The sequence below is a fragment of the Bacillus sp. V5-8f genome, from assembly GCF_002863565.1.
Taxonomy (GTDB): domain Bacteria; phylum Bacillota; class Bacilli; order Bacillales; family DSM-1321; genus Peribacillus.
The window spans coordinates 172,193-229,863 of record NZ_PGUW01000024.1; the positions used below are offsets into that span (position 1 = coordinate 172,193).

Here is a 57,671-nt window from a genome sequence, read left to right on the forward strand (position 1 = left end):
GGCTTCGTCGTAGCTTTCATTGCTGCTTATCTATATTATGATGATCTAGCCCCGAAGCTTAAGCTATGGATTCCTTTCCCATCGCTTGGAGAGGCGGGAGCCTTCAAATCATTTTTCGATGGAACCGGATTGGATATGGCTTATTACAATGCCATTGCTTTCGCAATCATATTCTTTTCTGCAAAAATAATCTGGCAAATGATTGGATCAATGCTTGACTTCATTGCCCATCTGCCGATCCTTAAAAGCTTGAATCGATGGGGCGGTGGCATACTGGGTTTCCTGGAAGTCTATCTAATCATCTTTATTGTATTATACATTGCAGCCCTCCTGCCAGTTGAATCGGTTCAAGGGCCGATGAATGATTCATTTCTAGCAGAAGGTATGGTGAAAAATACACCGTTTTTATCGGGGAAGGTAAAAGAACTGTGGTTCCAATATACAGCTTCTTGAGTTTGGGAAACAGGGTCTCTCTCTTTATCCAAGGATTTCGCACATTGACAAAGCTCAAGTGCCGTTCCAGGATCGGGGAGCGGCCCTGTTTTAATGCACGATAACTGAAAACCCCAATGGGTTTTTGGGCTCTAAACACAGTGGAATACTCATAATTGAAGTCTCATATACAAAACGATAATAATTGGCAGGTGAACGAAAATGGCTGTTAATAAGAAAGATATAATCAAGCTGCTCGAACTTATTGCAATATATATGGAATTGAAAGGGGAAAATCCGTTTAAGGTTTCCGCGTTTCGGAAGGCTGCTGCTGCGCTGGAGACAGATGACAGAAGTTTGGCCGAAATTGATGACTTTACAGCTTTAAATGGAATCGGCAAAGGAACCGCTGCGGTGATTGTGGAGTACATTCATGAAGGAAAATCAACTGTCCTGGAGGAATTGCAGGATGAGGTGCCAAAAGGCTTAATCCCGCTGCTGCAGCTTCAAGGTTTGGGTGGGAAAAAGATTGCGAAGCTTCATAAAGAACTTCATATAAATGATATAAATGATTTAAAGCTAGCATGTGAAGATGGAAGAGTGAGGGATCTTGCAGGCTTTGGGAAAAAAACCGAAGAAAAAATTCTCGCTGCGATTAAAGAAGCTGGTTCGAGGCCGGACAGGCTTCCGCTTGCATTCATGCTGCCGATTGCGGACGATATAGAGGCCCGGCTTGGAAATATGGAGCATATTATCCGTTATTCACGTGCAGGAAGCATTCGCCGTATGAAAGAAACCATTAAAGACCTGGACTTCATCATTTCTGCAAGCAACCCGGAATTAGTAAAGGATCAGTTGCTTTCATTGCCGGGAATTAGGCAGGTAATTGCGGCTGGGGATACAAAAGTTTCTGTCACACTTGGTTATGACTATGATGTATCCGTGGACTTCCGTATTGTCCAGGACAAAGAATTCATTACGACTTTGCATCATTTTACGGGCTCTAAGGACCATAATGTAAGGATGCGGCAGCTTGCCAAGGATAAAGGGGAAAAAATCAGTGAATATGGGGTCGAGGTTATCGAATCAGGCGAAATTCTCAACTTTGACAGTGAGGAAGCCTTTTTTGCCCATTTCGGGCTACCGTTCATACCTCCTGAGGTGCGCGAGGATGGAACAGAGGTGGATGATTTTAAGCAGCCCGAGGAACTGATTTCTTTAACCAGGATTCATGGTGATTTGCATATGCATACAACCTGGAGTGACGGTGCCCATACAATTGAAGAAATGATTGACGCGTGCAGAGCAAAAGGGTATAAATACATGGCAATTACGGACCATTCCCAGTATTTGAAAGTGGCAAATGGGCTTACTGCTGAGAGATTGCGCGAACAAAAAGAAATCATTCATAGGTTAAATGAAAGGTATGATGACATTACGATTCTATCGGGAATTGAGATGGATATCCTGCCAGACGGCTCCCTTGATTTTGATGATGAACTTCTTGCAGAATTAGACATTGTAATTGCATCGATCCATTCTAGCTTTTCACAGCCCAAAGAAACTATAATGGAACGCCTTAAGAACGCCCTGGAAAATCCGAATGTCGACATTATTGCCCATCCTACGGGAAGAGTAATAGGAAGGCGCCCTGGATATCAGGTGGATATGGATGATTTGATTAAACTCGCCAGAGAAACGGATACGGCGCTTGAGCTTAATGCCAATCCAAACCGCTTGGACCTAGCCGCCCCTTACTTGCGACAGGCACAGGAAGCAGGCGTGAAAATTGTTATCAATACAGATGCCCATAGCATAGACATGCTAGATGATATGCCAATTGGTGTATCTGCAGCAAAAAAAGGCTGGATCAGGCAAGACTCCGTGCTGAACGCTAGGGATACGAAAGGCCTGCTAAGCTACCTAAAAAGAAATGAATGACAACAAAAGACAAAAGCTAAGTAAGGAGGATAAAAACACTCCATGAATGATAAAGTGTTACGAACTTTAGAGTTTGACAAAATAAAAGAAAAACTTCAATTTTTTGCATCATCGGCAATTGGGAAGGAGAAAGCTTCCCAATTACTCCCTTCCCCAAATTTTGAAGAAGTAGTGCGATGGCAGGAGGAAACGGATGAAGCTGCAAAAGTCATCCGGTTGAAAGGAAATGTGCCCCTAGGCGGCATTTTTGACATTCGCCCGCATGCGAAGAGGGCACAAATCGGTGGAATGCTAAGCCCGCAGGAATTGATGGAGATTGCAAGCACGATTCGCGCGGGGCGGATTTTAACCCGCTTTTTTGATGAACTGAATGAAGAATGGCATAAGCTGGATATGCTCAATGAATATATTAATGGGCTTGTACCGCTTAAGGAATTGCAGCAAACCATTACCTTTGCGGTTGGGGATCATGGGGAAGTACTTGATTCGGCAAGCGAGAAGCTGAGGGCTCTCAGAAACCAGTTGAGGACAAATGAAAGCAGGGTTCGCGAGAAATTGGAAACCATGATCCGCTCTTCCAATGCCCAAAAAATGCTGTCTGATGCCATCATAACCATTCGTAATGACCGATTTGTTATTCCTGTAAAACAGGAGTATCGAAGTGTGTACGGCGGAATTATACACGACCAATCATCTTCTGGACAAACGTTGTTCATAGAACCACAGGCAGTTGTCCAGTTAAATAATGTTTTGCAGGAAACAAGAGTGAAAGAACAGCAAGAAATTGAAAGAATTTTAATTGAATTGTCTGGGGCAGTCGGCGAACATACCCATGAGCTTCTTGAAAATGTAAAAATACTTGCCCAGCTTGATTTCATTTTTGCAAAGGCTGTATATGCGAAAGAGATTAAGGCGTCCAAACCCCAACTAAACAACGAGGGAAGGGTGAAGCTGTTTAAAGCAAAACATCCTTTGATTCCCCAGGATAAAGTTGTGCCTAACGATATCTATCTTGGGGAGGAATTCACAACTATAGTCATCACGGGACCTAACACAGGCGGTAAAACGGTTACGTTAAAAACGATCGGGCTATGTACCTTGATGGCTCAATCCGGTTTACAAATTCCGGCATTGGATGGTTCAGAAACAGCTGTCTTCAAATCCATATTTGCAGATATCGGCGATGAGCAGTCAATTGAGCAAAGCTTAAGTACGTTTTCATCTCATATGGTAAACATTGTGGATATACTGAAACATGTTGACGGCGGCAGTCTGGTGCTGTTTGACGAGCTAGGTGCCGGAACGGATCCCCAGGAAGGAGCGGCACTTGCCATTTCCATTCTCGATGAAGTTTACGGCAGAGGAGCAAGGGTTATTGCCACTACTCATTACCCGGAACTGAAGGCTTACGGCTATGACCGAAGCGGAGTCATTAACGCTAGTGTCGAATTTGATGTTGAATCACTTAGACCAACTTACAAGCTATTGATCGGCGTTCCGGGCCGCAGCAACGCGTTTGAAATATCGAAACGCTTAGGGCTAAGGGAAACAGTTATCGAACGCGCACGGAGCCATGTTGGAGCTGATACGAATCAAGTGGAAAAAATGATTGCCTCACTGGAAGAAAGCAGGCGACAGGCAGAAAAGGACAGGCTGGAGGCAGCCGATTACTTGAAACAAGCCGAAAAGCTGCATAAGGATCTTCAAAAGCAGGTCATGGAATATTACGAAGAGAAAGATGCTATGATCGAGAAGGCTGAAGGCAAAGCCGCTGAAATAGTAGAGAAAGCGAAAGAACAAGCGGAAACGGTCATCTCTGAGTTGAGAAAAATGCGCATAGAGAAGAGTGCCGAAGTAAAAGAACATGAATTAATTGAGGCAAGAAAACGCTTGGAAGAAGCAGCTCCTGCCCAGAGAAAAACAAAGAAGCCAAATGCAGCGAGTAACGACCACATATTAAAGCCTGGTGATGAGGTTAAGGTTGTATCCTTTAACCAAAAGGGACACCTTATTGCGAAAGTATCAGATAAAGAATGGCAGGTTCAAATCGGAATCATGAAGATGAAAGTGAAGGAATCCGATTTAGAATTTGTCGCTGCTCCAAAGCAAAAAGAAGTGAAACACCTTGCAACTGTCAGGGGTAAGGATTACCATGTAAGCTTAGAACTCGACCTCCGCGGGGAGCGCTATGAAAATGCCCTATCACGCGTAGAAAAATATATAGATGATGCATTGCTTGCTGCTTATCCTCGCGTTTCGATCATACATGGTAAAGGAACCGGCGCCCTTAGACAGGGGGTTCAAGAATATTTAAAAAACCATCGATCTGTCAAACGCATAAGGTTCGGGGAAGCAAGCGAAGGTGGAACAGGTGTAACGGTTGTGGAATTTAAGTAAGCCTGTTAATAAAGGGGAGAACTTTTTTGGAGAAACTCGCAAAGGTCTTACTGGTATTGTGCGGCGTTTTTATGCTTGTCGGATTAATTTATTTGTTTTTTCAATAGATCTTTTTACAGCCGGTTTATTTGCCGGCTGTTTTTTTTAGAGCAGAACATTTCTCCACGTAATGCAACGCTTGCGTTACCCGCATCCTTACAAAACTGTCACTTTGTTTCGTGCGATGTCACGCTGCCAAGCTGTGGGTCTTTTAGGACATTTTGTCACATACAGCCCGATATAATATAATAATAAAGAAGTTTGAATTATTAATTAATTTACTAAGGAGGGTCAAGATGAGCAATAGACCATGGCTGGACCTGTATCCGCCCCAAATTCCAGCTTCGTTATCTTACGAAGAAAAACCGTTGCATTCCTATTTAAAGGAATCGGCCCGTGAGTTTCCCAACAATGTGTCCATTCATTTTATGGGTAAGGACGTGACATTTAAGGAAGTATACGAATCTTCACTTAAGCTGGCAGTCTATTTAAAAAATTTGGGTATACAAAAAGGCGATCGGGTTGCAATCATGCTTCCGAATATACCTCCTGCAGTCATCGGTTATTTTGGAATTTTAATGGCTGGCGGTACCGTAGTCCAAACGAATCCGACATACACGGAACGCGAGCTCGAATACCAATTAAAGGATTCTGGCGCAAGAGCAATTTTAACGATGGATTTATTATTTCCTAGGGTATCTAATGTTGCGCCGGCTACAGAAATTGAACATATTATTGTAACCGCTATCAAAGACTATCTTCCATTTCCAAAAAACCTCATCTATCCGTTCATCCAGAAAAAGGAGTATGGTCTCGTCGTAAACGTTGAGCACTCCGGTAACCATCATCTATTGAAAGAGATATTAAAACGCAGCGTTCCAGAAGAACTGAACATCCCTATGGATTTTGAAAATGACCTTGCTCTTCTTCAGTACACTGGGGGAACCACTGGATTTCCGAAGGGTGTTATGCTAACCCACAGGAATTTATTGGCCAATGCGAAAATGAGTGAGGCGTGGTTATACAAGAGCAAAAGAGGGCAAGAAAGTGTCCTTGGTATCCTTCCTTTTTTTCATGTATATGGTATGACAACGGTTATGATCTCTTCCATATTGCAGGGGCATAAAATGATTTTATTGCCAAAATTCGACCCGGCTACCACCTTGAAAACGATTCAAAAAATGCGTCCGACGATGTTCCCGGGTGCGCCGACTATTTATATCGGCTTATTGAACCATCCGGACCTCGCAAAATATGATTTATCTTCGATTGAAGCTTGTGTTAGTGGCTCTGCTCCATTGCCGGTAGAAATACAGGAAAGATTTGAGCAGGTTACGGGAGGGAAATTAGTTGAAGGTTATGGACTTTCGGAAACATCTCCTGTCACACATTCAAATTTTGTCTGGGACCACCCGCGAATGAAGGGAAGCATTGGTGTTCCGTGGCCAGATACAGATGCGGTGATATTATCCCTTGAGACTGGCGAACCGATTTCTCCGGGCGAAATTGGGGAAATTGCGATCAAAGGCCCTCAAGTCATGAAAGGTTATTGGAACCGTCCGGGTGAAACGGAGCAAACGTTGAAAAATGGCTGGCTTCTGACTGGTGATCTCGGGTATATGGATGAAAAAGGCTTCTTCTATGTAGTAGACCGCAAGAAAGATACCATTATCGCAGGTGGGTTCAATATTTACCCTAGGGAAGTGGAAGAAGTGCTTTATGAACATGAAGCAATACAGGAAGTGGTCGTTGCGGGTGTGCCCGATCCATACCGGGGAGAGACTGTAAAAGCATACATCGTTCTAAAAGAAGGAGCGAAGGTAACTGATGAAGATCTGGATAAATTTTCAAGAAAACATCTGGCTTCCTACAAAGTACCAAGATTATATGAATTCAGGAATGAACTGCCGAAAACAACAGTAGGAAAGATCCTAAGAAGGGTGCTTGTTGAAGAGGAAGCGAAAAAATTATCAGATGATATTAAGGAAGCATAGCCTGGCTTTTATAAATAATGCATATTTTTTTCAGCAGAAACTGGACAACCTGCATAGGAAGAAAATACAATAACAATGAGAGACAAAATATTCACCGGATATGCACAGTTTTTTCTTGACAGTACAGGAACGGCAATCTATGATGAGGATATGAATGATGGTTCATTCATTTTCTCTGAAAGGGGAAGTCCGGTGAAAAGAAACAGACCTAAATATAAGCAAATCATTGATGCAGCGGTCATCGCCATCGCTGAAAATGGGTACCACCAAGCCCAGGTTTCCAAAATTGCCAAGCAAGCCGGTGTGGCAGACGGGACGATTTACCTTTATTTTAAAAACAAAGAAGATATTCTTATATCTTTGTTTCACGAGAAAATGGGTTCTCTTGTGGAACAAATTGAGGAAGAAATTAAAGGAAAACCGAATGCTGCGGAGAAATTATTAGTATTGATCAAAAAACATTTTCAGATACTTTCGGAAGACCGGCACCTCGCAATTGTAACCCAGCTTGAACTGCGGCAGTCCAATAAAGAGCTCCGTCTTCGTATTAACGAGGTATTGCGTGGATATTTACAGTTGGTTGATCAGATCATTGACGAGGGTAAGGCGAGCGGTGAGTTTAATCCTGAACTCAACAACAGGCTAGCCCGGCAAATGATTTTTGGTACAATCGACGAGACTGCTACAACATGGGTAATGAATGACCAAAAGTATTCATTGACGAGTCTGGCTGAGGAAGTACATGGTTTGCTGATTGGAGGCTGCGGACGCGGCCGCAAATTGTAACGTTGGTCAGGGATGCCCAAAGCGGGCACCCCTCCAAATAAATATTTGTCTACATATAAGTAACTTTTTATCAGCATCTCAAAAGGAGGGTGACAAATGGAATACTTAAGCTATTCGATCGAGAATGGGGTTGCGGTAGTAGCGATGAACAGGCCGCCTGCCAATGCTTTATCTTCGACAATTTTGGAAGAGCTTTCATCCCTGTTTGATGAAATGGAAACGAACGGAGAAATCAGAGCGGTTTTGCTGCACGGTGAAGGAAAGTTTTTTTCGGCGGGAGCGGACATAAAGGAATTTACCACTGTGAAGAGTGGTGAAGGATTTTCAAATCTCGCAGTGAATGGGCAGGAGATTTTCGAGAGAATCGAGACATATCCAAAACCGGTAATTGCGGCAATCCATGGTGCTGCTTTAGGCGGCGGGCTGGAACTTGCAATGTCTTGCCATATCCGTCTTGTTACAGAAACAGCCAAGCTGGGCCTTCCGGAATTGCAGCTGGGACTTGTACCAGGCTTTGCAGGAACGCAAAGGCTGCCTCGTTATGTAGGTACAGCAAAAGCTGCAGAGATGATGTTCACGAGTGAACCGATCACTGGAAATCAGGCTGCAGCATATGGCTTGGCCAACCATGCGTATGCTGAAGAGGAGTTACTGCAAAAGGCTAAGGAGCTTGCATTCAAAATTGCGAAGAAAAGCCCGATTGCCCTAAAGGCGGCTATTGAGCTATTAAACTATTCAAAGCATGAGAATTATTATAAAGGTGTACAAAAGGAAGCCGAATCCTTTGGGAAAGTCTTTGTATCCGAAGATGCGAAAGAAGGCATCAGCGCTTTCATCGAAAAAAGGGAACCGGTTTTTAAGGGAAAATAATTACCTGCCAGGATATGTATAAATAGATTGCTTTTTGGCTGAATTTTCGGAATTGCTAAACGCATTCTTTTATTGATAAAAATCACAATTTTTAGAACCTACTAATTTCAGGAGGGATTATCGTGAATATTTATGTATTGCTGAAAAGAACCTTTGATACAGAAGAAAAAATTACGCTTGCTGGCGGCCAGATCAATGAAGAGGGAGCAGAATTCATCATCAATCCGTATGATGAGTACGCGGTGGAAGAAGCAATTCAAGTGCGCGACGCACATGGCGGAGAGGTAACGGTTGTTTCTGTCGGAAATGAAGAAACAGAAAAGCAGCTGCGCACAGCTCTAGCAATGGGAGCGGACAAAGCGGTTTTAATTAATACCGAAGATGATATTGAAAATGGCGACCAGTATACTACTTCCAAAATAGTTGCTGAGTATCTGAAAGATAAAGATGCAGACTTAATTTTGGCGGGTAATGTTGCAATTGATGGTGGTTCCGGACAAGTTGGCCCTCGTGTTGCTGAAATTTTGGGAATCCCCTATATCACTACGATTACAAAGCTTGAAATCAATGGCCAAAATGTAAGCGTTACACGCGACGTTGAAGGGGACTCTGAAGTGATTGAGACTTCCCTTCCATTGCTGGTGACTGCACAGCAAGGTTTAAATGAGCCGCGCTATCCGTCTTTACCAGGAATCATGAAGGCAAAGAAGAAGCCTCTTGAAGAATTAGAGCTTGATGATTTGGATCTTGAAGAAGATGATGTGGAAGCGAAAACAAAAACAGTTGAAATCTTCCTTCCTCCTAAGAAAGAAGCAGGGAAGGTACTTAGCGGAGAAATTCCTGCTCAAGTATCCGAGTTGGTGCAGTTGCTTCGCTCGGAAGCCAAAGTCATTTAACCTGTAGGGAAAGCAAAGGCGCTTGGTAAAGGAGCGCCATTCATTATAAAACGATAACAAAATAAAGCGCAGGAGGTTTTATCATGGCTAGAAAAGTTCTCGTATTAGGAGAGGTACGCGACGGATCTTTAAGAAATGTTTCATTTGAAGCGATAGGTGCAGCAAAGCTTGCCGCAGAAGGCGGGGAAGTAGTTGGTGTCTTAATCGGAGAGAACGTCAATGCTTTAGGGACAGAATTAATTCAGTACGGTGCCGACCGTGTAGTTACAGTGGAAGATGAAAAATTAAAGCAATACACATCTGATGGATTTTCTCAAGCTTTGCTTGCTGTAGTGGAATCAGAAAATCCGGAAGGTATCTTCCTGGGACACACTGCACTTGGAAAAGACCTTGCTCCAAGAATTGCAAGCAAGTTGAACTCTGGACTTGTATCTGATGTTACTTCAATTGAAGAAGCTGGTGGGAATCTTGTATTTACCCGCCCGATCTATTCCGGAAAAGCATTTGAAAAGAAAATCGTGACAGATGGCCTTGTTTTTGCAACAATCCGGCCGAACAACATTGAGCCGCTAGCAAAAGATGAATCACGTTCTGGTGATGTTTCCTCTGTATCAGTGGAGATCAAGGACCTAAGAGCAATCATTAAAGACGTGGTACGTAAAGCCAGTGAAGGGGTAGACCTTTCAGAAGCTAAAGTTATCATTGCAGGCGGTCGTGGAGTGAAGAGCGCTGAAGGCTTTGAACCTCTTCAAGAACTTGCAAAAGTACTTGGCGGAGCGGTCGGCGCTTCCCGTGGTGCATGTGATGCTGATTACTGTGACTATTCTTTGCAAATCGGCCAGACAGGTAAGGTCGTCACTCCAGACCTATACATTGCTTGCGGTATCTCGGGAGCAATCCAGCACTTAGCCGGAATGTCAAACTCAAAAGTTATCGTTGCCATCAATAAAGATCCCGAAGCAAATATTTTCAAAGTGGCTGACTACGGAATCGTAGGCGACCTGTTTGAAGTAGTACCAATGCTTACGGAAGAATTCAAAAAATTAAAGGTGAACGCATAAGATTATTGTTACGAAGGCATTTGCTTTTTAAGCAAATGCCTTGCGTTTTAACTGGAGTGCTCCGGTACGTCACTAGACGAATATTTTGTTTCTGCCAAGGGTATGTTAGGAATTGCAGGCAAAATAATGGCATCATTTGAAATTTCAATGATATACTTTGGATAGTTTCACTATAGTACTTTTTAGGAGGCTAAATATTATGGCTATTGTACATGCAACTGATCAAAGCTTCAATAATGAAACAGGAGAGGGCCTTGTTCTTGCAGATTTCTGGGCTCCGTGGTGCGGACCTTGTAAGATGATTGCTCCTGTTCTTGAAGAACTTGATTCAGAAATGAGCGATAAATTAAAGATTGTAAAAATCGATGTTGATGAAAACCAAGAAACAGCTGGAAAATTTGGTGTCATGAGCATTCCAACACTTCTGCTTTTCAAAAATGGCGAAGTAGTCGATAAAGTGGTTGGATTCCAGCCTAAAGAAGCTCTTGCTGAATTAGTATCAAGACACTCTTAATCCCAAAAAACTCCAAGCCTCAGGCTTGGAGTTTTTTTATTTTATAGTGAAACAGTAAAAATGAAAGTGAAATACGTACATTTGTACGTTTTTTATAGTATATTTATAAGAGCGGTTTGCATCTGCGAATAATAAAGATACTCCTTTATAATAGATTATTTATGTGAATAGCGATGGGGGGGAGATTACATGAACCAGCACATCAAAGATAAACTGGCATTGCTGCCGGACCAGCCCGGCTGCTATCTAATGAAAGACCGCCAGGGTACGATTATTTATGTTGGAAAAGCAAAGATTTTAAAAAACCGGGTAAGGTCTTATTTTACTGGTTCGCATGACGGTAAGACGCTTCGGCTTGTAAATGAAATTGAGGATTTTGAATATATCGTTACTTCTTCGGACATGGAGGCCTTGATCCTGGAGCTTAACCTGATCAAGAAGCATGACCCAAAATATAACGTCATGCTGAAGGACGATAAAACATATCCATTCATAAAATTAACCGCCGAGCGCCATCCTCGCCTGATCACAACAAGAAAAGTAAAGAAAGACCGTGGAAAGTATTTCGGACCATATCCGAATGTCATGGCTGCTAATGAAACCAAAAAACTTCTCGACCGCATTTACCCGCTAAGAAAATGCAATACACTTCCCGACAGGGTTTGTCTTTATTATCACTTAGGCCAATGTCTTGCTCCCTGTGTCTATGAAGTAGATGAACAAGAATACAAGAAAATAACAGATGATATTACCCGCTTTCTGAATGGCGGCTATAAGGATGTAAAGAAAGAACTAACGGAAAAGATGCAGGCTGCAGCCGAAGAGCTTGATTTTGAAAGGGCCAAGGAATATAGGGATAAAATTGCCCATATAGAAGCTACGATGGAAAAACAAAAAATGTCGACGACCGATTTTACTGACCGGGATGTGTTCGGTTATGCATTCGATAAAGGCTGGATGTGCGTACAGGTGTTTTTTATCAGGCAGGGGAAGCTAATCGAACGTGATGTGTCGATGTTTCCGATTTACGGTGAGCCGGAAGATGAGTTCCTAACCTATCTTGGGCAATTTTACTTAATGCCTAGCCATTTCAAGCCGAAGGAAATCCTCCTGCCGGAATCTATCGACGCAGGGCTTGCGGAAGGCTTGCTTGATGTAAAAATACAGCAGCCAAAACGTGGGCAAAAAAAGGATCTTTTAAAGCTTGCAAATAAAAATGCAAAAATTGCCCTCAAAGAAAAGTTTGCACTTATAGACCGTGATGAAGAAAGAACCATCAAAGCTGTGGAAAATCTCGGTGACAAATTAGGCATTTATACGCCACACCGAATTGAAGCATTTGATAATTCCAATATACAGGGCACGGATCCGGTGTCGGCGATGGTCGTTTTTATTGATGGTAAGCCGGAAAAGAAAGAATACCGGAAGTATAAAATAAAGTCGGTAGAGGGTCCTGATGATTATGAGTCCATGCGCGAAGTTGTCAGAAGAAGGTACTCCCGTGCATTAAAAGAAGGGCTGCCGTTGCCGGATCTGATTATCATTGATGGCGGCAAAGGCCATGTGGAGGGAGTCAGGGATATACTTGAAAATGAGCTTGGCCTTGATATTCCACTTTCAGGGCTAGTCAAGGATGAAAAGCACCGTACCTCGCAGTTAATGATTGGCAACCCACTTGAAATCGTGCCGCTGGATAGAACAAGCCAGGAATTTTATCTTCTCCAAAGAATTCAAGATGAAGTCCACCGGTTTGCGATTACCTTTCACCGCCAGGTCCGAGGAAAAACAGCCTTCCAATCGCTTCTGGATGATATTCCTGGTATAGGGGAAAAGCGCAGGAAGCAATTATTGAAGTATTTTGGGTCTGTCAAAAAAATGAAAGAGGCGAGCGTCGAAGAGGTAATCGCCGCGGGAATGCCTAAAGGCGTCGCTGAAGAAATCGTGAGAAAATTACAAGAATAGTATTGCTGTGTTTATGTGTGTGTGCTATAATCAAAATTAATTTTATAGGCTTGAAACGGTAACGTTTTAAAAGTGCTGATAGAGGTGCGAGATTCATCAGTAAGGGCTTGGAGAAGTATGAGCTTCCATGAAAAGTCCTGAAAGGGGAAATCGCCGAAGCCAAACAGGGCTCATATCCTGTTTTTGGGCTGGTCTGCCATTGAATAAATGGCCGATTGTCAAGATGGTATTCTTGGAGAGCTATCTCACTGTGTTCAGGCGTAATGATTTTCTTTACGTTTATCACAGCAATGAGATATTTCTCATTGCTTTTTTTATTGTCCAAAATTGAAACTAAAGAGGTGCATCAATGTGAGTTTGATTGTTCAAAAGTTTGGCGGAACATCCGTAGGTGACATTCAGAGAATTAATAATGTTGCCGGCAGGGTGATAGAGGAAGTTGAAAATGGAAATCAAGTGGTTGTAGTTGTGTCGGCAATGGGGAAAACAACTGACAAGTTGGTGGAGATGGCTAAAGAAATTTCCCCTAACCCGAGCAAGAGGGAAATGGATATGCTGCTGACTACTGGTGAACAGGTAACAATCGGGCTTTTAACAATAGCGTTGCAGCAAAAAGGGCATGAAGCCGTATCTTATACAGGCTGGCAGGCCGGCATCCAAACAGAGGCGGTCCATGGCAATGCAAGAATTATGGATATCGAGACTTCAAGAATTCAACAACAGCTGAAAAACGGTAAAATCGTCGTGGTAGCCGGTTTTCAAGGAATGACAGAAGAAAAGGAAATTACAACACTGGGCAGGGGAGGATCGGACACGACTGCGGTTGCTCTTGCTGCTGCTCTTAAGGCAGACCGTTGTGACATATATACAGATGTGACAGGAGTTTTCACTACTGATCCCCGATACATAAAAGGGGCTAGGAAGCTTCAGTCCGTATCCTATGATGAAATGCTAGAATTGGCTAATTTAGGGGCAGGTGTCCTTCATCCACGCGCGGTGGAGTTTGCAAAAAATTATCAAATTCCGCTTGAGGTCCGTTCAAGCCTTGAAAAAGAACCAGGAACGCTAATAGAGGAGGAAGCAACAATGGAACAAAACTTAATTGTTAGAGGAATCGCATTCGAAGACGGGATTACAAGGGTCACGGTATTCGGTCTGCCAGGCACACGAGGTACATTATCAAGCATTTTCACCGAATTGGCTAAACATCATATTAACGTGGACATCATCATTCAAAGCATTACGGATGAAAACACGACAAATCTTTCGTTTTCCATCAAAACCGAGGCGGTTGAAGAAACTCTTAACGTTCTTGAAAATAGCAAGGGAATAGCTGCTTTTGACCGGGTGGAAACGGAAAGCAATCTGGCAAAGGTGTCAATCGTTGGATCAGGTATGGTTTCCAACCCAGGCGTGGCAGCGGAAATGTTTGAAGTGCTAGCAGATAACGAAGTGCAAATTAAAATGGTAAGCACTTCTGAAATCAAGGTTTCAACAGTAATCGATGCAAAGCGTATGGTGGGAGCAGTAGAATCACTTCATGTTGCATTTAAGCTCGACGAAAGAAGCGCGGTAAAAGCATAGGATAATTGTACGTAAGAGTAGAGGATTTTAAAAAGGGTTCCGTTGAAGGAGATAGAGCTGGATAGGCGGCGCAAATGGATGGTGGATTTGGATTTCCAGGTTTAATCAAAAAGTGGGCAAATACATGATCTGGGGGGAGTGACGGTGGGGCTCCCCCCAGATTGTATTACAACAAGGTATCTTTTTTGTCCCATTTTACGGTGAAAGTTACTTTCTTTGCACGCCGCTTTGTCTCTTCGGTAGCCTCTGTAAGAAGTTTCGTTTGGAGGCAGAATTGCTCCGCGAGAAATCCTGCCTCAAGTTGGAAATGGCATTGATTATTTATATCAAGCCGGCGGGAAACCACCTCACCGCTAAGGATAAATTCAATCTCATCTTTTGATTCCTTTAGCACCTGCAGGTTGCCCCAGCCAGCACTGCGAAAAAAGGAAATGATGTCATCCCGGCCTGAAAGGGGAAAACGTCTTGCCATTCTTTTCCCGGCCCAATACAGGACTTGTGGTGAATCCTTGCCGAGAATGTCATCCAGCAAAACTTCCCTCACGAGCTCATAGCCGAATGCGGGGATTTGCAATTCTTGATTATCCTTGTTTTCTATTAATTCAGTATTGCTTGTGTTCATTGTTATCCCCTCTTTCTGTAATTATATTATATACGTTTTCTAGGGTTATCAATATAGTTTGTTAAGTAAAAACCTTGTTCGACATTCTTGATAATTATAGTAAAATATCAATTTTTTTGAAATGGAAATAGATAACTAAAGGAAGCATTTTTTTACTTTAAAATTGTGGTTCCACGAAAATGAAAAAGCGAAACCCATTTTTGTTTTTTATTACATGGTTTTATGCTTCATGAGGATCGTAAGGTGATTTGGCTCTCTCTGTTCCATGCTCCGGCAAATTGGGTGAAGCCAAAGTTGGTAACATCGATTTGGAAGGTTACAAAATTTTTTTAATATTTCTATTTTGCAAAAAAGATTTCTGTATACGTTTTCTTGACGCCTTAAATAGTCAGGAGTAAAATGTATATGTCACATTATTGTTAGAAAATGTAGAATCATAGATAATTATCAGATAATTTGATAGTAGTATGTGATTTTACAAACTAGATTTAAATATTTTAAGGGGGGGGCACTTCGTGGCAGGAAATCGTGAGTTCGCCAATCGCAGGTTGCATTCATTACTTGGTGTGATTCCGGTCGGCGTGTTTTTGATCCAGCATTTAGTGGTCAACAGCTATGGTTTAAGAGGGGAAGAAGCATTTAACAACGCAGCAAATTTTATGGGTAGCTTGCCATTCAGGCTTTTACTCGAGACCGTGGTCATTTATCTGCCGTTACTTTTTCATGCTGTATATGGAATCTATATAGCGTTTACAGCGAAAAATAACGTTGGGAGATATGGGTATTTCCGTAACTGGATGTTCATGCTTCAGCGGTTGACAGGCATCATAACATTAGTTTTTGTAGTATGGCACTTATGGGAAACAAGAATCCAGGCTGCGCTTGGTACACATGTGGACTTTCAGATGATGGAAAATATCCTTTCCAATCCGTTTATGTTATGGTTCTACATAATTGGTATCGTTTCTACTACATTCCACTTTGCGAATGGATTATGGTCATTTGCGGTAAGCTGGGGTCTTACAGTTTCGCCTAAGTCACAAAGAATTTCTACATATGTAACACTAGTAATCTTTGTTGCGCTTTCTGCATTGGGTGTAAGTACCATTCTGGCATTTGCATAATTAACAGGTTAATAGATAAATTCAAGGCAGAGACGAGCCTTGATCTTGGAATTTAAGGGAGTGAGCAAGGTTGAGTAAAGGTAAAATTATTGTCGTCGGCGGCGGATTGGCCGGTTTAATGGCTACCATCAAAGCGGCTGAGGCAGGGCAACAGGTAGAATTGTTCTCATTAGTTCCGGTAAAACGTTCTCACTCAGTTTGTGCCCAGGGCGGAATAAACGGAGCTGTTAATACAAAAGGGGAAGGAGATTCTCCTTACATCCATTTTGACGATACAATTTATGGTGGCGACTTCCTGGCTAACCAGCCTCCTGTTCAGGCGATGTGTGAAGCTGCACCCTCAATCATCCATATGTTCGACCGTATGGGAGTTATGTTTAACCGTACTCCGGAAGGTCTTCTTGACTTTCGCCGTTTCGGAGGAACCCAGCATCACCGGACTGCTTTTGCCGGAGCCACAACGGGCCAGCAACTGTTATATGCATTAGATGAGCAAGTCCGCCGCTATGAGGTAGCAGGGCTTGTCACTAAATATGAGGGTTGGGAATTCCTAGGTGCCATCATTGATGATGAAGAGACTTGCCGAGGCATTACAGCACAAAACCTTACTTCAATGGAGATTAAATCTTTCCCTGCCGATGCAGTCATCATGGCAAGCGGCGGACCTGGAATCATTTTTGGGAAATCCACAAATTCCATCATTAATACAGGTTCAGCTGCATCAATCGTTTACCAGCAGGGCGCTTACTATTCAAACGGGGAGTTCATTCAAATCCACCCAACAGCCTTGCCTGGCGATGATAAATTGCGCTTGATGAGTGAATCAGCTCGAGGTGAAGGTGGCCGCGTCTGGACATATAAAGATGGAAAGCCGTGGTATTTCTTAGAGGAAAAATATCCGGCATACGGTAACCTTGTACCACGGGATATTGCAACACGTGAAATTTTTGATGTATGCGTTAATCAAAAGCTTGGCATCAACGGGGAGAACATGGTTTATCTCGATCTTTCCCATAAGGATCCAAAAGAACTTGATATCAAACTGGGCGGAATTATTGAAATCTATGAAAAGTTCATGGGTGAAGATCCGCGCAAGGTCCCTATGAAGATTTTCCCTGCCGTCCACTATTCAATGGGCGGATTATGGGTGGATTATGACCAAATGACAAACATTAAAGGTCTTTTTGCTGCCGGCGAATGTGATTACTCCCAGCACGGAGCAAACCGCCTTGGAGCTAACTCTCTTCTGTCTGCCATATATGGCGGTATGGTTGCTGGCCCTAGCGCTGTTAAATATATTAATGGGCTAGCAAAGAGTGCAGATGCCATCTCTTCCAATGTTTTTGACCGTCATGTTAAAGAACAGGAAGAAAAATGGAACGGCATTATGAACTTGAACGGTACAGAAAATGCGTATGTTCTCCATAAGGAATTAGGGGAATGGATGACTGATAATGTAACTGTTGTCCGCTATAACGAAAAGCTGCTCAAAACCGATGAAAAGATCCAGGAGCTTCTGCAACGCTATCAAAATATCAATATCAACGATACTGCTAAGTGGAGCAATCAAGGGGCTGCCTTCACGAGACAGCTACAAAACATGCTTCAACTGGCACGTGTTATCACAATTGGTGCATACAACCGTAACGAAAGCCGTGGAGCTCATTATAAGCCTGAATTCCCTGATCGTAATGATGACGAGTTCATGAAGACAACTATGGCTAAGTTTACTGGTTCCAATACTGCACCGGCATTCCACTATGAAGATATAGATGTATCACTAATAGCGCCGCGTAAACGTGATTATTCGAAGAAAAAGGGGGAATAAGGAATGGCTGAGGCAAAAACAGTGCGTTTTGTAATTACGCGACAAGATCAACCTGATTCAGCCCCTTATACAGAGGAATTCGATTTACCGTATCGTCCTAACATGAATGTGATTTCTGCGTTAATGGAAATTCGGCGTAACCCTGTAACCACCAAGGGTGAAAAGACAACACCAATTGCTTGGGATATGAACTGCCTTGAAGAGGTGTGTGGAGCCTGCTCTATGGTGATCAACGGAAAGCCAAGACAGTCTTGTACCGCTCTTGTGGACCAGCTGGAACAGCCAATCCGTCTCGAGCCAATGCGCACGTTCCCAGTTGTCCGAGACCTGCAGGTTGACCGCAGTCGTATGTTCGATTCCTTGAAAAAGGTAAAGGCTTGGATTCCTATTGATGGAACTTATAATCTTGGACCGGGTCCGCGTATGCCGGAAAGAAAGCGCCAATGGGCTTATGAATTGTCCAAGTGCATGACTTGCGGCGTATGCCTTGAAGCGTGCCCTAACGTGAACAGCAATTCTGATTTCGTAGGACCTGCGCCGCTTTCACAGGTACGTCTATTCAATGCACACCCAACAGGGGCAATGAATAAGGCTGAACGCCTGAATGCAATTATGGGCGATGGTGGGCTTGCAAACTGCGGAAACTCACAAAACTGTGTGCAGTCGTGCCCGAAAGGCATTCCATTGACTACATCAATTGCAGCCCTTAACCGGGACACAACACTGCAATCCTTCCGCAATTTCTTCGGAAGCGACCAGGTATAATATGTAACATCAAAATGCCTACCAGAAGTAATCATCTGGCAGGCATTTTTTACTTCATAATGAAACAGCCAGAACTGATAGAATGACAAAGAAAACCTCCTTTATAGAAGGACTTATTACTCGTTCAATTCCGAAATATCCACATCTGAATGTTTAGAATCAGAATCGTCCCTTAAGTGGACAGTTGCCGTCTTGCCATCTTCATTTAATGCATCGATCCAAACTGCAACCCCATTATAATTTACATCGATATCCGCTGGTGATGATAAGATTTGTTTAACACGCTGTGCGTCCATTTGCAATCACTCCATTCCAATTATTCGCCTTAGTTTTTATTATGGCTTTGTATTTTATACCATACCTGTCATGTAAATCACTTTCCTAATTTTCAAAAGTTTTATAAAATGACACAGGTCTATTTTAATGACAAGCTTTTTATTCATGTAAAAGCTGAAAGAATCGGAAATTCTTCAGTCGACCTGTATTATATGGGGAAAAACGGTGACGGCGAGATTTGATTAACCGGAAGGGGGGACGGTCGTTCAGATTTCCAAAGACACCTGAATGCCCGTACCATGGACTCTAGCTGCAAGGGATACAATAGTACAACATCAAAAAAGTGTAATCAAACTGTAAACCGGGCCAATAACATAATAATCCATCTCTTTCAAGGAAAACAGTCACTCCCTTGGCCTCCCTGACATAGTATATGATGACTAAATAGACACCCATTCCGGGTTTATGCTGGTGAAGGCAAGGAGGGTTACAATACTTGAAGGAGAACGAATTCACTCATAAGCCATTACTCACCAAAAGAGAAAGAGAAGTATTTGAGTTATTAGTACAGGACAAAACAACGAAAGAAATCGCAGGTGAATTGTTCATCAGCGAGAAAACGGTTCGAAACCATATCTCGAATGCGATGCAAAAGCTTGGAGTTAAAGGGCGTTCACAAGCAGTAGTAGAACTCCTTCGAATGGGAGAACTAGAGCTATGATGTATTAACCGCTTTTAATCATTCATTTTTAATATAGATTATGGCGAAGGATGCAACGGAATACATCAAGGTATGAAAAGCGATAACCCAAATAATTGGAATAGGGCATGGTTTTACCGTACTTTTTCCATAATTCGGGTTATTGCTTTATTTTTAGTTTGAAATTCTTAGACAAATTGTCGCATCCCCGAGTTCCAATGATTGTTCCTTGAAATTTACTCGACTTTCATAGATACTAACAATAAATCTATTTGATCATGATGTTCATTTTGGGGAGCTGTATTACAATGGATCAAGTTAAGAATATGCAGCATGTTGCAGAAATAGAAAAAGAGCTTCGATATATTTCTTCCCTAATTAAACAAAAAGGGCGGGAAATCTTAAGTAATTATAAAATCACACCTCCGCAATTTATAGCGCTTCAATGGCTATTTGAGGACGGTGACATGACGATTGGCGAGCTTTCCACAAAAATGTTCCTTGCGTTCAGTACGACTACGGACTTAATTGACCGCATGGAGAAGAACGAACTAGTGATACGGGTTAAGGATGAAAAAGACCGCAGGGTGGTTCGGATCCATCTTTTGGAGGAAGGCGAACGTATCATTGATGAAGTGATTAAAAAGCGACAGCAGTATTTAGCGGATATTCTGAACAATTTTACGGTTGATGAAACAGCTTCCCTCAAAGAAAGCTTAATGAAATTACATCAAGAAATGAAAGAAGAATGAGGCGAGAGTTTTGAAGCAACCAATTGGCATTATTGATTCCGGAGTCGGTGGGCTGACAGTGGCGAAGGAGGTTATCCGCCAGCTTCCTAATGAAAATATAGTATATGTTGGCGATACCGCCCGATGTCCATATGGGCCTCGTCCGGTGGAAGAGGTTAAAAAGTTTACATGGCAGATGACAAACTACTTATTAAAACATAATATCAAAATGCTGATTATTGCTTGCAATACAGCCACTGCTGCAGTGTTGGAGGAAATCAGAAACACTTTGGAGATCCCAGTTTTGGGAGTGATCCATCCAGGTGCAAGAGCTGCCCTTAAAGTGTCCCTAAATTTGCAGATTGGCGTAATCGGGACAATCGGGACAGTTAAGAGCAAGGCGTATGACCAAGCCCTTAAATCCATCAATAAATGGGTTCATGTCGACAGTCTTGCCTGCCCGAAATTTGTTCCTATCGTTGAAAGCGGTGAATTTGAAGGGCCAATTGTACAGAAGGTTATCGCGGAAAGCCTAAAGCCATTGAAAGATAAACAGATTGATACTTTGATTCTAGGGTGTACCCACTACCCGCTTTTAGGTCCAGCTATTAGCAGATATATGGGGGACGGAATCAGGGTGATTTCATCTGGGGAAGAAACAGCCCGTGAAGCGAGTGTTATCCTGCATCATAGCGGCCTTTTGAACACTAGCCATGAAACGGCTGACCACCGATTCTTCACGACAGGATCGAGAGATATTTTCCAGCAGATCGCTTCTGCTTGGCTTGGTGGATATATTACTTATGTTCAAACGATAAAGATAGATTAATAAGACTTCCTTTAGGAGGTCTTATTTTTTTGTGTAACTTTATCTTGGAAAACGGTCTTTTTTTTAATAGGGCTCGTATACATAGTAGTACAAACTGTCCTGGGAGGGAATATGATGTCTAAAGCTGCTAAAGTAACAATTGCCTCGACAATGCTTGCTACTGCTGTATTTTTGTCAGGCTGCGGGATCTTAGGATCGGGCGAAGAACCTGCGAAAATCGACCCGCCGAAAGAGGTCTCTTATGAAAATGATGCCCAAGACTTGGAAAGTTCAGAAAACAGTGAGAAAACCGAAGCAAATAAAGCTGCTGATGCACAAACGGTGAAAACTGAGCTCTATCTTATAGATAAGAATGGTTATGTTGTACCGCAAACAATAGAGCTTCCAAATTCAAAGGGTGTTGCGAAGCAGGCACTGGAATATCTAGTAGTAAACGGGCCGGTGAGCAATGTCCTGCCAAACGGATTCCGGGCAGTTTTGCCTGCTGATACAGAAGTCGACTTGAACATAAATAAAGATGGTGTAGCGGTGGTGGATTTCTCACCAGAATTTAAAAATTACAAGAAGGAAGATGAATTGAAAATAGTGCAGGCCGTTACGTGGACCCTGACCCAATTCGATACGGTCAAAAAAGTAAAACTTCAGGTCAATGGCCAAGAGCTGAAGGAAATGCCTGTAGACGGCACTCCGCTTCAGGACGGACTTACCCGTGCTCATGGTATCAACCTTGACACAAGTAATGTTGCTGATATTACCAATACAAGACCACTGACTGTTTACTACGTTGGCGGAGACGAAGGCAGCCATTATTATGTTCCGGTGACCAAGCGCATAAGTGAAATGAAACAGGATAACGTCGCAGCGGTTATCGATGAACTGATCAAGGGCCCATCCTATTCATATAACCTTTTGTCTGATTTCATGCCTGATGTGAAATTGCTTGATTCACCAAAGCTTTCTGAAGGAAAAGTGACCTTGAATTTTAATGAGTCTATTCTAGGAAGCTTCAAGGAGAAAAAAGTATCCCAAACGATGCTTGATGCGCTAGTATTGTCTTTAACCGAGCAAAGTGGAATTAAAAGTGTGGAATTGCAGGTAAATGGAAGTTCCAAGCTGATGAACGGGGACGGGAAGCCAATAACCGAACCTGTCATCCGTCCGGAAAAAGTGAACACTGGTAGTTTTTAAAAGGTTATTTTTGTTATACTAAATAATGTTAAGTACGAAGGCGGGCATAAAGCTGCCTTCTTTTCTGTTTATTATGTGCAGGGAAAAGACAGGAAGAGTGTAGGAGGAAAAGAAATGCGCTTCGACGGTAGATCAAATCATGAATTAAGGCCAATACATATCGAAACAAATTATTTAAAGCATCCGGAGGGATCTGTTTTAATCTCCGTGGGGGACACGAAGGTCATTTGTACAGCAAGCATTGAGGACCGTGTGCCTCCTTTTATGAGGGGACAGGGAAAGGGCTGGATAACAGCCGAATATTCCATGCTGCCACGCGCGACAAATCAACGTACGATAAGGGAATCCTCAAAAGGGAAGATAACAGGACGTACAATGGAGATTCAACGTTTGATTGGGAGAGCTCTCCGTGCAATCGTTGACCTGGAAGCATTAGGGGAAAAAACAATTTGGCTAGACTGCGATGTGATACAGGCAGATGGGGGAACAAGGACTGCTTCTATCACGGGTGCGTTTGTGGCATTGGCAATTGCTGTAAACAAACTCCACGAAGATAAAAAAATTACAGCATTCCCGATAAAAGAATATCTTGCAGCAACCAGTGTCGGGAAACTGAAAGAACATGGTGTCGTCCTTGACTTGAATTATGTAGAGGATTCTGCGGCCCTTGTAGACATGAACGTTATCATGACAGGTAGCGGAGAATTTGTAGAATTACAGGGAACCGGGGAAGAATCTACGTTTTCTATGGATGAATTACATCAATTGTTAGCCAGTGCCCAGGAAGGCTTGAATGGTCTGTTTGAAGTACAGAGAGCAGCCTTAGGAGAAATAGCAGACAAAATCCCAACCCGGGTGGAAGGCAGGAAGTGAATGAAGACAGTAATTATAGCAACTAAAAACAAGGGCAAAGCAAAGGAATTTGAAAGCCTGTTTCATCCAAAAGGCTATCAGGTGCTAACTCTTTTAGACTTAGATCCGTCTATAGATGTAGAAGAAACCGGTACTACTTTTGAAGAAAACGCCATCTTGAAGGCTGAGGCGATCGCCAATCAATTTGACCGGTTCGTTATTGCGGATGATTCCGGCTTAATCGTGGATGCGTTGGATGGAAGGCCAGGGGTATACTCGGCAAGATACGCTGGCGAGGACAAAAATGATGCAGCCAACACGGCTAAAGTTCTGAAGGAACTGGAAGGAATACCGGAAGGGGAACGGACAGCCAGGTTTTATTGTGCCCTTGCGTTGGCATCGCCAAATCAAGAAACCGTTACTGTTTCCGGTTCCGTTGAGGGGATTATTGCGAAAAAGCCATCGGGTGAAAATGGGTTTGGTTATGACCCTATTTTTTATGTGAAGGAAAAAGGGAAAACGATGGCAGAGATGAACAGTGGAGAAAAAAATACGATCAGCCATCGGGCGAACGCATTAAAAGCCCTGGAGGAGAAGCTTGACCAATTTTTACAGACGGAAGAGGAGAAAGCATGAAAGTGTTGATTATGAGTGACAGCCATGGACTGACACGCGAAATTGACATGATTAAAGACCGCCATCGGGATGATGTGGATTCGATGATCCATTGCGGCGATTCTGAACTTCCCATGGCTTCTTTAGAAATGACGGGCTTTTTGTCTGTAAGAGGCAATTGTGACTTTGATGAAGACTACCCTAATGAACGCTTGGAGGAAATCGGAGGGCTTCATTTTTTTCTAACACACGGGCACCATTATAATGTGAAAATGACACTGATGAACCTCGGATATAAAAGTGAGGAAGCTAATGCCCGGATCGTTTGTTTCGGGCATTCCCATATTGCAGGCTCAAAGCTTATTGATGGCCGCATTTTCATTAACCCGGGGAGCATTCGACTGCCAAAAGGAATCCAAGAAAAAACATATGCCATACTTGAACATGAGAATCAGGACGTAAAATTATCGTTTTTCAATGTTGAAGGGAATGAAATAAAACAGCTTAGCCGGACTTACCATTTGGAATAGTATTTAGTATAATAGGCAGGAAGAGAAAATTTTTCCTGTCTTTTTTTAAAAAGGGTGTTGACTTCCGAAAGCTATCCCACTATAATGAGAATTGTCCTTGAAAATAATGTCCCAGTAGCTCAGCTGGATAGAGCAACGGCCTTCTAAGCCGTCGGTCGGGAGTTCGAATCTCTCCTGGGACGCTACAAAAAGAAAACCTCTTACATTGTAAGAGGTTTTCTTTTTGTATTCGTGAAAATTAAAACTAATGGTTCCACTCTTTTTGTTAACCCAAGTCATTGTAACCTCTGATATCTTCACGCTAATAGAATAAACCACTAATATTTTCCTTCAAATTTAGAATCTTTTCAGTAGCTAAAATACTTCCTAGTAAAAAAGTCAAAAAAACTTTTTAAAACCTAAAACATTATAATTAAGCCGTTGTAAGCGGATACAATTTTGACCACTAATTAGAATAGTCAAATAATTCTAAAAAACTTATTGACGTGAATATAAAAACGGCGTAATATAATCCACAAATAACAGGACAATAAATTCAAAATTGAATGAAAATATTTTAAAGCATTGATGAGGATAAGTAGTTTTTTGTCAAGGTATTCACAGAGAGCCGGGTTGCTGAGAACCGGCATGCCCCAAAAAATGAACTCCCCTCTGAGCTTCAGCTTGAACGACTAACCAGTAAAGCTGAACGGGTGCCTACCAGTACCCGTTATCAAAACAGAGTGGCGAGAGCCATTCAAAAGTGCGTGCAGAATGTTGCACGAAAAAGGGTGGTACCGTGGATAGGCCGATGAAACCTTTTCACCCCTTTAGCTTGCTAGAAGCGGGCTTATTTGGGTGGAGAGGTTTTTTATGTGTAAATGGCGGAGATAACGCCCACCGCTTTGCCTCACATGGTGAAGCATGAAAGGAAGCACTGTTGCATTTCAAGGTTATATGTTAACTCGAAAGACAGGAATAAAAAGTACGATTGGGAGGATGTCATCACTATGACGCAAAAAGCAGTAGTAGCTGAGAAAAAGGTTGGAAAAACCAAGAAAAGCGGTGCTGATTTTTTAATCGACGGCTTAAAACAGCAAAAAGTCGAAGTGATTTTTGGATATCCGGGAGGCGCTGTCCTGCCGATATACGACGCGTTATATGACTCAGGAGTGTTTCATGTATTGGCTAGGCATGAACAAGGATCGATACACGCGGCAGAAGGATATGCCAGAATAACCGGAAAGCCGGGTGTTGTAATTGCCACTTCAGGACCTGGGGCCACTAATATTGTAACCGGGTTGACGGATGCAATGATTGATTCTATACCGCTTGTCGTATTCACTGGTCAGGTTGGAACAAATGTCATTGGTTCAGATGCGTTCCAGGAAGCCGACGTACTCGGCATAACAACACCTATTACAAAACATAATTATCAGGTGAGAAAGCCGGAGGACCTCCCAAGGATTATAAAAGAGGCATTTTATATCGCTTCTAGCGGGCGTCCGGGCCCAGTGTTGATCGATATACCTAAGGATGTAGCAGTCCTTGAAGGAGAAGCTGAAGCAGATCCGGAAATGGATTTGCCTGGTTACCAGCCGACATTGCAGCCGAACTATCTCCAGATCAGAAAACTAGTAGAAGCTGTAAGCGCCGCGAAAAGGCCGGTGATTTTAGCCGGAGCTGGTGTCCTTCATGCAAAGGCATCGGAACAATTAAAGCAATATGCGGAACAACAGGGTATTCCGGTTGTACATACCCTGCTCGGTCTTGGCGGTTTCCCTGCTGACCATCCCTTATTTGTAGGTATGGGAGGCATGCATGGAATCTACGCAGCCAATATGGCTTTGTCAAAAAGTGATCTGCTAATAAACGTTGGTGCTAGATTTGATGACAGGCTTACAGGAAATCTTGATTCCTTTGCACCTGATGCAGAAATAGCCCACATAGATATTGATCCTGCTGAAATCGGTAAAAATGTTCCAACAAAAATCCCGGTTGTGGGGGATGCAAAGGAGGCACTCCTCCAATTGATCGGCCAAAGTGGAAAAACGCCAGAAGCTTCTGAATGGGTCAAGCAGATTCAGAATTGGAAGGAAGAGTTTCCATATTGGTATGAGGAAAATGGCAATGAGCTGAAGCCTCAAAAACTGATAGAAATCCTTCATAAAACAACAAACGGCGAAGCCATTGTAGTAACAGATGTAGGACAGCACCAGATGTGGGCGGCTCAATACTACACTTTTAACAAACCAAATGCCTGGGTTACTTCAGGGGGACTCGGAACAATGGGCTTCTGTGTACCTGCGGCAATCGGAGCACAACTTGCAGAGCCGGAAGCAGCCGTGGCGGCAGTTGTCGGTGATGCCGGTTTCCAGATGACAAGCCAGGAACTTGGGGTTATTGCGGAATTGAATTTGCCAATTAAAATTATCATTGTAAATAATCAATCTCTCGGAATGGTAAGGCAATGGCAGGAGATTTTTTATAAGGGCAGATATTCACATAGTTTACTCCCTCATCAGCCTTCATTTGTCAAATTGGCTGATGCTTATGGGATCAAAGCATATAAGGTAACAACAGTTGAAGAAGCTGAAGAAAAGTTGGCTGAAGCTTTCTCGACAGATGGACCGATTCTGCTGGATATGCGTGTTACGCCAGACGAAAATGTGTATCCGATGGTAGCTCCAGGAAAAGGGATCAATGAAATGGTAGGTGTAAAGAAATGAAGGGAATCCTCACGCTTTTGGTGAACAACAGGCCGGGAGTTCTTAACAGGATTACCAACCTATTTTCGAAGAGGAATTATAATATCGAAAGCATTACAGTCGGACATTCGGAACAGGAAGGTATTTCAAGGATCACTGTTGTCGTACAGGTGGATAACGAAAATGTTATTGAACAAATGACAAAACAGCTAAATAAGCAAATTGACGTATTAAAGGTAATGGATATTACAAGCCAGTCGATTGTGGCCCGGGAGCTGGCGCTTCTGAAAGTTGTGGCTACATCGCAGACACGCTCAGAAATCTATGCTTTGATAGAGCCTTTCCGGGGTTCGGTAATTGACGTCAGCAAGGAAAGCCTGACGATCCAAATCACTGGTGAAACAGATAAAATTGAAGCATTTATTGAATTATTGAAGCCTTATGGAATCAAGGAACTGGCAAGGACAGGGACCACTGCATTCCCGCGCGGCACCCAGCGCAGCACGACTAATAAAAGTGTTTCAATTGTTTAACATTTATCAATAATTTATCTAAGTCTTTGGCTCGTTCTTGCTCTATATCGATGAAGCGACTGGGAAACAAAATGCCCGCTCGTTTCATCGGTATGGAGCACCCTTTCAGCCAAGCTGAAAAGGAATGAAGCCATGGTTTCCATGGTAAGAGCCGAATTTAAATTTAAAGGAACTAATATAACCATTAAAAGGGAGATGCGAGAATTATGGCAAAGGTTTACTACAATGCAGAAGGAAATGAAGCTTATTTTCAAAATAAAAGGGTAGCAGTAATCGGTTACGGCTCACAGGGACATGCACACGCACAGAACCTGCGTGACAGCGGTGTGGAAGTAGTTATCGGCTTAAGAAAAGGTAACTCCTGGAACAAAGCGGAGCAGGATGGATTTAAAGTATATTCAGTAGGCGAAGCAGCAGACGTTGCAGATGTGATCATGATCTTGTTGCCGGATGAGCAGCAGCCTAAAGTTTATAATGAAGAAATTGCACCCGTACTAAGAAAAGGCCAAGCATTGATGTTTGCCCATGGATTCAACGTACATTTCCACCAGGTCGTTCCTCCAGTAGATGTAGACGTGCTTTTGGTTGCGCCAAAAGGCCCGGGTCATCTTGTTCGCAGAACATATGAACAGGAAGCAGGAGTACCAGCACTTTTCGCCATCCATCAGGATGTTAGCGGAGAAGCAAAAGAACTGGCTTTAGCTTATGCAAAAGCAATCGGGGCGTTGCGCGCTGGTGCTTTAGAGACAACATTCAAGGAAGAAACAGAAACTGATTTATTCGGGGAGCAGGCAGTTCTGTGCGGCGGATTGACGTCCCTTGTAAAAGCAGGCTTTGAAACATTGACAGAAGCAGGCTACCAGCCTGAAGTTGCCTATTTTGAATGCTTGCATGAGTTGAAATTGATCGTTGACCTGATGTATGAAGGCGGCCTTGAAAATATGCGTTACTCTATTTCTGATACCGCTCAGTGGGGAGATTTCGTTTCTGGCCCGCGCGTTGTAAATGAAAATGCAAAGGCAGAAATGAAAAAGGTGTTGAAGGATATCCAGGACGGCGAATTCGCAAAAGGCTGGATTCTTGAAAATCAGGCAAACCGTCCGGTATTCAATGCAATTAACGCCAGGGAAAATGAACATCCAATCGAAAAGGTTGGTCGCGAATTAAGAAAAATGATGCCATTCGTTCAACAACAAAAGAAGAAAGAAGTGGTAGCCGTTGCGAAAAATTAATATTTTCGATACGACACTAAGAGATGGTGAACAATCGGCAGGAGTCAATCTTAATTTTACTGAAAAACTGCAAATTGCCTTTCAACTGGAAAGACTGGGAATGGATATCATCGAGGCAGGCTTTCCGGCTGCCTCTCCTGGGGATTTCAATTCTGTTAAAGAAATTGCAAACAAAATTCGAAACAGTTCTGTTACCGGTTTAGCCCGCAGTGTCCAAGGAGACCTGGATGCTGCATGGGAATCCTTGAAGGGCGGAGCAGAACCGAGAATTCATACATTTATAGCAACATCCCCGATCCATCGGCAATATAAGCTGAAAATGACAAAGGAACAAGTTCTTGAGCAAGCCGTCAATTCCGTTAAATATGCTGCAGAGCGTTTTCCGATTGTCCAGTGGTCAGCAGAAGATGCAAGCCGTACGGAACTAGACTATCTTGCAGAAATAGTGGAAGCGGTCATTAAAGCAGGGGCTAAAATTATTAATATCCCGGATACGGTTGGTTATGGTACGCCGGCTGAATACGGCAATATATTTAAGTACTTGAGGGAGAATGTTCCTTCTATTGATAAGGTTCATCTTTCTACTCATTGCCATGATGATCTTGGAATGGCAACTGCAAATTCCCTGGCAGCAGTAGAAGCAGGGGCAACACAGGTCGAAGGAACCATCAATGGTATTGGCGAGAGAGCGGGTAATACGGCGCTTGAAGAGATCGTAGTTGCTCTCCACATCCGTTCAGACTTTTACAACGCTTATACAGGTTTACAATTACAAGAGATTAAGAGGACGAGTGACCTGGTCAGCAAGCTGACGGGTATGGCAGTTCCTGCAAATAAAGCAGTTGTTGGCCGAAACGCCTTTGCACATGAGTCTGGTATTCACCAAGATGGTGTGTTAAAGGAAAAGACAACATATGAAATCATTTCTCCTGACCTTGTGGGGATTTCATCCAATGCTTTGGTTCTTGGTAAGCACTCAGGCCGACATGCGTTTAAGAGCAGGCTTGAAGAGCTTAATTTGGATGTAACAGATGAAGAAATGAACCGTTTGTTTGGCTTATTCAAAGAGTTGGCCGACAAGAAGAAAGAAATGACGGATGAAGATTTGATTGCCCTGGTACTGGAAGAAAAACTTTCAGGAGACAATAACTTTTTCGGTCTCGTATCCATGCAAATCTCTTATGGTACAAACCAGGTTCCGACAGCTACAGTCACATTGACTGACGGCAATAATGAGACGATTCAGGAAGCGGCTACGGGAGCGGGAAGCATTGAGGCATTATACAACACTCTTGAAAGATCTGTTGGCGGTAAGGTGAATCTGCTAGATTACAGGATTCAATCCGTTGGGGCCGGAAGAGATGCATTGGCCCAGGTTTTTGTTAAGCTAAAATACCGCGATATGGAAACGAGTGGCCGCGGGTTGGCGCAGGATGTACTGGAAGCTAGCGCCAAAGCCTACTTGAATGCGGTTAACCGGGTAATTTACTTAAATGATAAGACAAAGGTTTTACAATAACTAAGGATGAAAGGAGAAGATTCATATGAGAAGGAAAATTACGGTCCTGCCCGGTGATGGCATCGGCAAAGAAGTGACAAGGGGTGCAGTTGAAATTCTGGAAGCCGTGGCAGAAAGATATGGACACGAATTCGAATTCCACTATGGGGAAATTGGTGGTACAGCAATCGACAATTCAGGAACGCCCCTTCCAGAAGAGACAATTAGCCTTTGTAAGAACAGCGACGCGGTGCTTCTTGGAGCAGTGGGAGGACCAAAATGGGATAAGAATCCTTCTCATTTAAGACCGGAAAGAGGGTTGCTTGCGATCCGTAAACAATTGAACCTTTATGCAAATTTACGGCCAATCAGTTATTTTTCCAGTCTTGCAGAATCTTCTCCTTTAAAGAAAGAAATCATTGAAGACATAGATTTTGTAATTGTCCGCGAGCTTACGGGTGGATTATATTTTGGAAAGCCAAGTGAACGGACTACTACACAGGAAGGCAAAGAAGCTGTAGTAGATACATTATTCTATCAAAAAGACGAAATCAAAAGAATTATCGAACTTGCCTTTGATCTTGCTTCCAAGCGGCGGAAAAAAGTGACTTCAGTTGACAAGGCCAACGTGTTGGAGTCAAGCCGCTTATGGCGTGAAACGGCTGAAGAGGTTGCTGCCCGTTATCCGGAAGTGGAGCTCGAACATATGCTTGTCGACAATGCCGCAATGCAATTAATCCGCAACCCTAGGCAGTTTGACGTAATGGTTACAGAAAATATGTTTGGTGATATTTTAAGTGATGAAGCATCTGTGTTGACCGGATCGCTCGGCATGCTGCCGTCAGCATCCCTGTCTACCGTGGGGCCAAATCTGTATGAACCGATTCATGGATCGGCGCCGGATATCGCAGGAAAAAATCTTGCAAACCCGATCGCTATGATTCTATCGGCTGCATCTATGCTCCGTTTATCTTTCGGTCTTGAGAAAGAAGCGGAGGCCATCGAAAAGGCGGTAAGAGACACACTTGATTCTGGCGCCCGTACAGGCGATATCGCTGGTGGGCAAACAAAGACCTTAACAACAAAAGAAATGATTGCAGAAATAAAAGCAGCAATTTTGGACCAGGGTGCCATTTCCCATATTATGGGCGCATATGCTTAATGAACTATTAAACGTGCTACGGGTTGACTCAGCAGGAAATGTTGAGTCACCCTTTTTTTAAAATAAATGAAGGGGGTTGGGGAGCCATGAAAAAATCAATCATTGAAAAAATATGGGACAGGCATATCGTATACCAGGAAGAGAATAAGCCGGACCTCTTGTATATAGATTTGCATTATATCCATGAAGTGACTTCTCCACAAGCATTTGAGGGCTTACGTTTAAAAGGGCGAAAGGTAAGACGGCCTGATAAAACTTTTGCAACCATGGACCATAATGTGCCGACGATCGAACGATATTTCATAAAAGATGACATAGCCAGAAAACAATTGTCTGCACTCGAACAGAACTGTAAGGAATTCGACATAACGCTTGCTGACCTTGACAGCCCTGAGCAAGGAATCGTCCATGTAATCGGTCCTGAACTGGGCCTCACCAAACCCGGCATGACTATTGTATGTGGGGACAGCCATACATCAACTCACGGTGCTTTCGGGACCATTGCTTTTGGCATCGGAACAAGTGAAGTAGAGCATGTATTCGCTACGCAGACATTATGGCAAACCAAGCCTAAAACGATGAAGCTCGAAATTAACGGCCAATTGGGTAACGGAGTGACTGCAAAGGACGTTATCCTTTATGTGATTTCAAAGTATGGCGTCAATTTTGGAACCGGCCATATTATCGAGTATTGCGGACAAGTAATACGTAATATGTCTATGGAAGAAAGAATGACAGTCTGCAATATGTCGATTGAAGGGGGAGCCCGTGCGGGACTGGTCAGTCCTGATGAAACGACTTTCTCTTATATAAAAGGAAGAAAGTATGCACCTAAAGGCGAGGATTTTGAGAATTATGTGGAAGATTGGAAAAGCCTGGCCAGCGACGAGGGTGCCGTGTATGATACGGAGATTGTCATTGATGGCTGTGAAATTTCCCCGATGGTAAGCTGGGGGACAAATCCTGGAATGGCTAGCCCTGTGGATGGATATGTACCGCAGTATAATGAAGGTGAAGCTGATAAATCACTTCAGCGTGCTCTTGACTATATGGGATTATCTGCAGGCATGCCAATTACCGAGATTCCTGTGCAGCATGTGTTCATAGGGTCTTGTACTAATTCCCGAATTGAGGATTTAAGGCAAGCTGCCGAAGTAGTAAAAGGAAACAAGGTTTCCACGGGTGTAAAGGCGATGATTGTACCGGGGTCCCAAAACGTAAAAAGGACTGCGGAGGAAGAAGGACTCGACCAGATCTTTATCGAGGCTGGATTCGAATGGAGAGAGTCAGGTTGCAGTGCGTGCCTGGGCATGAATCCGGATATCGTGCCAGCCGGAGAGCATTGTGCATCGACCTCAAACCGTAATTTCGAGGGACGGCAGGGAGCTGGTGCACGTACCCACCTTGTGAGTCCAGCGATGGCGGCAGCCGCAGCACTTCATGGCAAATTTGTAGATATTCGTGAACTAAGAGGGAGCCAGGAACAGGCTGAACTCACTCATTAAGAAAACAATTCAAACAGGAAAACGGGAGGTGCCATATTCATGAAACCTTTATCAGTGTATACAGGAAAAGCGGCAGTTCTGGATAGGGCTAATGTCGATACAGACCAGATTATTCCGAAGCAATTTTTAAAAAGGATTGAACGGACTGGATTTGGCGAGTACTTGTTTTTCGATTGGCGCTACGACAGTGAAGGAAATGAAAAAAAGGACTTTGAACTGAACCAGCCTCAAAATAAAGGGGCAGGTATCTTGATAGCTGGGGAGAACTTTGGTTGCGGTTCTTCGCGGGAGCATGCGCCGTGGTCGCTTCAGGACTATGGATTTGATGTTATTATCGCTCCTTCATTCGCGGATATTTTTCAAAATAACTGCCTAAAGAATGGAATGCTTCCGATTGCCTTGAAAAAGGAAGAAGTTCGTAGTTTAATGGATGCGGCAGAAGGTGAGGGGCATGAAATCTCTGTTGACCTCCCAGCGCAGACTGTCTCAGATAATAAAGGTTTCAAAGCCACTTTCGACATTCATCCTTATTGGAAAGAGATGCTCATAAATGGCTGGGATGAAATCTCTATTACTCTTCAATATAGCCCGCAAATTGAAGAATTTGAAAATAGAAAAAGCCCGATTTCTACTATTTAAAATGCGAGTAGAAGTAAGATGCCAGTGCTGCACATACATTGTGCAGCCTTTTTCATTTTACTTTGCTATTGAAGCAGTGAGAGTACGGGTATAATTTTGTATTTCCATCCAAACCATGCTAAACTGATTTTCATTAAAGAGAAAAAGTGAGGCGGAGTTGCCGATGAACGGAAATGAAAAACAGTCCAAGAAAGATAATATCGTTCTCTTTCCCAATCTTGCCGAACGGCTGATTAATAAAGGTTTGGACCATCTTGAAAAAAAAGAGTTCAGGCAGGCTGCCTCACTTTTTTCACAGGCAAGGGACCTTGAACCCGAAAATCCGGATTTAAACGTTGGATTGGTTGTCTCTCTGGTAGAACTTGGCTATTATTCAGAGGCCAAGGATCTATGCAAAGAACTCCTAAACAAGGGGATAGGAGACTATTTCCAAGTCGTTACTATTTACTTGATGGTGCTGCTTCAACTGAACGGGCATGAGGAAATGGTGTCTACAATCAGGGCCTTGCTTGAGGATGACCATATTCCCCCTGATAAGATCGAACACTTTGAGAAGATGCTGGAATTCAGCGAACGTGTACTGGAAGAAAAAAACAGCCAGGAGAGTATCAAGGAAGAAAAAATATATCAGGAAATCGAAAAAGAGGGTTTGTTTGAACAAAAAACGGAAAGCGGGATTATGCGAACGATTTCTAGGCTTACAGAAGTAAATATTAGACCATATGTACCGGAAATCAAGCAGTTTTTACGAGAGGAACAGGGCAATCCATTTTATAAAACATTGTTGATCAATATTTTGAGGGAGCAGGAGTATGACAAAGAGGTAGAGTTAAGGAAGTTTAATGAGACAGCAACATTCATTCCCGCCAACCTTTTTGATGTGGTGCAAAGTCCATTTTATATCGAAGTTTCAAAACTGGTAGAAGCAAATCTTGGCCAGGAGAACCCTACGCTTCTTGAAATGGTTAAAAGTTTAATTGAAAGGCATAATTTTATTTTCTACCCAAACGACCCATCTAAGGGCCATTTTTTAGAATGGGCAGCCTCTTACCAATTACTAGCAGCAGAATATCAAGGGATGGATCCGATAGCAGAGGAAATTGCAGAATCATATCGAGTTGAGGCTAAAGCCATAACGAACATAGTATCATATATGAAGAAAATTGAAGAAATTTCTTACCCGATAATTTAACTGATTGCTGTTGAAACCAGAGGATCCTGTGATATAATGTAGGGGTTGTAGTATACCCAGTATAAAAACACAACGGATCCCAACTGTTGGGTTTATATGAAGGATGACTTGTTAAGTGAGTACATAGCAGATTCATCCAACTGCTTATTTATTATTTATATAGATTTTTGGAGGGAAACACATGTCTGTAAAATGGGAAAAGCAAGAAGGGAACCAAGGCGTTCTTACAGTTGAAGTAGACGCAGCAAAAGTGAACGAAAGCTTAGACGCTGCATTTAAAAAGGTTGTTAAACAGGTGAATGTACCTGGTTTCCGTAAAGGCAAGATGCCTCGCCAAATGTTCGAAAAGAGATTTGGTGTAGAATCTTTGTACCAGGATGCTCTAGATATCATCTTGCCGGACGCTTATGCGGATGCTGTTGAAGAAGCAGGAATCAACCCGGTAGACCGTCCTGAAATCGATATCGACCAAATGGAAAAAGGGAAAAACTTAATCTTTAAGGCTACTGTTACGGTTAAGCCTGAAGTTAAATTGGGCGATTACATAGGGCTTGAGGTTGAGAAGTTTGAAACTGAAGTTACCGCTGAAGACGTTGAAAACGAACTGAAATCCTTGCAAGAGCGCCACGCTGAGCTTGTGATCCGTGAAGAAGGAGCTGCTGAGAACGGGGATACAGTAGTAATTGATTTCGAAGGATTTGTTGACGGTGAAGCCTTTGAAGGTGGAGCTTCAGAAAATTATTCCCTTGAAATTGGTTCAAATTCCTTTATTCCAGGCTTTGAGGAACAATTGGTAGGCCTTGAGACAGGAGCCGAAAAAGATGTCGAAGTAACTTTCCCTGAGGAATACCACGCAGCAGAGCTTGCTGGAAAACCTGCTGTATTCAAAGTGAAAGTTCACGAAATAAAAACAAAGCAACTTCCTGAATTGGACGATGAGTTCGCAAAAGATGCTGATGAAGAAGTTGAAACATTGGCTGAATTAAGGGAAAAGTTACAGAAGAAGCTAGAGCATGACAAGAAGCATGAACAAGAACATTTCATCCAGGATACCGTGGTAGAAAAAGCAGTTGCAAACGTTGAAATTGACCTTCCTGAAGTAATGATTACAAACGAAGTAGACCGTATGGTTGACGAGTTTGGACAGCGTCTGCAAGCTCAGGGTATGAACTTGGAGTTATACTTCCAGTTCTCCGGCCAGGATGAAGAAGCATTGAGAGGGCAAATGAAAGAAGAAGCTGAAGGCCGTGTACGGACAAGCCTTACTTTGGAAGCAATTGCGGATGCTGAGAACATTGAAGCCACTGAGGAAGACGTGGATGCAGAAGTTGCCAAAATGGCTGAAATGTATAACATGGATGTTGACACAATCAAGAAAGCATTGGGAAGCACAGAAGGCATTAAATCTGACCTGCGTATCCGCAAGGCCATTGATTTCCTTGTTGAAAACAGTACAACTGTAGAAGCAAAATAATAATTTTGAATTACCATACAGTGACAAGGCGCGAATTTTCGTGCCTTGTTTTATACATAAGAACTTCCAAAATATAGGTTACAAAAAAAGACAAAAATTCCTATATTATATCCCATACTAATGCAAATTACCTGATTGATTTTTTGTTGATTTCAGTGTAGATTAATTCTAATACGGCATATACATATTTATACATTTCCCTTGATTTTTTAATTCCTAAGGTTTGGGAATGCTGGCGAAGGGCAAAATACATATTAGTGATTTTTTTCTTGGATTTATTGGACAACTTACATGGCGGTAAAGCATTTTTGTTACAAAAATATTGAGAACGTGCTACAATGCAATTCATACCTTCAAATAAAAAATGCTTGCTCAGAAGGAGAATTTTTGAATTTATCGAATGATTCCCTTCTCTATGTATAGAGTTGAAGAGTTTAAAAGGGGTGAAAGTTCATGTTTAAATTTAATGATGAAAAAGGACAGCTGAAATGTTCCTTCTGCGGCAAAACCCAGGAACAAGTCCGTAAACTAGTAGCCGGTCCGGGTGTATATATTTGCGATGAGTGTATTGAGCTTTGCACTGAGATCGTTGAAGAAGAGCTAGGAACTGAAGAAGAAGTTGAATTTAAGGATGTTCCAAAACCGAAAGAAATTAGGGAAATTCTTGATGAGTACGTGATTGGACAGGAACAGGCCAAGAAATCACTTGCGGTTGCTGTATACAATCACTATAAGCGGATTAATTCCAATAGCAAGGTGGATGACGTTGAGCTTTCCAAGAGTAACATTGCCTTGATAGGCCCTACAGGAAGCGGAAAAACCCTGCTTGCCCAGACACTGGCTCGTTTATTAAACGTTCCATTTGCAATTGCGGATGCAACTTCTTTAACTGAAGCCGGTTATGTTGGGGAAGATGTTGAAAACATTCTCCTGAAGCTGATCCAGGCAGCTGATTATGACGTGGAAAAGGCGGAAAAAGGTATTATATATATCGATGAAATTGATAAAGTCGCCCGCAAATCAGAAAACCCTTCCATCACTCGTGATGTATCCGGTGAAGGCGTACAGCAGGCATTGCTGAAAATCCTTGAAGGAACAGTTGCAAGCGTGCCGCCTCAGGGAGGGCGTAAGCATCCCCATCAAGAATTTATCCAAATTGACACAACGAATATCCTGTTCATTTGCGGCGGGGCATTCGATGGGATTGAACCGATCATTAAACGCCGTTTAGGGCAGAAAGTGATTGGATTTGGCACAGATATCAAGAAAGACGATGTGAAGGAAAAGGAATTGCTTTCAAAAGTACTTCCTGAAGATTTATTGCGATTTGGTCTTATTCCGGAATTCATTGGGCGTATACCTGTCATTGCAACACTTGAACAATTGGATGAGGCTGCGTTGATTGAGATCCTTACAAAACCAAAAAATGCACTTGTAAAACAGTATCAGAAAATGCTAGAGCTTGATAATGTTGAGCTTGAATTTGAAACTGAAGCATTGGTCGAAATCGCCAAGAAAGCAATTGAACGTAAAACGGGTGCACGTGGTTTGCGCTCTATCATTGAGGGTATTATGCTCGAAGTGATGTTTGACCTCCCTTCCCGTAATGATATTGATAAATGTATCATCACTGCTGAAACCGTTACGGACAATAAGCCGCCAAAGTTAATTTTAACTGACGGAACAACAATCAAGGGTGAAGGAAAGAAAACGTCTGCATAAGGCGTGATGTAAACCCAATAGTATCGAACAAAGCTGCCATCAATTCGGGCAGCTTTTTCAGTTCCATTAAAAATTCACCTGATGATAAATCCTCCTCGCCCAAAAAATTGGATTATTTCCAATCACCCAAGGAGATACTACCAATTACAACATACAAGGGTATGCAGGAGGGATTGCGATGAGCTGGACAGGCATTGCATTGGTGATCCAATTGTTTTTCGGGATTATCATTGGATTATATTTCTTGAATCTGTTAAAAGGACAAAGAACGCAAAAAGTAACAATTGACCGTGAATCAAAAAAAGAAATGGAACAGCTGCGTAAAATGCGTGCAATTTCGCTTACAGAACCACTATCGGAGAAGGTCAGACCTACTGCCTTCACTGATATTATAGGCCAGGAAGATGGAATAAAGGCTTTAAAAGCCGCCTTATGCGGCCCGAATCCGCAACATGTTTTGATATACGGACCTCCGGGTGTTGGAAAAACAGCAGCGGCCAGGTTAGTGTTGGAAGAAGCTAAAAGAAATGCTAAATCCCCTTTTAGGCAATCAGCTGTATTTATAGAGCTAGATGCAACAACTGCAAGATTTGACGAGAGAGGGATAGCGGACCCTTTGATTGGTTCTGTACACGATCCGATTTATCAGGGGGCAGGAGCTATGGGCCAGGCAGGAATACCTCAACCGAAGCAAGGCGCTGTAACGAATGCGCATGGCGGTGTGTTATTCATTGATGAAATCGGCGAACTTCATACCATTCAGATGAATAAGCTTTTAAAGGTACTGGAGGATCGTAAGGTATTTCTCGAAAGCGCGTATTATCAGGAAGAAAACACAAACATACCGACTCACATACATGATATTTTTAAGAATGGCTTTCCGGCTGATTTCCGGATGATAGGTGCCACGACCAGGACACCTAGTGAAATTCCTCCGGCAATCAGGTCGCGCTGTATGGAAGTTTTTTTTCGTGAGTTGAACCGGGAAGAAATTATTGAAGTTGCCAAAAAGGCGGCCAATAAGGTCAAGTTGTCGATTAGCGATAAAGGGCTTGAAACGGTCTCTGAGTATGCCCGGAACGGCAGGGAAGCAGTAAATATGATTCAAATTCTGGCTGGTATCGCCATCACGGAAGATCGTTCCTTTATAAAAGATGAAGACATAGAATGGATTGCGATAAGCAGCCAGCTATCTCCCCGCCTTGACCGCAAAATTGGCCAAAAGCCCAGGGTTGGTTTCATTAATGGATTAGCCGTACAAGGTCCAAACAGTGGATCTGTCCTTGAAATAGAAGTTACCGTATTGCCCGCAGCTGAAAAAGGAAGCATTAATATTACAGGAATCGTTGAGGAAGAAAGTATTGGTGGTCAAGGAAAGTCAATACGAAGAAAAAGCATGGCAAAAGGATCGATCGAGAATGTGATTACGGTCCTCCGTTCCATGGGAGTACCTGCCGACCAGTTTGATATCCATGTGAATTTTCCCGGCGGGATACCAATCGACGGCCCTTCTGCTGGAATTGCGATGGCGACTGGCATTTATTCAGCCATTTATAAAATTCCTGTAGATCATACGATAGCCATGACAGGTGAGATCAGCATCCATGGAATTGTGAAACCAGTAGGCGGGGTTGTTCCCAAGGTAAGAGCCGCAATATTGGCAGGGGCAAAAACGGTGATTATCCCCGCCGAAAATATGCAGTCCATATTAGAAGAAATGGAAGGCATTGAAATCATCCCGGTGACAACCATAAAAGAGGTATTCGAGAAAGCGTTGAAGAAAGATATGATCCCTGATCATATTTTGCCGGAATTAAGCTCAAAAAAAGAGAGTGTTTAAGCTTGCTTCGGCTTCCTATGAAATCGCCGCTGGACCTCAAATCGCCGCCAAGCTTTATTACGTGCTTTTAATGGGTTTTTTGTACATAATAGAGGGAAAGCAAGTGTTAAATGAAACAATAGACACTTGATTTCAAATAGGATAGAATTGTTAAAAGACTGGCTGCGCTGGTAAAGTTATACACAATGTAGACGATGCGATAAATGAGTGGAGGTGTCAGGCAATGGCTGATAACGAAATCATCGTCCCCCTCCTGCCGCTTAGAGGATTGCTTGTATATCCGACAATGGTGCTGCATCTGGATGTCGGACGGGAAAAATCTGTACAGGCCCTTGAAAAAGCAATGGTGGAAGACCATCTTATCTTTTTAACGACACAAAAAGATGTATCCCTGGATGAACCAGGTGAAGATGATATATACAAAATGGGAACACTAACCAAGGTTAAGCAGATGTTAAAGCTGCCAAACGGTACGATCCGCGTGTTGGTGGAAGGATTGAGCCGGGCGGAACTCACAGCCTTCTATGATCATGATACACATTTTTCCGCCAAGCTTGAAGTTTATGAGGACAGCGCGGAAAAAGAGATCGAGCATCAGGCTTTGATGAGAACGCTTTTGGAGTATTTTGAGCAATATATAAAAATGTCCAAGAAAATTTCCGCAGAAACTTTTTCCTCGACGGCCGATATTGAGGAGCCAGGAAGGCTTGCCGATATTATTGCGTCCCATCTGCCTTTAAAGCTTAAAGAAAAGCAGGAAATATTGGAAACAATAGATGTGAAAAAGCGCCTGAGCCGCGTCATTGAAATCATCAATAACGAAAAAGAAGTTTTAAATCTCGAGAAGAAAATTGGGCAGAGGGTCAAGCGCTCCATGGAAAGGACCCAAAAAGAATACTACCTGCGCGAGCAAATGAAAGCCATTCAGAAAGAATTAGGCGATAAAGAAGGAAAAACAGGCGAAATTGAACAACTGACTGAAAAAATAGAGGCTGCCGGAATGCCGGAGCATGTGAAGGAAACTGCGTTCAAGGAATTGGATCGCTACGAGAAGATCCCTGCAAGTTCTGCCGAAAGCGCGGTCATTCGCAATTATATTGACTGGCTCGTTTCTATACCATGGACTGATGCGACTAAGGATGATCTGAACATCCATAAAGCGGAAAAGATTTTAAACCGCGATCATCACGGGTTGGAAAAAGTAAAAGAACGTGTATTGGAATATTTGGCCGTTCAACAATTGACAAACTCATTAAAGGGTCCAATCCTTTGCCTTGCTGGACCTCCGGGTGTCGGTAAAACAAGCCTGGCAAAATCAATTGCTTCCTCTTTGAACCGAAACTTTGTCAGGATTTCACTTGGTGGTGTCCGTGATGAATCCGAAATCCGCGGCCATAGACGGACATATGTCGGCGCTATGCCAGGCAGGATCATCCAGGGTATGAAAAAAGCAGGAACAGTAAATCCGGTATTCCTTCTGGATGAGATCGATAAAATGTCGAATGACTTTAGGGGAGACCCTTCTGCAGCCATGCTTGAAGTGCTCGACCCTGAGCAAAATCACAATTTCAGTGACCACTATATTGAAGAACCATATGATCTATCAAATGTTATGTTTATAGCTACGGCAAATAATCTGGCAACGATACCAGGGCCGCTGCGGGACCGAATGGAGATCATCTCGATTGCTGGTTATACGGAAATAGAGAAGCTTCACATCTCTAAGGACCATTTGCTCCCACGCCAAATGGAAAAGCACGGGCTGCAAAAATCCCAGTTGCAAATTCGGGATGACGCATTTATGGCGATCATCAGGTTCTATACAAGGGAAGCCGGTGTAAGAAGCCTAGAACGCCAGCTTGCCAGCATTTGCCGGAAAACTGCGAAAATCATTGTTTCCGGTGAAAAAAAGCGAGTTGTGGTTAATGACAAAAACATTGAAGAATTTCTCGGCAAGCGCATTTTCCGTTATGGCCAGGCAGAGCTTGAAGACCAGGTAGGTGTCGCAACGGGGCTTGCTTACACTACAGTAGGCGGCGATACCCTTCAGATTGAAGTCTCCCTGTCCCCTGGTAAAGGAAAACTTATTTTGACCGGAAAGCTTGGGGATGTAATGAAGGAATCTGCACAAGCTGCGTTTAGCTACATTCGTTCAAAGACAGAGGAATTAAAAATTGATCCGAATTTCCATGAAAACCATGATATCCATATCCATGTGCCTGAGGGAGCTGTCCCGAAAGATGGCCCTTCTGCCGGTATTACGATTGCGACTGCCTTGATTTCTGCACTTACAGGACGCCCAATACGGAGAGAAGTTGGTATGACAGGTGAAATCACCCTTAGAGGACGCGTGCTTCCTATCGGTGGCCTGAAAGAGAAGTCGCTAAGCGCTCACCGCGCTGGCTTAACGAAAGTGATCATGCCTAAGGATAATGAAAAGGATATTGATGATATTCCGGAGAGCGTACGTAATGAATTGGAGTTTGTACCTGTCTCCCATCTTGATGAAGTTCTAGAGCATGCATTGGCAGGTGACAAGGATTGAAGGTAACAAGTGCGGATATTGTCATCAGTGCTGTCAAGCCTGAGCAATATCCAACCGATCCGCTTCCTGAATTTGCACTTGCTGGGCGTTCGAATGTTGGGAAATCCAGTTTCATCAACAAAATGATAAACCGGAAAAGCCTGGCGAGAACCTCGTCCAAGCCTGGAAAGACGCAAACCCTTAATTTTTATATCATTAACGATGAATTGCACTTCGTCGATGTTCCGGGTTACGGCTATGCCAAGGTGTCAAAAACAGAGCGGGCGGCATGGGGGAAAATGATAGAGACCTACTTTACTTCCCGTAAACAACTGCGTGCAGCATTATTAATCGTTGATTTGCGCCATCCCCCTTCCAGTGATGATGTGATGATGTACGATTTTTTGAAGCATCATGAGCTTCCCTGTATTGTCATTGCGACGAAAGCGGATAAGATCCCGAAAGGAAAGTGGCAAAAACACTTAAAGGTAGTGCGTGAAACGCTGGATTTGGATCCGGAAGACCAATTAATCTTATTTTCCGGTGAAACAGGACAGGGTAAAGAACAGGCGTGGAGTGCATTACAATCACTTATGTAAGAAGACAGGGTTTTTCCCTGTCTTTTTTCTTCTTAACAAGGAGGGAAACATATTGAGTTTATTTGAGGGGAAAATCAAGCTGTTAAAAGATTGGATCGGCCAATCTGAACGAATTGCTATACTGACAGGGGCAGGAGTAAGCACAGAAAGTGGGCTTAGGGATTTTCGTTCTAATGAAGGGATTTTTGCAGGAGAAGAACCAATCGAATATTACCTTTCACGTTCTTATTTTAATAGACATCCCGACGAATTTTGGAAGAAATATAAAACGATATTTCATTTGAAGCAATTACACGGTTATCAGCCTAGCCTTGCCCACACATTTCTAGCCGGTCTTGAAACAAAAGGAAAGGACATTACAATCATTACTCAAAATGTAGATGGTCTGCACCAGAAAGCGGGAAGCACCAATGTGATAGAGGTACATGGAACCGTTACAAGTGCGACATGCCCGAATTGTGGAAGAATATATGATTTCTCCTGTGTAATGGAAATGGAAGTGCCAGTATGTAAGAATTGTGGAAAGGTTCTAAACCCGGATATCGTTCTATATGGGGATGCTATCCATGGATGGGAGGAAGCGGAAAGAAGTGTGATGGAAGCGGATCTGTTCCTAGCCATGGGTACATCTCTTTCCGTCACTCCAGTCAATATGTTTCCTTCTTTGGCGCATGACGCGGGTGTCCCGCACAGAGGATTGCTGAACAATGAACCCACCATCATGGATCGTTATTTTGACTTAATTGTGGAAGAGAGGCTGGGAACTGTCTTCGAAGCCTTATCCAAATGAAGAACCAGGTTCGATTTTTTCCGGGCCTCTCATTTCTTTTTTATAAACAGCAGATAAAGGCCGGCCGCTACCAACAATGCCGGCCATAACTTCAATCCAGTCGAAACGCCTGTCTCTAGGATGCCCAACCAAGAAATTACTTTATCATAAAATAAGGATGAAATGGCAATGACTAATAACAGGATCCCCTGCAGCATGCCGCTGTTTGTTCTTCTGGCCTTAAGGATAAAGCCAAGAGCGATAATCAGAATGAAAATGCCGATATTGTGGGGCCATATATTGTATTTGTCCGCAATGTGAAAATGCAGTCCAAACCCGAATAAAATCACTCCCGGAAGAATTGCTTCATGGTCTTTCCCACCGTATGCCTGGCTTAAAAAAGCAAGCCCAACAATGCACAGCAAGGTTGGCCATGTAAAGAATCCAGGAAAGATTTCGATCCTGGACTCTTCTAGAAAAAAATAAAGCCCAAACCCAATTAATAGGGTTCCGGGAAAAATCCTTTGACCTTTCATATGTCCCTCCTGATTTCCGGTTTGGATACTTGAAGTTAACCATTATATTTGATATGGTACTTTTGAAGCGAATGTCGAAAAATGTACGTTACTTACTATATATCATAAACTTTCCATTTGAAACAGTCGAAACATTTTGATAGAACTTATTCACCTGAACTCTGTTTCGACATTTCATTAACTGTTCATATTTTTTTTATCTATTATACATAGAAAATGATATAATATCATAGGTATACATTTATATTTTGGGGGTGTTTCAAGGAAATGCATATTCTAGCGGTAGGACTAAACTATAAAACTGCCCCTGTAGAAATACGTGAAAAATTGTCATTTACCGAAGCCGAACTTGCAGATGCAATGAAGGCACTTAAGAATAAAAAAAGCATCTTGGAAAACGTGATCGTCTCTACCTGCAATAGAACGGAAATTTATGTGGTAGCCGATCAAATCCATACATCAAGATATTATATAAAAGAATTTCTTTCAGAATGGTTCAAAATTGATAAAGAAGAGTTCTCTCCCTATCTCTTTATTTATGAAGGGGAGGGTGCGATTGAACATTTGTTCAAGGTTGCCTGCGGATTGGATTCAATGGTGCTTGGAGAAACGCAAATTCTTGGACAAGTCCGTTCAAGCTATATGGTTGCACAGGAGGAAGGAACGATCGGCACTGTGTTTAACCATTTGTTCAAGCAAGCGTTGACTTTGTCGAAAAAGGCGCATGCCGAAACGGAAATTAATGCGAATGCCGTTTCCGTTAGCTATGCTGCGGTAGAGCTGGCAAAAAAAATCTTTGGAACCCTGAACGGCAAGAATACGCTTATTCTCGGCGCGGGAAAAATGGGTGAACTGGCGATTCAGAACCTTCACAGCAATGGTGCTGACAATATCACTGTTATCAATCGTACCTATGAAAAAGCGATTGCGTTGGCTGAACGTTTTGCTGGCCGTGCGAAAAGACTTCAGGAGCTTTCATCCGCTTTAGTAGATACGGATATCCTAATTACTTCTACAGGTGCTAAGGATTTTGTCATTACTGAAGAAATGATGGCCAATGTAAACAAGCTTAGAAAGGGCCGTCCAATTTTTATGGTCGACATTGCAGTGCCACGCGATTTAGATCCTGAATTGGCAAAGCATGAAAATGTTTTTCTTTATGACATAGATGACTTGGAAGGAATCGTTCAGGCAAATATACAGGAGCGTGAAAATGCTGCTGAAAAAATTTCGATCATGATTGAGTCAGAAATTGTAGAATTTAATCGATGGATCGATATGCAGGGCGTGGTGCCTGTGATTTCCGCCCTCCGGGAAAAAGCGCTTGCCATCCAGGCTGAAACAATGAACAGCCTTGAAAGAAAGCTCCCGCATCTAAGCGAACGGGACAAAAAAGTTTTGAGCAAGCATACAAAAAGCATTATTAACCAGATGCTAAAAGACCCGATTTTATATGCTAAGGAATTGGCAGGGAAACCGGATGTAGATGAGGCATTGAGCCGATTTATGAAGGTTTTTCACCTGGAGGAAATGGTTGAAGTACAGGAGCAGCCTGCTTCAGTCAAGAATCCGGCTTCTGTTAAATACAATCACGCTGCGGCAAGGATATAGAGGCAAATATGCTGGAATTATTTATGACGAGATTGCACGAAGCTACTGTCATTTTATATGCGTTCAGTGTGCTTTTATACTTTATAGATTTTCTGAATAATAACCGGAAGGCAAATCAATTTGCCTTCTGGCTGCTTGCAATTGTTTGGCTTCTTCAAACAATTTTTTTATTTCTATATATGTTGGAAACCGGAAGATTTCCTGTGCTTACAATATTTGAAGGACTTTATTTTTATGCATGGATATTGATTACGCTGTCACTCGTGATCAACCGGTTAATGCGTGTGGATTTTATCGTGTTTTTTACCAATGTTCTCGGATTTATCGTGATGGCGGTCCATACTTTTGCCCCGCTGCAGATTGAATCAGAAGTACTGGCGCAAAAATTGGTGTCCGAGCTGCTGTTTATTCATATTACCATGGCGATTCTTTCATATGGGGCGTTTTCGCTGTCATTTGTTTTTTCATTGCTCTATCTCATCCAATATGACCTTCTTAAAAGGAAAAAGTGGGGAAAGAGGCTGATGAGGCTGGGGGATCTGGCTAAATTGGAGCATATGTCTTACGTAATGGCAGTTATCGGGGTTCCCATGCTCGTCCTCTCCCTTATTCTTGGATTGCAATGGGCCTATTTAAAGGTTCCCAATCTGTTTTGGTATGATCCGAAAATTATCGGTTCCTTTATTGTTTTAATAGCATATAGCGTGTATTTATATTTAAAAGTTCGGAAACAAATGTATGGTAAGACGCTAGCTCTTTGGAATATTGCTTCTTTTTTAGTTGTCATCATTAATTTCTCCCTGTTCGGGAGCCTTTCATCATTCCACTTTTGGTATACATAGGAGGAAAACATGCGAAAAATTATTGTCGGATCCAGAAGGAGCAAACTAGCAATCACCCAAACAAATTGGGTCATCAACCAGCTAAAGGAACTCGGTGTTCCTTTCGAGTTTGAGGTCAAAGAAATTGTCACAAAGGGTGATAAAATTCAGGACGTAACATTATCGAAAGTGGGCGGGAAGGGCCTTTTTGTGAAAGAAATCGAACAGGCTATGCTTGACAAGGAAATTGATATGGCGGTCCACAGTATGAAGGATATGCCTGCTGTAATGCCTGAAGGTTTGACAATAGGCTGTGTGCCTCCAAGAGAAGACCATCGGGATGCATTGATTTCGAAGAATCATATACCATTGGAAGAGCTGAAAGAGGGTGCCATAATCGGAACAAGCAGCCTGCGTAGAGGGGCTCAGCTGCTTGCAAACAGGCCGGACCTTGAAATCAAATGGATTCGGGGGAATGTGGACACTCGTTTAGAAAAGCTTTCTAATGAAGATTATGACGCAATCATTCTAGCGGCCGCGGGCTTATCACGCCTTGGGTGGAAGCAGGAAGTGGTTACACAATTTCTTGACACGGATCTTTGCCTGCCAGCCGTAGGACAAGGAGCCCTCTCGATTGAGTGCCGTGAAGATGATGATGAGCTTCTATCAGAGCTTAAAAAACTTACCTGTGAAAAAACAAGGCTTGCTGTTGAGGCAGAAAGAGCTTTTCTTGATAAAATGGAGGGCGGGTGCCAGGTGCCGATTGCAGGATTTGCAACAGTGACAGGCAGCAGTTCGGTTTCCCTTGCTGCACTTGTCGCATCTCCAGATGGAAAAATAATTTATAAAGAAATAATAGAAGGAACAGACCCGGTCAGTGTCGGGAATGAAGCAGCACGGCTGTTAAGTGAGAAAGGTGCAAAGGAATTGATTGACCGCGTTAAAGAGGAGCTCGACCAGTAATGCGGACCTTCAAACCTCTAAAGGGATATAATGTCCTTGTAACAAGAGGGAAGGAGCAGTCTGAAAGCCTTAACCGAATCATTGCTGCTAATGGAGGGAATTCTTATGCGGTTCCCCTGATTGATTTTGTTTTGCCAAAGGATCCCAGTGCTGTGAAAAAATATATTGTACACCTGGATGAGTTTGACTGGCTTGTTTTTACAAGTCAAAACGGTGTCAAATTTTTCTTTGAATTGGCGGAACAAACGCCGCACATCGGAAACATGCCCAAGATTGCAGTGATAGGTGTAAAAACAAAACAGGCTCTTGCCGAATGGGGATATCAGGCGGATTTTATGCCTGATGAATTCGTAGCGGAAGCCTTTACAAAACAGTTTAATCAACATCTTCAACAGAGTGACAAAGTGTTGGTGGCTAAAGGAAATTTGGCGCGATCTGTGATCAGCGAGAGTATTAATCGATCTGGAGCAGACTGTAAGGAAGTTATCGTATATGAGACGATTCTTCCTGAAGCAAGCGAACCGAAGCTTGCTGAACTGCTCCGTAACAGAAAAATTGATATCGTTACATTTTCCAGTTCGTCAACGGTAAATCATTTTGTAGAAGTTGTAAAGAAGCATGATTTGCAAACGGAAGCACGGGATCTGATTGTTGTGTGTATCGGTCCGGTAGCAAAAAAAACAGCTGAAAACCTGGGACTGGTTGTCCACGTATACCCTGATATGGAATATACTGCCAAAGCGATGATTGAAAGCTTGATACATTACTTAGAACTTAGGAAATAAAAAGGAGGAAACAATATGAAAGACATTCAGTTTAATCGCCACCGCCGATTACGCTCTAGTGCAAACATGAGGGCGTTAGTGCGGGAGACGTATCTTCATAAGGAAGACTTGATTTATCCATTGTTTATCATTGATGGAGAGCAAGTGAAAAATGAGATCTCATCCATGCCGGGTGTTTTTCAAATTTCAATGGATTACCTGAAAGCGGAGATGGAAGAAGTAACAAGCCTGGGGATTAAGTCTGTCATTCTTTTTGGAGTCCCCCATGAACATGATAAGGATGAGCATGGTTCGGGTGCTTTCCATCATAATGGCCTAGTTCAACAAGCAACCAGACTCATTAAAAAAGAGTTTCCTGAAGTCATTGTCATCGCAGATACCTGCCTGTGTGAATACACAAGCCACGGACACTGCGGCATCGTGGAAGACGGAAAAATTCTGAATGACCCATCTCTCGACCTTCTTGCTCAAACAGCAGTGAGCCAGGCTGAAGCAGGTGCGGATATCATCGCTCCGTCGAATATGATGGATGGTTTCGTGGCAGCCATCCGTGCTGGTTTGGATGAAGCAGGGTATCATGATATACCGGTTATGTCATATGGCGTAAAATACGCATCCGCATTTTACGGGCCATTCCGTGAAGCCGCCAACGGGGCTCCGCAATTCGGCGACCGCAAAACGTACCAAATGGATCCAGCAAACCGTATCGAAGCGTTCCGTGAAGCGGAATCCGATGTGATAGAAGGAGCTGACTTCCTTATCGTAAAGCCGGCTTTATCTTATATGGACATCATCCGTGACGCAAAAAATAATTTTACTCTACCGATTGTCGCCTATAACGTAAGTGGTGAGTATTCGATGATTAAAGCAGCAGCCCAAAATGGCTGGATCGATGAAAAAGCAATTGTGATGGAAATGCTGACAGGTTTGAAACGGGCAGGTGCCGATTTAATCATCACATATCATTCCAAGGATGTAGCCCGCTGGCTGGATGATCAGAACTAATCCTATATGGCTTTAAAATGAAAGGGGATGCGATTTATGCGGTCTTATGAAAAATCAAAACAAGCATTTGCGGAGGCACAGCACCTTATGCCTGGCGGCGTCAATAGCCCAGTACGTGCCTTTAAATCAGTGGATATGGACCCGATTTTCATGGAGCGGGGGAAAGGCTCTAAAATTTACGATATCGATGGCAATGAATATATTGATTATGTTCTATCGTGGGGACCGCTGATCCTTGGCCATTCCAATGACAGAGTCGTAGAAGCCTTAAAAAAAGTAGCCGAAACCGGCACAAGCTTCGGCGCTTCAACCTTAGTCGAAAATGAACTGGCGCAGCTTGTGATCGAGAGGGTTCCTTCCATTGAAATGATCCGGATGGTATCTTCGGGTACAGAAGCGACCATGAGTGCATTGCGTTTGGCCCGAGGCTTTACAGGACGCAATAAAATTCTAAAATTCGAAGGATGTTATCATGGCCATGGGGATTCACTGCTGATAAAAGCCGGTTCTGGTGTTGCCACCCTCGGATTGCCTGACAGCCCAGGTGTACCAGAAAGTGTTGCCAGCAATACGATTACCGTTCCATATAATGACCTAGATAGCGTAAAAGTTGCTTTTGAACAATTTGGTGATGACATCGCTTGTATCATTGTTGAGCCGGTCGCAGGCAATATGGGTGTAGTCCCTCCTCAGCCAGGGTTCCTTGAAGGGCTTCGCGAGCTAACAAGCAAAAACGGCTCCCTTCTCATTTTTGACGAGGTCATGACCGGGTTCCGCGTAGGCTATAATTGCGCCCAAGGATACTTTGGCGTCACACCGGATCTTACCTGTCTTGGAAAAGTAATTGGCGGCGGCCTTCCGGTAGGTGCCTTCGGAGGCAAGAGAGAAATCATGGAACAAATTGCCCCAAGCGGTACAATCTACCAAGCTGGTACTTTATCCGGAAACCCGCTTGCCATGACGGCTGGGCTCGAAACATTAAGCCAGTTGACTCCTGAGGTCTATGAGGAATTCAAACGAAAAGGAGATATGCTTGAACAAGGTATTGGCCGGGCGGCGAAAAAGCATGGCGTCCCGCATACCTTTAACAGGGCCGGTTCCATGATCGGGATGTTCTTTACAAACGAAGATGTCATCAATTATGAAACGGCGAAAACTTCAGATTTAAATTTCTTTGCAACGTATTATCGTGAAATGGCGGAACAGGGCGTATACCTGCCTCCTTCCCAATTCGAAGGGTTATTCATTTCTACCGCGCATTCTGATGAGGATATTGAACGAACGATTGCAGCGGCAGAAAAGGCGTTTTCAAGGTTAAAAGGATAATATGCAGATGAAAGAGGCTTCTTTATCACTAGGATAAAGGGGCTTTTTTTATTTGCCCTATTCAATATTTCTCTCAATTCTTTTAAATGAAGTCCTCCCCCTTCCTATCTCAATAAATAGCATAATTAACTTTGCTACTTCATAGATTGTTAATGGCATAGTCATTGTTTCTCTGAGGATTAGAAAGGAGGAGTTGTTTTGTCGAAGGAAAATCAATCGTATTTACGATTTTCATTAGAGGAATCCATATGGTTCCAAAAGGAACACGAAGTAGCTGAACTATATTCCATCTCCCTGGATCCCAATGTTACGATTCAGGAAAGAGATCAATACGTAATCATCAAGGGCACGCTTGATTTAAGTGGAGAATACAAGGAAGAACGGGGTACTGGAGAGTCTGTGATCAAGAATTATACTCAACACTACCACCCTAAAACGGTACAGCAGGTGGAAAGAAGGGATTCAGGTATTAATGAATTTATTCATCGGTTCCCGGTAGATATTACCATTCCATTTGACAGGATTCATTCTCTTCAGGATGTTGATGTGGAAATCCAAACATTTGATTATATATTACCAGATAAAAATTGTCTGAAGCTGCAAGCCGACCTGCTCATTACGGGGATTTACAGGGAGCAGCAGTCAGAAGTTGAGGACGAAACATTTGGGGAAGAACCAGAGGAAGAAAATAGCGAGCATGGAGAAGCCTTATTTGAAAGCGAGTTTAATGAATACACTCCAGGCCCTCAAGACACTTATGAACCAATCCATCACCTTGATAGGGAGGAAGTAAGCCTTGGAGAAGGTGAAATGGAAAATATGCCGAATATGGTTGAAGCCGACTTTGATCCGTTTGAAGAGTTTATTCGAAAAACAGCTTTTTTCCAAAGCCTAAAAGGGACAGAGGACCACCAGAAGTTCCAGGCTATGTTTGAACGCCCAATTAAAGCGGACGAAAACCCGGTTACCAATAGTGGCAATGATCTATATTCCCCATTTTATGCGGAAGCCAGAAAACTTCCTGAGGATGGTAGAGCCGAAAAATCGGAGCCTGAGCTAATAAGCAAACAGCCTGACATACCTGTATTCGAAATTCCAGTGGAGCCTCTTTATGATGAGCTGCAAACAAAATTGCAAATACCAAAAAAAGAACCTGAGACAACTCACCCATGGGGAGATACGAAACAGCACAGCAGCTTCGACCCGGATGAAACAATGTCGGGGCAACAGGAGCCGGAAAGCCCTATCCATCAACAACCTACAGTGCAACCACCATTAAATGCCGAACAGAATCAAGCAGCAGTTCAACAAGAGCCAACTGGTGAACAGAATCAAGAAGGGGTTCAACGAGAATCCAATGCTATCCATAATCAAGAACTAAATGATCCGCAGAAGCAGGCAGCAAGTCGACAAGAACCAAATGATCCGCAGAAGCAGGCAGCAGGTCGACAAGAACCAAATGCTCCACAGAATCAAGGAGAAAGTCAACAAGAACCAATTGTTATGGCGCCGGAACCAGTTTCAAATCAAGAGACTATGCCTGGACAGCAAAACATAGAACTATCAAACAGAGGAGAAAAGCAGCAGGAGTTACAGGAAGAATCAAAGCAGGCTGCGGATGCAACGCAGCAACAAACTGAACAGGAGGCACCGGTCTCTGCCAGTAAACAAGGAGATCAAGAAAAGCCTGACATACAAGCACCTATTAATGTTTCTAAGGGAATGGAAGAGGAAGCAACTCCTGTAGTTTTACATCAAGGATCGGGCCGGGAAGAGACAGAGACTCTCAAAGCCAAGACGGAGCCGAGGGAAAAACAACATGAGCCGCTACTGAACCTTGCTAAAAGAGAAGATGCTCCCCTAGTTAAAGAGGTAAGCAAGGTGAGCGGCCAATCTCCTTCCAATCGTGAAAAGGAACTGGCAAACCAGGAGGAAAAGGAACATGTTTCTTTAATGGACTTCTTTGGACGTAAACAGGAGGAACAACTAACAAAGGTAAAGGTATGCATAGTCCAGCATGGAGATACACTGTCATCGCTTGCTGACCGGTACGAAGTTAGCGAACAAGCCATTTTAAGCAGCAATGCACTTGAGCAGGGGCAGGATGTTTCCGAAGGTCAGGTGCTCTATATTCCAAGGGCAAAAGCCTTCAAATTGTAATGATCCAGAGCAGAGACAGCAGGCCCTGCTCTGCTGTTTTTTCAAATAACAAGCCAGTTTGAGCATGCCATTCAAGCGAAGGTGAGTGGATATTGAGCGAATTTCAAGAACAACAGGATTTTCAGGATACTCCAATTATTCTGCAACAATATTCGTTGCATACTAGATATGTTGAAAACTTTGGGAAAGTAAAGAAAGTTTATACAGATAAAGGGATTTTCGCATTGAAAGCGATATCCCCCCAAATTGGGATGGACTTCTTCAAAAATATGCAGTACTTATATCAGCGCGGTTACAACCGGATTGTTCCGATTTACCCAACAACAGACGGAAGGTATGCCGTTCTGCATGGTGGGCGTTTATATTACTTGATGCCGTGGCTGCTGAATGAGGATTCGGGTGAACGCGATGAACGCCATATGCAGCTATTCCGTGAGCTAGCCAGGATGCACACCCTATCCATAAAAGAAAGGTCTGTTAAAAAAGAAGAAAGGGAAGAGCATTACGAAGAGACTGTAAAGCAGTGGAAAGAACATCACGAATTCATCGACGAATTTGCGGCCGAGAGTGAGAAAAAGTGGTATATGTCACCATTTGAGCTTATGTTTTGCATGTACTATATCGACATCACCCAGGCTTTAAATTATGCGCAAAAAAAGCTTGAGGAATGGTTTGAAAAAACAAAAGAGGATGAAAAAGTAAGGACTGTAGTCACTCATGGAAAGCCGTCCATGGAGCATTTCATATACGATGACAGAGGCTACGGCCATTTTATAAATTTTGAAGATTCAAAAACGGCTCCTCCTCATTTCGACTTATTGCCTTTTCTGGTAAAATCGGCAAAAACCTATCCTACTCGGTGTGATGATTGTGTAACGTGGCTCTATAATTATTTTAAATATTTTCCGTTTAAAAGCGAGGAAATGCTATTATTTCAGAGCTATATGGCGTATCCCGGTTCATCCATTCAAACCGTAAGAAACTATTTCGAGAAAAAGGGAGGGAAAAGCGAGTTATACTATGTCAGTCAGCTACAGAGGCAATATTGGCAGTTGAAAAACACCGAATATATTGTAATGAAGATTGAAGAAATCGAACAGCAGAAAAAAGCGGCTGCCGAACAGGCACAAGCTCAAAGCTAAACAGCCGGCCAGCCAAATAAAAATTGCTGGCCGGTCATTTTTTTGTAATGCAAAGATAGCTTGGCAAAAAGGTGTAAGTGTGAGGCAATGGCCAAAGTGCAGTTATTAAGTATCTGAGCAACTACGCCCTTAGTGTTCGCATTTACCAATCGGAAAATTTTATAATCATCATATCCACTCTAGCTGGAAGGCTACAGCAATTAAAATAAAGATGGCAAGAATCAAAACATCGACCGCTGTTGGCAGCAATAAAGTCCTGATTCCCTGGAAAACCGTGAAAGGAATGATGAATTGGGAGCAAACACTTCGGACTGTTCTGAGCCATGGCGGCAGTGCGTAAGGAGAATATTTTCGTTTCATTTCAGCATCCATCCTTCTTTCTTTATCATATAATAACTTATGTCTATCTGGATAAATATGTGCCTTTTGCCCAACACCAATTGTGGGGCTCATGTATACAATGAGTAAAAAACGGAAAAGATTATTGACTATAGAAGACATAATTATGTACTATATTAAATGAATCTTCCCACTTTGCTGAGGAAGGGAAATTGAATAGATGTAAAGACCATGAACAGGAATAGTAAGATGCCATACTGCTTTCCAGAGAGGAAACCATCAGCTGGGAGGTTTCCAGGCCGGTACCATCCGAAGTCGCCTGTGAGTCGTTTTCGTGAACCTTTTTAGTACGCTTCGGTGTGTACTCTTTTGGCTAGCGGAAAACCGGTAAAAACCGTTATCTGCATTTGAGAGCCGAACAATAATTTTTTATTTTGTCGGAAAAAAGGTGGAACCGCGAACAACTTCCTTCGTCCTTTTGTGATGAGGGAAGTTTTTTATTTTTCCGGGGTATTGAATGTTTGATTAAGGAGGAAGTTTTATGGAACAACAGCAGCAAACAATGCCGACCAAATATGATCCACAGACAATCGAAAAAGGCCGGTATGAATGGTGGTTGAAAGGGAAATTTTTTGAAGCGAAGAGCGATCGTGATAAAGAGCCATATACAATCGTAATCCCGCCCCCGAACGTAACTGGGAAATTGCATCTTGGACATGCCTGGGATACAACCCTGCAAGATATCTTAACCCGAATGAAACGGATGCAGGGATATGACGTACTATGGCTGCCGGGTATGGACCATGCCGGAATTGCCACGCAAGCAAAGGTGGAAGAAAAGCTGCGCAGCCAGGGCCAAACCCGTTATGACCTGGGAAGGGAGAAGTTCCTGGAAGAAACATGGAAGTGGAAAGAAGAATATGCAGACCACATCCGCCAGCAATGGGCGAAACTAGGGCTAGGCCTTGATTATTCAAGAGAACGGTTTACTTTGGATGAAGGTCTTTCAAAGGCGGTCCGTGAAGTTTTCGTTTCCTTATACAATAAAGGATTGATCTATCGCGGTGAATATATCATCAACTGGGATCCGTCTACCAAAACAGCCCTTTCTGACATTGAGGTTATTTATAAGGATATACAGGGCGCTTTCTACCATATGAAATATCCATTGGCGGATGGTTCAGGACATATTGAAATTGCCACAACCCGCCCTGAGACCATGCTTGGGGATACTGCGGTAGCAGTCCACCCCGAAGATGACCGCTATAAACATTTAATCGGCAAAACAGTGATCCTCCCAATTACCGGTCGAGAGATTCCAATCGTAGGTGATGATTATGTGGACATGGAATTTGGTTCAGGTGCCGTAAAAATCACGCCTGCCCATGACCCGAACGATTTTGAAATCGGCAACCGCCACAACCTTGAACGGATACTTGTGATGAACGAAGACGGTACGATGAACGGTAAAGCCGGGAAATATGAAGGAATGGACCGCTTTGAATGCCGTAAACAAATCGTCAAGGATCTTCAAGAACAAGGGGTTCTTTTCAAAATTGAAGATCATCTTCATTCGGTTGGCCATTCAGAACGCAGTGGGGCAGTAGTAGAACCTTACTTATCTACCCAATGGTTCGTAAAGATGCAGCCGCTTGCCGACGAAGCGATTGCCCTTCAGCAAAAATCGGAAAGTGAAAAGGTTCATTTCGTACCAGATCGTTTTGAGAAGACATATCTTCACTGGATGGAAAATATCCGTGATTGGTGTATTTCGCGCCAGCTTTGGTGGGGACACCGTATCCCTGCGTGGTACCATAAACAAACAGGCGAGGTTTATGTTGGCCTGGAGGCTCCGGAAGACAGCGAAAACTGGGAGCAGGACAAAGATGTTCTTGACACTTGGTTTAGCTCAGCACTTTGGCCTTTCTCTACGATGGGGTGGCCAGATACCGAATCTGCCGATTATAAACGTTACTATCCGACTGGAGCACTTGTTACCGGATATGATATTATCTTCTTCTGGGTCTCACGGATGATATTCCAAGGCCTTGAGTTCACTGGCGAGCGGCCATTTAAAGATGTATTAATTCATGGGCTTGTCCGTGACGCACAGGGACGCAAGATGAGTAAATCGCTTGGCAATGGTGTCGACCCAATGGACGTCATAGACCAATACGGTGCTGATTCCTTGAGATACTTCTTGTCAACCGGAAGCTCTCCTGGACAGGATTTGCGCTTCAGCATCGAAAAGGTAGAAGCGGTCTGGAACTTTGCCAACAAGATTTGGAACGCTTCACGTTTTGCGTTGATGAACATGGAAGGCTTAACGTATGAAGAGATTGATTTAAGCGGAGAAAAGTCTGTAGCGGATAAGTGGATTTTGACGCGTTTGAATGAAACGATCGAAACCGTTACAAGACTCGCCGATAAATATGAATTTGGTGAAGTCGGCCGGATCCTTTACAACTTTATCTGGGATGATTTCTGTGATTGGTACATTGAAATGGCGAAGCTTCCGTTATATGGAGAAGATGAGGCTGCCAAGAAAACGACCCGTTCAATCCTAGCATATGTCCTGGATAATACGATGAGATTGCTGCATCCTTTCATGCCGTTCATTACCGAGGAAATTTGGCAGAACCTGCCTCATAAAGGTGAATCCATCACAACAGCAGCTTGGCCGGAAGTGAATCCTGAGCTAACTGATGCGGAAGCGGCTGAAGAGATGAAGCTCCTTGTTGAAATTATCCGTTCTGTCAGGAACATCCGCGCAGAGGTAAACACACCAATGAGCAAAAAAATCAAGCTGATTCTGAAAGCAAAGGATGAAGCCACATTAAGCAAGCTTCAGAAAAACAGTGCTTATATTGAGCGCTTCTGTAACCCTGAGGAATTGACAATCGGCACAGATGTTGAGGAACCAGGCCAGGCGATGACAGCCGTGGTTACAGGGGTGGAATTAATTCTTCCCCTTCAAGGCTTGATCAATATTGAGGAAGAAATCAGCCGTCTAGAAAAGGAACTCGAAAAATTAAACAAAGAAGTAGAGCGCGTCCAAAAGAAATTAAACA

48 protein-coding genes, 1 tRNA gene, 1 riboswitch and 2 other annotated features (2 of these 52 running past the window's edge) are annotated in these 57,671 nt (G+C 43.0%); of the genes, 45 read left to right on the forward strand and 4 right to left on the reverse strand.

Translation table 11 applies throughout. The features are described 5' to 3' along the window. From CUU64_RS19710 to CUU64_RS19765, 11 genes are all read left to right on the forward strand, one after another. A protein-coding gene (locus tag CUU64_RS19710) for a CvpA family protein (RefSeq protein WP_101635371.1) crosses the window boundary here: on the forward strand, positions 1-453 show its 3' portion. It extends 90 nt beyond the left edge of the window; only the last 453 of its 543 coding nucleotides appear in the window; its start codon lies off the left edge, out of view; it ends in the stop codon at positions 451-453. Between the two features lie 201 nt (positions 454-654). Continuing rightward, the gene (gene polX, locus CUU64_RS19715; protein WP_101635372.1) at positions 655-2,373 is read left to right on the forward strand and encodes a DNA polymerase/3'-5' exonuclease PolX; all 1,719 of its coding nucleotides are present in this window, start codon (positions 655-657) and stop codon (positions 2,371-2,373) included. 42 nt (positions 2,374-2,415) lie between these two features. Next, on the forward strand, positions 2,416-4,770 hold the full coding sequence (locus CUU64_RS19720) for an endonuclease MutS2 (RefSeq protein WP_101635373.1): 2,355 nt from the start codon (positions 2,416-2,418) through the stop codon (positions 4,768-4,770). A gap of 335 nt (positions 4,771-5,105) precedes the next feature. Beyond that, positions 5,106-6,803 carry an AMP-binding protein gene (locus CUU64_RS19725; protein WP_101635374.1) on the forward strand — a complete coding sequence of 566 codons (1,698 nt, stop codon included), beginning with the start codon at positions 5,106-5,108 and terminating at the stop codon, positions 6,801-6,803. A gap of 192 nt (positions 6,804-6,995) precedes the next feature. Then, positions 6,996-7,589, forward strand: coding sequence for a fatty acid metabolism transcriptional regulator FadR (locus CUU64_RS19730; RefSeq protein WP_101635469.1), 594 nt, complete (start codon positions 6,996-6,998; stop codon positions 7,587-7,589). Positions 7,590-7,685: 96 nt separating this feature from the next. Then, positions 7,686-8,459, forward strand: coding sequence for an enoyl-CoA hydratase (locus CUU64_RS19735; protein ID WP_101635375.1), 774 nt, complete (start codon positions 7,686-7,688; stop codon positions 8,457-8,459). A 122-nt stretch (positions 8,460-8,581) separates the two neighbouring features. After that, positions 8,582-9,355, forward strand: coding sequence for an electron transfer flavoprotein subunit beta/FixA family protein (locus CUU64_RS19740; protein WP_101635376.1), 774 nt, complete (start codon positions 8,582-8,584; stop codon positions 9,353-9,355). A gap of 83 nt (positions 9,356-9,438) precedes the next feature. Further along, positions 9,439-10,416, forward strand: a complete 978-nt coding sequence (locus tag CUU64_RS19745) for an electron transfer flavoprotein subunit alpha/FixB family protein (protein ID WP_101635377.1) — start codon at positions 9,439-9,441, stop codon at positions 10,414-10,416. A 199-nt stretch (positions 10,417-10,615) separates the two neighbouring features. Then, positions 10,616-10,930, forward strand: coding sequence for a thioredoxin (gene trxA / locus CUU64_RS19750; RefSeq protein ID WP_101635378.1), 315 nt, complete (start codon positions 10,616-10,618; stop codon positions 10,928-10,930). 189 nt (positions 10,931-11,119) lie between these two features. Next, positions 11,120-12,892 (forward strand): excinuclease ABC subunit UvrC, encoded by a 1,773-nt coding sequence (uvrC, locus tag CUU64_RS19755; protein WP_101635379.1) that lies wholly within the window; start codon positions 11,120-11,122, stop codon positions 12,890-12,892. A 71-nt stretch (positions 12,893-12,963) separates the two neighbouring features. Next, a riboswitch (Lysine riboswitch) is annotated at positions 12,964-13,143 on the forward strand. A gap of 100 nt (positions 13,144-13,243) precedes the next feature. Then, positions 13,244-14,476, forward strand: a complete 1,233-nt coding sequence (locus tag CUU64_RS19765) for an aspartate kinase (protein ID WP_101635381.1) — start codon at positions 13,244-13,246, stop codon at positions 14,474-14,476. Between the two features lie 166 nt (positions 14,477-14,642). On the opposite strand, the gene CUU64_RS19770 is transcribed toward CUU64_RS19765, so the two are convergent. Beyond that, positions 14,643-15,098, reverse strand: a complete 456-nt coding sequence (locus tag CUU64_RS19770; RefSeq protein ID WP_101635382.1) for a YslB family protein — start codon at positions 15,096-15,098, stop codon at positions 14,643-14,645. Between the two features lie 515 nt (positions 15,099-15,613). On the opposite strand from CUU64_RS19770, the gene CUU64_RS19775 reads away from it, so the two are divergent. The 3 genes from CUU64_RS19775 to sdhB all read left to right on the forward strand — a co-directional run bounded on the left by CUU64_RS19775 (position 15,614) and on the right by sdhB (position 18,815). After that, positions 15,614-16,222, forward strand: coding sequence for a succinate dehydrogenase cytochrome b558 subunit (locus CUU64_RS19775; protein ID WP_101635383.1), 609 nt, complete (start codon positions 15,614-15,616; stop codon positions 16,220-16,222). 70 nt (positions 16,223-16,292) lie between these two features. Further along, positions 16,293-18,050: a succinate dehydrogenase flavoprotein subunit gene (gene sdhA / locus CUU64_RS19780; RefSeq protein ID WP_101635384.1), complete on the forward strand. Its 1,758-nt coding sequence runs from the start codon at positions 16,293-16,295 to the stop codon at positions 18,048-18,050. 3 nt (positions 18,051-18,053) lie between these two features. Continuing rightward, positions 18,054-18,815, forward strand: coding sequence for a succinate dehydrogenase iron-sulfur subunit (gene sdhB, locus CUU64_RS19785; protein ID WP_101635385.1), 762 nt, complete (start codon positions 18,054-18,056; stop codon positions 18,813-18,815). Between the two features lie 116 nt (positions 18,816-18,931). Here sdhB and CUU64_RS19790 read toward each other — a convergent pair whose 3' ends face one another. Then, positions 18,932-19,111, reverse strand: a complete 180-nt coding sequence (locus tag CUU64_RS19790) for an H-type small acid-soluble spore protein (RefSeq protein WP_101635386.1) — start codon at positions 19,109-19,111, stop codon at positions 18,932-18,934. Positions 19,112-19,587: 476 nt separating this feature from the next. On the opposite strand from CUU64_RS19790, the gene gerE reads away from it, so the two are divergent. From gerE to CUU64_RS19900, 22 genes are all read left to right on the forward strand, one after another. Next, positions 19,588-19,812 carry a spore germination transcription factor GerE gene (gerE, locus tag CUU64_RS19795; protein ID WP_101593148.1) on the forward strand — a complete coding sequence of 75 codons (225 nt, stop codon included), beginning with the start codon at positions 19,588-19,590 and terminating at the stop codon, positions 19,810-19,812. 287 nt (positions 19,813-20,099) lie between these two features. Continuing rightward, positions 20,100-20,543: a MarR family winged helix-turn-helix transcriptional regulator gene (locus CUU64_RS19800; protein ID WP_101635387.1), complete on the forward strand. Its 444-nt coding sequence runs from the start codon at positions 20,100-20,102 to the stop codon at positions 20,541-20,543. A 10-nt stretch (positions 20,544-20,553) separates the two neighbouring features. Beyond that, complete coding sequence (gene racE / locus CUU64_RS19805) at positions 20,554-21,351, forward strand: glutamate racemase (RefSeq protein WP_101635388.1); 798 nt, start codon at positions 20,554-20,556, stop codon at positions 21,349-21,351. 114 nt (positions 21,352-21,465) lie between these two features. Further along, complete coding sequence (locus tag CUU64_RS19810) at positions 21,466-22,539, forward strand: GerMN domain-containing protein (RefSeq protein ID WP_101635389.1); 1,074 nt, start codon at positions 21,466-21,468, stop codon at positions 22,537-22,539. A gap of 114 nt (positions 22,540-22,653) precedes the next feature. After that, positions 22,654-23,412, forward strand: a complete 759-nt coding sequence (gene rph, locus CUU64_RS19815; protein ID WP_101635390.1) for a ribonuclease PH — start codon at positions 22,654-22,656, stop codon at positions 23,410-23,412. After that, positions 23,413-24,027, forward strand: coding sequence for an XTP/dITP diphosphatase (locus tag CUU64_RS19820; protein ID WP_101635391.1), 615 nt, complete (start codon positions 23,413-23,415; stop codon positions 24,025-24,027). Further along, positions 24,024-24,536, forward strand: coding sequence for a metallophosphoesterase (locus CUU64_RS19825; RefSeq protein WP_101635392.1), 513 nt, complete (start codon positions 24,024-24,026; stop codon positions 24,534-24,536). Before CUU64_RS19820 ends, CUU64_RS19825 begins: the two co-directional genes overlap by 4 nt. A 108-nt stretch (positions 24,537-24,644) precedes the next feature. Further along, positions 24,645-24,718: transfer RNA gene (locus CUU64_RS19830), tRNA-Arg, on the forward strand. Positions 24,719-25,091: 373 nt separating this feature from the next. After that, positions 25,092-25,348: a binding site (T-box leader), on the forward strand. 177 nt (positions 25,349-25,525) lie between these two features. Further along, on the forward strand, positions 25,526-27,244 hold the full coding sequence (gene ilvB / locus CUU64_RS19835) for an acetolactate synthase large subunit (RefSeq protein ID WP_101635393.1): 1,719 nt from the start codon (positions 25,526-25,528) through the stop codon (positions 27,242-27,244). Next, entirely contained in the window at positions 27,241-27,756 is a 516-nt protein-coding gene (ilvN, locus tag CUU64_RS19840; protein ID WP_101635394.1) for an acetolactate synthase small subunit, read from the forward strand. The genes ilvB and ilvN overlap by 4 nt, the downstream gene beginning before the upstream one ends. A gap of 206 nt (positions 27,757-27,962) precedes the next feature. Further along, positions 27,963-28,988 (forward strand): ketol-acid reductoisomerase, encoded by a 1,026-nt coding sequence (gene ilvC, locus CUU64_RS19845; RefSeq protein ID WP_101635395.1) that lies wholly within the window; start codon positions 27,963-27,965, stop codon positions 28,986-28,988. Continuing rightward, the gene (locus tag CUU64_RS19850; protein WP_101635396.1) at positions 28,975-30,507 is read left to right on the forward strand and encodes a 2-isopropylmalate synthase; all 1,533 of its coding nucleotides are present in this window, start codon (positions 28,975-28,977) and stop codon (positions 30,505-30,507) included. Before ilvC ends, CUU64_RS19850 begins: the two co-directional genes overlap by 14 nt. Positions 30,508-30,532: 25 nt before the next feature. Continuing rightward, the gene (leuB, locus tag CUU64_RS19855; protein WP_101635397.1) at positions 30,533-31,648 is read left to right on the forward strand and encodes a 3-isopropylmalate dehydrogenase; all 1,116 of its coding nucleotides are present in this window, start codon (positions 30,533-30,535) and stop codon (positions 31,646-31,648) included. A gap of 86 nt (positions 31,649-31,734) precedes the next feature. Beyond that, on the forward strand, positions 31,735-33,153 hold the full coding sequence (gene leuC, locus CUU64_RS19860; protein WP_101635398.1) for a 3-isopropylmalate dehydratase large subunit: 1,419 nt from the start codon (positions 31,735-31,737) through the stop codon (positions 33,151-33,153). A gap of 39 nt (positions 33,154-33,192) precedes the next feature. Next, entirely contained in the window at positions 33,193-33,792 is a 600-nt protein-coding gene (gene leuD, locus CUU64_RS19865) for a 3-isopropylmalate dehydratase small subunit (RefSeq protein ID WP_101635399.1), read from the forward strand. Between the two features lie 163 nt (positions 33,793-33,955). Further along, positions 33,956-34,984, forward strand: coding sequence for a tetratricopeptide repeat protein (locus CUU64_RS19870; protein WP_101635400.1), 1,029 nt, complete (start codon positions 33,956-33,958; stop codon positions 34,982-34,984). Between the two features lie 181 nt (positions 34,985-35,165). Then, a complete protein-coding gene (gene tig / locus CUU64_RS19875; RefSeq protein ID WP_101635401.1) occupies positions 35,166-36,458 on the forward strand; it encodes a trigger factor in 1,293 nt (430 codons plus the stop codon). A gap of 453 nt (positions 36,459-36,911) precedes the next feature. Then, the gene (gene clpX, locus CUU64_RS19880; protein WP_101635402.1) at positions 36,912-38,180 is read left to right on the forward strand and encodes an ATP-dependent protease ATP-binding subunit ClpX; all 1,269 of its coding nucleotides are present in this window, start codon (positions 36,912-36,914) and stop codon (positions 38,178-38,180) included. A gap of 178 nt (positions 38,181-38,358) precedes the next feature. Then, positions 38,359-40,020, forward strand: a complete 1,662-nt coding sequence (lonB, locus tag CUU64_RS19885) for an ATP-dependent protease LonB (protein ID WP_101635403.1) — start codon at positions 38,359-38,361, stop codon at positions 40,018-40,020. Between the two features lie 223 nt (positions 40,021-40,243). Beyond that, on the forward strand, positions 40,244-42,565 hold the full coding sequence (lon, locus tag CUU64_RS19890; RefSeq protein WP_101635404.1) for an endopeptidase La: 2,322 nt from the start codon (positions 40,244-40,246) through the stop codon (positions 42,563-42,565). After that, positions 42,562-43,143, forward strand: coding sequence for a ribosome biogenesis GTP-binding protein YihA/YsxC (yihA, locus tag CUU64_RS19895; protein WP_101635405.1), 582 nt, complete (start codon positions 42,562-42,564; stop codon positions 43,141-43,143). The genes lon and yihA overlap by 4 nt, the downstream gene beginning before the upstream one ends. Before the next feature lie 52 nt (positions 43,144-43,195). Then, positions 43,196-43,933 (forward strand): NAD-dependent protein deacylase, encoded by a 738-nt coding sequence (locus CUU64_RS19900; protein ID WP_257985604.1) that lies wholly within the window; start codon positions 43,196-43,198, stop codon positions 43,931-43,933. Between the two features lie 29 nt (positions 43,934-43,962). Here CUU64_RS19900 and CUU64_RS19905 read toward each other — a convergent pair whose 3' ends face one another. Further along, entirely contained in the window at positions 43,963-44,448 is a 486-nt protein-coding gene (locus CUU64_RS19905; RefSeq protein ID WP_101635406.1) for a LiaI-LiaF-like domain-containing protein, read from the reverse strand. A 267-nt stretch (positions 44,449-44,715) separates the two neighbouring features. On the opposite strand from CUU64_RS19905, the gene hemA reads away from it, so the two are divergent. The 8 genes from hemA (at position 44,716) to ysxE (ending at position 54,261) form a co-directional block, all read left to right on the forward strand. After that, positions 44,716-46,059 carry a glutamyl-tRNA reductase gene (hemA, locus tag CUU64_RS19910; protein WP_101635407.1) on the forward strand — a complete coding sequence of 448 codons (1,344 nt, stop codon included), beginning with the start codon at positions 44,716-44,718 and terminating at the stop codon, positions 46,057-46,059. An 8-nt stretch (positions 46,060-46,067) separates the two neighbouring features. Next, positions 46,068-46,901 carry a cytochrome C assembly family protein gene (locus CUU64_RS19915; protein WP_101635408.1) on the forward strand — a complete coding sequence of 278 codons (834 nt, stop codon included), beginning with the start codon at positions 46,068-46,070 and terminating at the stop codon, positions 46,899-46,901. Between the two features lie 9 nt (positions 46,902-46,910). Continuing rightward, positions 46,911-47,843, forward strand: a complete 933-nt coding sequence (gene hemC, locus CUU64_RS19920; protein ID WP_101635409.1) for a hydroxymethylbilane synthase — start codon at positions 46,911-46,913, stop codon at positions 47,841-47,843. After that, on the forward strand, positions 47,843-48,628 hold the full coding sequence (locus tag CUU64_RS19925; RefSeq protein ID WP_101635410.1) for a uroporphyrinogen-III synthase: 786 nt from the start codon (positions 47,843-47,845) through the stop codon (positions 48,626-48,628). The genes hemC and CUU64_RS19925 overlap by 1 nt, the downstream gene beginning before the upstream one ends. 15 nt (positions 48,629-48,643) lie before the next feature. Beyond that, a complete protein-coding gene (gene hemB / locus CUU64_RS19930) occupies positions 48,644-49,633 on the forward strand; it encodes a porphobilinogen synthase (protein ID WP_101635411.1) in 990 nt (329 codons plus the stop codon). Positions 49,634-49,669: 36 nt separating this feature from the next. Next, the gene (gene hemL / locus CUU64_RS19935) at positions 49,670-50,959 is read left to right on the forward strand and encodes a glutamate-1-semialdehyde 2,1-aminomutase (RefSeq protein WP_101635412.1); all 1,290 of its coding nucleotides are present in this window, start codon (positions 49,670-49,672) and stop codon (positions 50,957-50,959) included. Between the two features lie 198 nt (positions 50,960-51,157). After that, positions 51,158-53,119, forward strand: coding sequence for a LysM peptidoglycan-binding domain-containing protein (locus tag CUU64_RS19940; protein ID WP_101635413.1), 1,962 nt, complete (start codon positions 51,158-51,160; stop codon positions 53,117-53,119). Positions 53,120-53,211: 92 nt separating this feature from the next. Further along, positions 53,212-54,261, forward strand: a complete 1,050-nt coding sequence (ysxE, locus tag CUU64_RS19945) for a spore coat protein YsxE (protein ID WP_180954687.1) — start codon at positions 53,212-53,214, stop codon at positions 54,259-54,261. 168 nt (positions 54,262-54,429) lie between these two features. Here the strand turns inward: ysxE and CUU64_RS19950 are convergent, their stop codons facing one another. After that, a complete protein-coding gene (locus CUU64_RS19950) occupies positions 54,430-54,621 on the reverse strand; it encodes a hypothetical protein (RefSeq protein ID WP_101635472.1) in 192 nt (63 codons plus the stop codon). A gap of 201 nt (positions 54,622-54,822) precedes the next feature. Continuing rightward, positions 54,823-55,081: a binding site (T-box leader), on the forward strand. 60 nt (positions 55,082-55,141) lie between these two features. Between CUU64_RS19950 and CUU64_RS19955 the strand changes: the two genes are divergently transcribed. Beyond that, positions 55,142-57,671: the 5' portion of a valine--tRNA ligase gene (locus tag CUU64_RS19955; protein WP_101635414.1), read on the forward strand. The gene runs 122 nt beyond the window's last position; only the first 2,530 of its 2,652 coding nucleotides appear in the window; the start codon lies at positions 55,142-55,144; its stop codon lies off the right edge, out of view.

What these genes read in the sequence shown, in the direction of transcription:
- trxA (WP_101635378.1), top strand. Translation starts at nt 10,616, where the DNA reads ATGGCTATTGTACATGCAACTGATCAAAGCTTCAATAATGAAACAGGA.
- ilvN (WP_101635394.1), top strand. Translation starts at nt 27,241, where the DNA reads ATGAAGGGAATCCTCACGCTTTTGGTGAACAACAGGCCGGGAGTTCTT.
- CUU64_RS19790 (WP_101635386.1), bottom strand. Translation starts at nt 19,111, where the DNA reads ATGGACGCACAGCGTGTTAAACAAATCTTATCATCACCAGCGGATATC.
- CUU64_RS19720 (WP_101635373.1), top strand. Translation starts at nt 2,416, where the DNA reads ATGAATGATAAAGTGTTACGAACTTTAGAGTTTGACAAAATAAAAGAA.
- CUU64_RS19820 (WP_101635391.1), top strand. Translation starts at nt 23,413, where the DNA reads ATGAAGACAGTAATTATAGCAACTAAAAACAAGGGCAAAGCAAAGGAA.
- CUU64_RS19905 (WP_101635406.1), bottom strand. Translation starts at nt 44,448, where the DNA reads ATGAAAGGTCAAAGGATTTTTCCCGGAACCCTATTAATTGGGTTTGGG.
- leuC (WP_101635398.1), top strand. Translation starts at nt 31,735, where the DNA reads ATGAAAAAATCAATCATTGAAAAAATATGGGACAGGCATATCGTATAC.
- hemB (WP_101635411.1), top strand. Translation starts at nt 48,644, where the DNA reads ATGAAAGACATTCAGTTTAATCGCCACCGCCGATTACGCTCTAGTGCA.
- lonB (WP_101635403.1), top strand. Translation starts at nt 38,359, where the DNA reads ATGAGCTGGACAGGCATTGCATTGGTGATCCAATTGTTTTTCGGGATT.
- hemL (WP_101635412.1), top strand. Translation starts at nt 49,670, where the DNA reads ATGCGGTCTTATGAAAAATCAAAACAAGCATTTGCGGAGGCACAGCAC.
- leuD (WP_101635399.1), top strand. Translation starts at nt 33,193, where the DNA reads ATGAAACCTTTATCAGTGTATACAGGAAAAGCGGCAGTTCTGGATAGG.
- tig (WP_101635401.1), top strand. Translation starts at nt 35,166, where the DNA reads ATGTCTGTAAAATGGGAAAAGCAAGAAGGGAACCAAGGCGTTCTTACA.
- lon (WP_101635404.1), top strand. Translation starts at nt 40,244, where the DNA reads ATGGCTGATAACGAAATCATCGTCCCCCTCCTGCCGCTTAGAGGATTG.
- CUU64_RS19745 (WP_101635377.1), top strand. Translation starts at nt 9,439, where the DNA reads ATGGCTAGAAAAGTTCTCGTATTAGGAGAGGTACGCGACGGATCTTTA.
- polX (WP_101635372.1), top strand. Translation starts at nt 655, where the DNA reads ATGGCTGTTAATAAGAAAGATATAATCAAGCTGCTCGAACTTATTGCA.
- CUU64_RS19770 (WP_101635382.1), bottom strand. Translation starts at nt 15,098, where the DNA reads ATGAACACAAGCAATACTGAATTAATAGAAAACAAGGATAATCAAGAA.
- rph (WP_101635390.1), top strand. Translation starts at nt 22,654, where the DNA reads ATGCGCTTCGACGGTAGATCAAATCATGAATTAAGGCCAATACATATC.
- hemC (WP_101635409.1), top strand. Translation starts at nt 46,911, where the DNA reads ATGCGAAAAATTATTGTCGGATCCAGAAGGAGCAAACTAGCAATCACC.
- CUU64_RS19915 (WP_101635408.1), top strand. Translation starts at nt 46,068, where the DNA reads ATGCTGGAATTATTTATGACGAGATTGCACGAAGCTACTGTCATTTTA.
- CUU64_RS19725 (WP_101635374.1), top strand. Translation starts at nt 5,106, where the DNA reads ATGAGCAATAGACCATGGCTGGACCTGTATCCGCCCCAAATTCCAGCT.
- hemA (WP_101635407.1), top strand. Translation starts at nt 44,716, where the DNA reads ATGCATATTCTAGCGGTAGGACTAAACTATAAAACTGCCCCTGTAGAA.
- sdhB (WP_101635385.1), top strand. Translation starts at nt 18,054, where the DNA reads ATGGCTGAGGCAAAAACAGTGCGTTTTGTAATTACGCGACAAGATCAA.
- CUU64_RS19810 (WP_101635389.1), top strand. Translation starts at nt 21,466, where the DNA reads ATGTCTAAAGCTGCTAAAGTAACAATTGCCTCGACAATGCTTGCTACT.
- ilvB (WP_101635393.1), top strand. Translation starts at nt 25,526, where the DNA reads ATGACGCAAAAAGCAGTAGTAGCTGAGAAAAAGGTTGGAAAAACCAAG.
- CUU64_RS19950 (WP_101635472.1), bottom strand. Translation starts at nt 54,621, where the DNA reads ATGAAACGAAAATATTCTCCTTACGCACTGCCGCCATGGCTCAGAACA.
- CUU64_RS19800 (WP_101635387.1), top strand. Translation starts at nt 20,100, where the DNA reads ATGGATCAAGTTAAGAATATGCAGCATGTTGCAGAAATAGAAAAAGAG.
- CUU64_RS19925 (WP_101635410.1), top strand. Translation starts at nt 47,843, where the DNA reads ATGCGGACCTTCAAACCTCTAAAGGGATATAATGTCCTTGTAACAAGA.
- uvrC (WP_101635379.1), top strand. Translation starts at nt 11,120, where the DNA reads ATGAACCAGCACATCAAAGATAAACTGGCATTGCTGCCGGACCAGCCC.
- clpX (WP_101635402.1), top strand. Translation starts at nt 36,912, where the DNA reads ATGTTTAAATTTAATGATGAAAAAGGACAGCTGAAATGTTCCTTCTGC.
- CUU64_RS19870 (WP_101635400.1), top strand. Translation starts at nt 33,956, where the DNA reads ATGAACGGAAATGAAAAACAGTCCAAGAAAGATAATATCGTTCTCTTT.
- leuB (WP_101635397.1), top strand. Translation starts at nt 30,533, where the DNA reads ATGAGAAGGAAAATTACGGTCCTGCCCGGTGATGGCATCGGCAAAGAA.
- CUU64_RS19825 (WP_101635392.1), top strand. Translation starts at nt 24,024, where the DNA reads ATGAAAGTGTTGATTATGAGTGACAGCCATGGACTGACACGCGAAATT.
- CUU64_RS19735 (WP_101635375.1), top strand. Translation starts at nt 7,686, where the DNA reads ATGGAATACTTAAGCTATTCGATCGAGAATGGGGTTGCGGTAGTAGCG.
- ilvC (WP_101635395.1), top strand. Translation starts at nt 27,963, where the DNA reads ATGGCAAAGGTTTACTACAATGCAGAAGGAAATGAAGCTTATTTTCAA.